Below are 42,779 nucleotides of genomic sequence, written 5' to 3'. Positions count from 1 at the left end.
GAATACTCCCTCTCCCGCCTGCGGGAGAGGGTTGAGGTGAGGGTCTGATGAACCAGTCGTGTTTCCAAAGCCAAGACCAATCCCCGCATTCGGCCTGCGGCTACCATCTCCCTCAGAGAGATAAATTTGAGAGCACCTCAAGGGAAATAAATTTGAGCGTTTCCGGCGAGGCACGCAGAGATAACACGATTTCCCAATGAACCTGGTATTCCCAAGGCAAACCATCATGAGTCAGGGCACAACTCCACTTACGTTATCGTCGGCAATAGAGTCACTCATTCCCGCAGATCGGTACGCCCAAGGTGATTTGGATGTCCGCAATCCTGCGACGGGCGAACTCATTCTGTCGGTAAAGTCTTATCAACCAGCAGACGTCATCAAACTGATTGATGAAGCCGACGTGGCGAGGCACTCCTGGGCAAAGAGGGGCGTGAAAGATCGAGCTAAGGTGATGCACACCTGGTTTCATCTGATACTTCAGCATCAGGCCGAATTGGCGGCTATCTGCACCGCAGAAAGTGGAAAACCACTGGCCGAATCAACCAATGAGGTCGTCTACGGAGCCTCGTTTATCGAATGGTTTGCTGAAGAAAGTAAGCGAGCCTATGGCGAGACCTTCCCTGCCTATGCGGAAGGAAAACGCATGCTGACGTTCCGGCAACCCGTAGGAACCTGTGCCGCTATCACGCCCTGGAACTTTCCGATCGCGATGATCACCCGTAAGGTGGCACCCGCTCTGGCCGTCGGGTGCTCGATCATCTTGAAGCCGGCTGAGGCAACACCACTGTGCGCACTGGCGCTGGAGACTCTGGCTCATCAAGCCGGCATCCCCCCAGCGGTGTTCCGCGTTGTCCCCACTCAATCTCCTCAGGAATTGGGACAGCTCTTTTGTGAAAGCCCCGTCGTTCGCAAGCTCTCGTTTACAGGTTCCACACGTGTGGGAAAACTGTTACTGGCTCAGGCGGCAAGCACCGTCAAAAAAGTCAGCATGGAGCTGGGAGGTAATGCGCCCTTCATTATTTTTGATGATGCGGATCTGGAGACTGCGGTTGATGCCGTAATGGCTTCAAAGTTCCGTAATGCCGGGCAAACGTGTGTCTGTGCAAACCGAATCCTCGTTCAAGACAGCCGCTATGATGAGTTTGTCGAACGCATGGTCTCCAGGACTGAGGCCCTGAAAGTCGGTGATGGCTCAGTCACTGGGACGCAGGTAGGCCCGTTAATTACCAGGCAGGCCGTGAGCAATGTCGATGACTTGGTAAAGCAGGCCATCAAATCGGGAGCAAAGCCACTGACGGGAGGAACTCGTCATCCGGCTGGCGAGAATTTTTTCACCCCCACTGTGCTTGGCAATGTCACCCAGGAAATGGCCATTGCTCAACAGGAAATTTTCGGCCCGGTGGCATCGATGATACGATTCTCTGATGAAGCCGAAGCGATTCGGATCGCCAATGAAACGCCCTATGGCTTAGCGTCGTATTTCTTTGCGCGAGATGTGGGAAGAATCTGGCGCGTGATGGAAGCCTTGGAGTATGGCATGGTCGGGATCAACGAAGGGTTAGTGGCAACTGAAGTCGCACCCTTTGGCGGCGTTAAAGAGTCCGGGATTGGTCGCGAAGGCTCGCGCCATGGACTTAATGAATATCTTGAACTCAAGTATGCACTACTCGGCGGTTTGAATACTTAGAGCCAGTCCAGGAAGACTCCTGCCATAGCCCGGGACTTGTGGACGGCGGGGTGGCACAGGTTGCCCGTCATCGGGCTACCTGTGTGCCAGCGGCACAAGAGGGTGATTTCATCAAATAGTTATCTAGCTAGTAGGGTGGGTTAAGGCTCTGCGCAACCCACCAGAATTTCTGTTAATGATGGCATAAACTGGCAGTGTGCATAGAGCAAAAATTATGTAGGGTGCATGGAGCGATAGCGAAATGCACCAGTCTTGCTGACAGGATGGCAAGACTGGTGCCTGTGGTGGTTGAAAAATCCTGCGGGATGCCGTCAATCGAGCGGATTTTGATGTTCCGGTAAGCGATGATCCCATGGTGAGATTGAAGCATAGGCGGCTTGGCCTGCGACAGAAAGATGCTGCTGAATCCCGATTCGCAGCCTCACGCTTGAATTCGCTGTGTGCTTACGGCATTCATTGGGTATGATGCGAACTCCTCAAAAAAGTCATTTAATCTCTTTCCCCACGCCCACATTTCATGGGTAAGTCCAGTCAATGACGATCAGAAATCGGATCATCACAGCGATACTCCCGCTGATAGCGTGCCTGGCATCTCTGGCCTTAGCAAATAATCCAGTTGCCAAACAGGACTCCGACAAATCTTGGCATTTAGCTGTAGATCCCGGCGAGGTCTGGATTCGCCAATGTATTGCCGCTGTAGAACACGGGCAGGCGTTTCCTTCAACACCGAAACAGGGGCTTCGCTGGTCATCTGCCGAGGAAACATTCTCCTTTCATTTTGATGGCTCCTTATATGGCCCTAGGACGAAGTCAGGAGAAGGGGATCGATATTTTCGTCGGCTAATTGGGGAGAGTCGCAGCCAGTCCAATTCCCTTGTTTTCGCGGGAATCGATGGGCTTCCTCGCGGAATTTTCCTTGGTGATCGATTTTTTGTGTTAAGCGAAGAGGGTTGGTGTGTTGAACCCGATAACCGATGGGCATTCTTGCTTGATCACGACCATGTTTTTGAAGCGATGGACTTCAACGCTTGTCCGCCAGACGTTTCTAATTTGATTTGCCTCGATTTACCTTCCTGGATAGACAGCTTGATCGTAAAGCCAGTCCAGCACACCCAATGGGATCGCACCGCGCAAGTCTTTAGTATCCTCGATAAAGAGGGATCGAAAGTTCGGATGCGCCTGCGCACACCCACCGATGCTTTACGTTGCTCGACATCACTTTCGGAAATCATTTATCTCGGAAACAACGATTCCGCGCTCACATTCAACACCTTCGTCATGACTCGTAACCAGCCTTCCACCAAGCTGATTCAGGCGGAAAAACTACAAGAAGCGCTTCACGCCAAAGAAAGCAAAACCGCACAACAGGCTTCAGAGATCGATAATGCCCTAAGCAATTTAGCGCATAAGGCATGGTCAGAAATTGCTGATATTTACCTCCCGCAAGTACTGAGTATCGAAAGTCTCAATCAACTCCAGGTTCAAGAAGCTCTCGTCAAATCAACCTCCGAGGCGCGCGAGATGATGAAAAACCTGACCGCTGTTGAGCCTGAGAAAATCGAGCAGTTTATTCAGCAACTGACGTTGAACATTGAAAAACTGAGCACAGCCATTGACGAGAGTTTTCAAAATCACGAGGTGATTGTCGGGCCGGATGATCCACACGTGCGCTGGAAAGGAGTCGAACTGATTTTAGGGCCGAGCGGAGCGACTGTTATGCACAACGATATTCTTGGCAAGTTGCTATTCACTCGCTCTGTCAGCTTGGAAATGAAATCTCAACTTGCGACATCTATGAAAAGAATCGGCATTCCACCCGTGCAGTTTGAAACCGTTGACTGGACTGGAATGGATCCCCGGCTAAAGACCGCTCTGTTTGCGGGGAGAAACTGGCCTGTCGAAGCCCAGGAGGTGACGGCCTGTGCGGACGCTCTCTCCGAAGCTCAAGAGGGAAGCCATTTTGAATCGTTGATGATCGAAACGCTTCTCATGCGCGATGCTCTTGATCGCATCCCGACTGCAAAGCTCAAGCGGTGGTGGTCTCAGCAGGCGGTTTTGTCTACTGCCTCCCGACGCCAGGAAGTGCTGCGACTACTGACGCTGCAACCCTCTGGACAAACCTGGCTTCTGGAACGGGTGGAGCGGCACGAGGATCCTCCCCAGATCCGAGAGGAGGCACGCATGGTGCTCCACAATCGCGCTTATGCAACGGTGGTTCTGGAACGATATGATTTCATGACAAAGGAGTTATGCCAGCGCATCCAGGCCGTTCAGCTCCCAGAGCCAGAAACCCCAAAGAAACCACTCGAACCTCTCCCCTTTCCCCCAGAATAGAAGGGATGCCAGAATGCCACGGCTCACTGGAATCATTCTCCTGCTTGGGATCGGCCTTTGCTCTGGTGTCTTGCCTGTGTCCTTCGCGAGTGATCCCGTAAAGGAACAGACTTCCGGCAAAGCCCCACCTCTGGCAACGGATCCCGGAGAGGTCTGGATTCGCCAATGTATCGCCGCAGTGGAACGCGGGCAGGCGTTTCCATCAACACCGAAACAGGGGCTTCGCTGGTCATCTGCCGAGGAAACATTCTCCTTTCATTTTGATGGCTCCTTATATGGCCCTCGGACGAAGTCAGGAGAAGGGGATCGATATTTTCGTCGGCTAATTGGGGAGAGTCGCAGCCAGTCCAATTCCCTTGTTTTCGCGGGAATCGATGGGCTTCCTCGCGGAATTTTCCTTGGTGATCGATTTTTTGTGTTAAGCGAAGAGGGTTGGTGTGTTGAACCCGATAACCGATGGGCATTCGTGCTTGATCACAACCATGTTTTTGAAGCGATGGACTTCAACGCTTGTCCGCCCGAGGCATCGAACTTGATCCGTCTCGATTTTGCCCCCTGGCTGGAAAGCTTGATCGGAAAATCAGTCCAGCGCGCAGAATGGGATCCCCCTTCACGATCCTTGACCGTATTCAAAACCAGCGGATCAAAAGTTCGGATGCGCCTGCGCACCCCCACCGATGCTTTACGTTGCTCAACATCACTTTCGGAAATCATCCACCTTGGAAATAATGATTCCGCGCTGGCGCTGAATACCTTTGTCATGACTCGTAATCAGCCTTCCGCCAAGCTGATTCAGGCGGAAAAACTACAAGAAGCGCTCCACGCCAAAGAAAGCAAAACCGCACAACAGGCTTCAGAGATCGATAATGCTCTAAGCAATTTAGCGCATAAGGCGTGGTTAGAAATTGCTGATATTTACTTCCCGCAAGTACTGAGTATCGAAAGTCTCAACCAGCTCCAGCTTCAAGAAGCTCTCTTCAAATCAACCTCCGAGGCACGCGAGTTGATGAAAAAACTGACCGCTGTTGAACCTGAGAAAATCGAGCAGTTTATTCAGCAACTGACGTTGAATATTGAAAAACTGAGCACAGCCATTGACGAGAGTTATCAAAATCACGAGGTGATTGTCGGGCCGGATGATCCACACGTGCGATGGAAAGGAGTCGAACTGATTTTAGGGCCGAGCGGAGGGACTGTTATGCACAACGATATTCTTGGCAAGTTGCTATTCACTCGCTCTGTCAGCTTGGAAATGAAATCTCAACTTGCGACCTCTATGAAAAGAATCGGCATTCCACCCGTGCAGTTTGAAACCGTCGACTGGACTGGAATGGATCCCCGGCTAAAGACGGCTCTGTTTGCGGGGAGAAACTGGCCTGTCGAAGCCCAGGAGGTGACGGCCTGTGCGGACGCTCTCTCCGAAGCTCAAGAGGGAAGCCATTTTGAATCGTTGATGATCGAAACGCTTCTCATGCGCGATGCTCTTGATCGCATCCCGGCTGCAAAGCTCAAGCGGTGGTGGTCTCAGCAGGCGGTTCAAGCCCCTCCCGCCCGGCGCAGCGAAGTGCTGCGGCTGCTGACGCTGCAACCCTCTGGACAAACCTGGCTTCTGGAACGGGTGGAGCGGCACGAGGATCCTCCCCAGATCCGAGAGGAGGCACGCATGGTGCTCCACAATCGCGCTTATGCAACGGTGGTTCTGGAACGATATGATTTCATGACAAAGGAGTTGTGCCAGCGCATCCAGGCCGTTCAGCTCCCAGAGCCAGAAACCCCAAAGAAACCACTCGAACCCCTCCCCTTTCCCCCAGAATAAGTGGATAAAAGACAGCGGCTCTGAGCAAGCATGCTTTTTAACGCATCTCTCGGAGCGCTGTTGATTTCAGAAAAAGCGTAGTGGCTTGCCTGAAGTTTCGTAGCAAGCAGCAAGGCTTTGCGAACGGCCACCGCATGATAAGGCTTTCATGCCGCCCCCCTCAACGAAATGACCCTGCGACGTATGACGTCGCAGGGTCATTGCATTAAGTATGTTTAAACACCATTCATTGTGCGCCATCAACCGAAGGAAAGAGCCTGAACGCGGGCTATTCCCTCCGGTGATGGTGTCTCACAGTGGCTCGCACGATTACAGAGGCTCGAACGATTACAGATTTTCTGTCGTCGGCAGCAGGTAAGGAGCACGGTAGTCGCGAGTCAGCATGGCATTGGCCTGTTCAGCCATGGGGCCAGTAAATGTCTCATTGGGCAGAATCTTGAGATTTGGCCCCACCCGGATTTTATCACCGGTCAGGTCAACCTCATTAGCCCGCAGATGTTCTGCAAACCGCTTGGTTGTTTCCAGGCCAACAGCATCTCCTGCCAGTTCCTTTTCCAGAGCATCCAGGCTCTTGAGTGAACCTAAGCGATACGAAATGTTGCCAACATGGCAGAGGGCGCTTGATAGGTGTCCTTCAAGAATCTCGCCGTTGAGCTTAGAGATATCGCGGGCTTTATACGCCTCGATGAAATTGTTGTAGTGGTTCTGGTCGCCTCCACCCTTGAACTGCTTGATCTCCTTGCCGTCCTTGGAGTAAACCGTCGCGCTGCTGTAGCTGGGGATGACCATGTCGGCTTCGCTACCATAGACAATGACACCCACCTTGGCCCCCATTAACCCCTCGGTTGGCAGGCCACGCACTTCAAAAATCAATCGCTTGTCACCGAACTGATGGAAGCAGACCTGCGTATTGGCCGTTTCACCAGCATCTTCATAGCCATAACGTCCACCGTAGCTCATCACGCCGTCACCGATGGAGTTCTCATTGAGTGCCCAGCGAGCGATATCCATCTGGTGGATTCCCTGGTTCCCCAAGTCGCCGTTGCCATAATCCCACTGCCAGTGCCAGTCGTAGTGGAACTGCTTGCGAGTCACAGGAGCAAGCTGAGCCGGCCCCATCCAGAGATCAAAGTTGACGGTCGATGGCGGCTCGTAATTGCTCTTCGGGCCAATCGACTTGCGGGGCTTATAGCACAACCCCCGCGCCAGTTTGACTTCACCCAGATGGCCATCATGAATGTACTTAATCGCTTCCCGCATCCCCGGATTCGAGCGGCTTTGCGTTCCACATTGAACAATTTTGTTGTACTTGCGGGCGGCTTCCACCAACCGGCGGCCTTCGACCACATTGTGGCTCACGGGCTTTTCAACGTAGACATCTTTCCCGGCTTGAATCGCCCAGATCGCTGCCAGTGAGTGCCAGTGGTTAGGCGTTGCAATGCTCACCACGTCAACATTTTTGTCAGCGAAGGCCTCTCGCAGGTCGGTATAGACCTTGGGGCGATGCTTGTATTCCTTTTCGATTAAAGCGGCTTTGGCTTCACCAATCCGCTGATCAACATCGACAATCGCATAGACCACTGAGTCAGGATTGTTGCTGAAACCGCGAATATGTTCGCCGCCGCGGCCATTGACCCCGACAACGCAGACATTGATCTTGTCACCACTCGACTTCTCCGCACTAGGCGACTGAGCCAGCACCGATCCGAGTGGCAACGAAGTGATGGCCCCCAGGGCCAAACTATCTTCCAGGAACCTGCGGCGATTCAAAGTCATCGGCGAATCCTTTTCTGGGCGGTCAATCTCTAAGAAGTCTGGCTTTGTTTCGTGCCGACGGGCTGACCGCCGACACTTGCCAGTCCGGGGCTTTCTTCATCCAGTCTGACTTGCCTTCTCAATCACTGGGTGGATGTTGGTCACAGTGTTGATCAATCAACAGATCAGATCAGAATGCGTTTAAGTGTACGTTTCTCATCCCGCTGCCAGCAATCGATTCTGCACCCATGCCAAAATATCGGGGCAAAGTTCCTGAAAAATCTGGTCAAAGCTGCCAACCGCTGCCTTACAGAGAAGAAGGTGGCAGGGAAGAAGGTCGCAGGGAAGTGATTGGCTCTTGGTGGTCGCTGTATGAGTGCCGCACCGAGATCCCGAAATAAGACCTCATTTCTGCCTTTTGACTGAATTTCATCCTCTTGACTGAGATGCGACGCGGCGACATGTCCCCTGAGTTCAGCAAACCGCTGGTAACCAGGAGATCAGGACGCAACGGCCTGCTGCGAGTGACTCCCACGTGAACAAGACTTCAATGCTTAATTGCAATGCAGGTTCGCATTTTTTTTAGGCGAATCACTTGTTCGAGATGGTGAAATTTCAGTCGGTCACAAATTTCCATCTGCGAATTGATTAAGCAGGAATGCCGCAATGACACGCAACTGAAAGCGTGTATTCGTTGGGAATTATCAGTTTAGGTGATCTGCGCGGTTGCAGCGGCAAAAATTGCGGGATCGTAAATCATTTTTTTGAAACCACTCCGCGTTTCAAGGCACAGTCATTGCTTATTTGACGCGCAGTCGGCGGCATGCGCTTTCGCTGTCCGTCCGGAGTCAAGTTCGTGGTTTCTTGTAATCGCCAATTCAGGTGGTCACTTGAAGCTCAAGTAGTCTTATTCCAACGAGGGGATAGTAAATGACGCGTTCCGTGGCGCTCCTGGGACTCACACTTTTGCTGACGGCATTCAGCCTGTTAGCTCCGGGGCAAAGTTTTGCTCAGGAAACTCCGCCCGCAGCGGTTGAAACACCGGCGGCTACCCCGACCGAGGAAGCTCCGAAAGATCCTGCTACGGTCGTCAATGAAACTTTGGCAAAACTGACCGTTGGACTCGACACACTTTGGGTGCTTGTGGCCGGTTTCCTGGTCTTCTTCATGAATGCTGGCTTCGGTTGTGTTGAAGCGGGCATGTGCCGTGCGAAAAACGCGGTGAACATCATCAGCAAGAACTTCATTGTGTTCGCTGTGGCGACAATGGCGTTCTGGTTTATCGGCTGGGGACTGATGTTTGGAAGCGGCACCGAATATGCCGGCACCGAAGGTCTCTGGATGGTGAGCGGTGCTGACAATAGCCCTGCAACTGGTGATGACTACAAGGGAGCTTACGGCTCCATCGCCTGGTCAGGCGTGCCACTCTGGGCCAAGTTCTTCTTCCAACTGGTATTCGCTGGAACTGCTGCCACGATCGTTTCAGGTGCCGTTGCCGAGCGTATTAAGTACCACACATTCATCATCTTCGTGTTCGTGATGACAATTGCGATCTATCCCATCACCGGTCACTGGATCTGGGGTGGTGGCTGGTTGGCTGCAAAAATGAACTTCTGGGACTTTGCCGGTTCGACCACGGTTCACTCGGTGGGTGGTTGGGCCGCTCTGACAGGGGCCATTATCCTCGGGCCACGCCTGGGCAAATACACCTCTGAAGGCAAGCTGACTGCGATTCCAGGTCACAGCCTTCCCATCGCTTTCATCGGCGTCATGATCCTGTGGCTGGGCTGGTTCGGCTTCAATCCTGGTAGCACCATGGGCATGGGCGATCCTTCACTCGTCGCAGAAATCGCCATTACCACCAACATTGCTGCTGCTGCTGGTATCCTGACTTCCACAATCACAGCCTGGTTGCTCCTCGGCAAGCCTGACCTGGGGATGACCCTCAACGGATGTCTGGCCGGTCTGGTTGCCATTACCGCTCCATGTGCCTTCGTGTCAGCCGATGCTGCTGCAATCATTGGCGCCATTGGCGGTGTGCTCGTCGTCTTCTCCGTGATCGCCTTCGACCGCGTGAAGGTTGACGATCCTGTCGGTGCCACTTCGGTTCACCTCGTGAATGGGATCTGGGGAACATTGGCCATTGGCCTGTTCGCCAAACCCGAATATCTGTCCCGTGCTCCAGGCATGACCGGCGGCCTGTTCTATGGTGGTGGTATTGATCAACTCAAGTGTCAGTTGATCGGTATCGTCTCGGTGGCAGCATACGTGGTTGTAACCTCTGCCGTTCTCTGGCTGATCCTCAAGTTCACCATTGGCCTGCGAGTGACTCCTGAAGAGGAAATCGAAGGTCTCGATCATGGCGAACACGGCAACGAGGCTTACCACAGCTTCGTGATCCAGAACCAGTAATTTGTCGTACAATCCGGTGAGGGCTGGGCAATGAAGACTCCTGTTAATGGACGTCACTGCATGCTCAGTCCCTCTTCCGAATGTTAACAATCCACTGCCTTCTGAAGTGCGTTCACTTGAACCGGGATGCCGCAAGACGCGGTTTCCCATTTCTGCCAGAGCCTTTTTCGCACGGAAGCGCGGGGTGATCGAAAACGCGAACTGTCCATCCTTTGGGCGTTTGTGTTACCCGAACATCACTGCTCACATGGCAAACCAACGGCTGCAAATTCCTCCGGGGATTCGCAGCCGTTTTCCTTTTTTGAAACTCGTCCCCACAGGCTGAAGCCGAACAAGATCAGACAACCTGTGAACCGAACTGGTGAAGATTTTCTGCGAGTGGTATCGTTGGCGTTAAGTGGCGTCCCACTCAGGAACGCCTGAAATACCTCATTGCAGCCAGGGAACCTCATGCTCGGCGCCCATCTGACGTTGCCTGATTATCTCGAACGATGTGCTCAAGTCTTCAAGACTCTTGACCTCTCTCAAACCGAACGGCTGGCGGATGATATCTATTCCGCCTATGAGAATGGCAAGTTTGTCTTTATCTGCGGTAACGGTGGCAGTGGCTCGAACAGCTCGCACTTTTGCGAAGACCTCGGTAAGAGCACACTCGATCGCAAAGACTTCACCAACGATGATCGCAAGCGTCTCAAAGTTCTTTCGCTGACGGACAATACCCCTTACATCCTGGCCTGGGGCAATGATGAAGGCTTTGACCGAGTCTTCGTCGAGCAACTCAAGAATCTTGCGTCACCGGGCGACGTCCTGATCGCCATCAGTGGTAGCGGCAACAGCCCCAATATTCTCAATGCCGTCGAGTGGGCTAACCGTAAAAAGATGGTCACCTGGGGAATCACCGGTTACGGTGGCGGTAAGCTGCAGACGCTGGGCCAGAAAAACCTGCACATTCCTCTGGATGACATGGGAATCGTGGAATGCATGCACCTCATTCTCTTCCACTGGATTCTCAATGATATCCACGGGCGGATTAACCAGATTGGCCGTTACCAAAAAAGTTAATCACGGGCTGCCCGATGAATGTCATTCCTGACGCAAAATTACCAGCCAGGTAGGGTGCATGAAGTTCCGACGAAATGCACCAATTCATCGTCTCTCCCCCATCGACACTACATTGAGAGCCTGTCCGGTCAGGCTCCCTCTTCCTTCGTGGGAGAGGCCCGGGATGAGAAAGCTGGGGTGAGGGGGGCCGATGAACAATCAATGTTACCAAAGCCAAGACCAATCTCCTGATCCGGCCCTCGGCCATCTTCTCCCTCTGAGGGAAAAGAATTTGGGCGTTTTCAGACAGTCTCTCAGTCACGGGCTGCCCGATGAATGTCATTCCTGACGCAAAATTACCAGATGTGTTAAAGATCGAGCCGCGTCTCTTCGGGGACGCGCGCGGCTTCTTTTTTGAATCGCACCAACAGGAACGATATGCAGCCATGGGCATCGGAGGCCCCTTCGTTCAAGACAATGTCTCGCGATCAACTCGTGGAACACTCCGGGGGCTTCATTTCCAGATCGAGCAGGTTCAGGCCAAACTGGTGCAGGTCATCCGGGGCGAAATTCTGGATGTTGCCGTCGATCTACGCTGTTCATCACCCACCTTCGGCAAATGGACGGCCCATCGGCTCAATGACGAAAACCATCATCAGCTTTATATTCCCGTGGGTTTTGCTCACGGTTTTTATGTGATCTCTGATGTAGCCGATGTTTTCTATAAATGCACGGATTACTACCAGCCACAATCCGAGAGATGCTTGCTCTGGAGTGATCCCGCGGTCAATATCGAATGGCCGCTCGAAGGCTTGCCCATCCTTTCTCCAAAGGATCAGCAGGGAAAGCCCCTGTCTGAAGTCGAGACCTTCGCGTAGTAACTGACAGACGCCCCCAGATATACGCCCCAGATTGGCCTCCGCAACCAGAGGAACTGAAGATGAGCCACCCCCAAGCAATTTTAATGTTCATCGGCGACGAGTACGAAGATCTCGAAGTCTGGTATCCCAAACTGCGATTGATCGAAGCCGGTTATCAAGTGGTGTGTGCCGGCTTGGAAGCGAATGTGGTTTACAAGGGCAAGCATGGCTATCCCTGTCAATCCGATGCGACCATCAAAGGGCAGAAGTCCGAAGATTATGCGGGCGTGATTTGCCCCGGCGGTTGGATGCCCGACAAGATCCGCCGTGATCCCCATGTGAAGCAACTTCTTCAGGAATTCGCCAGCGCAGGGAAGCTGGTCGCTGCGATTTGTCATGGCGGGTGGATGCCAATTTCTGCGGGAATTTACCGCAACGTGAAAACCACAGGCTCATTAGGCATCAAAGATGATCTGGAAAATGCCGGAGCACTCTTTCTGGATCAGGAAGTTGTGATTGATCGCAATTTTGTCAGCAGCCGCAAGCCAGATGACCTGCCCGCGTTTGCCATGGGCTGCCTCGAAGTGCTGAGCAAAACGGCTCGTGGTGAGATGCTTGGGTAAGTGTCGCTCTTCCGTATCGTTTCACACGGTCAAACCCCACTCCTGGTTCCCTGTCAGAGCATTCTGAAGGGGATGGGCGTGAAACCGATGAAAAGAAACATCAGGACAAGCACTCCCAGAATGCGGCGGCGCAGGTCAGGGGCCACCTCTTCGTCTTTCATGGGAGTACTGCGGATTCCCATAAATGCCATCAATCCCAGCATGGTGCTGAACGTCAGGTCAAGCGAATAAAACATCCAGATCACAGCGATGACGATCGTCAGTTTACTGACAGCTTCCGCTTTACGACCAATCAGCGCCGTCATGATCTGCCCACCATCAAGTTGCCCGATGGGAACAAGATTGAGTGCCGTCCAGTAAATCCCAAACCAGCCGGCCAGCAAGGCCGGGTTGATGAGGACATCATCATTGGGGCCAAGTTGAGGATGAGTGAGCAGAATCATCCAGCGAAGAATCGGTGGATCACTTAAAGACAGGCCCGGTTGAGCATTCATCGGAAAAGGAATCGATGTCGCCGCTCCGTACAAAGCGATTGGCAAAGCGACCAGTAACCCAAACAGCGGCCCAGTGGTGGCAATATCCAGAATGGCCGAACGGGAGAGCTTTTTCTGATTAGGAACAATGGTCGCCCCCAATGTCCCGAAAATGCCAAACGGAAAAGGAATGAACAACGGGTAATAGCCCGGAAGGCCATGTCGGCGTGATTGGAGAAAATGACCAAATTCATGGGCACATAAGATCGCCATGACGCAAGCCGCATAGGTCACACCATCCCTTAAAAGCTGATTGGGGGGTTGTCCAATCCCACCCGTTCCCAGGCCAGAGATAAAAGTGGTGATGCAGGTCATGAAAAAGAGCCAGATGGCCCACTTTCGCATCCTCAGGTTCGCGGCTTCATTTTCAGCTTCTTCTCGCAAAGCCTTCGACTCAGCCGTCTCAACAACCCGCTCAGCTGAGTTTTCTTCATATTCAAGAAAGTCCGTGTCGGTGAGTTCAACTTGTTGATCTCGTAAGGACTGCAACCTTCCAGCTTCAACCCCGCGTGAGGAGACCGGCACCTGCGACCTTAACAGTTCTCCAGGAAGTGGTGCGCGCACAACGGCTTTGCGCTCACGCCCACGTGACAGATCCTGTCGGGAACTGGTCAAGGCCGGCAACTGTTGACCGGAAGCCCTGTTCGTCGTCTGGTGAAGATCAGTCTGAGGAAGTTCAGCCTGGGAAAGTTCAGCAGGGGACAGTCCACGATTGGCCGGGCGACGCCGAAATCCGAACCAGCTTCGCTCTTCCGTATGGGAACTCAGAGGATCGACCCATTGGTCATCCTGCGGCGTTGCTCCAGAATGAGGCTTGTCGTGATAATCCTTCATGCCTCTCATCGTAGTAGCCAACAGGCGATGAGCCAATTGAAAATTGACTCACTTGATCGACCTTCTCAAAACCTTATTTATCACAGAAGCCCTGCATTGATTCCTTGAAGACGACATGAGCAGTTGTCAGGCGGACACTTGTGGTGTTTTCATGAAGGAGCAAAGACCAGAGAGAGTCGATCTGAATTTAAAAGCGTGTGGTCTTGCCATGTTTCCAGCTCTGGCCATCTGAGCGGATAGGACGTTTGGAAAAATCTCACTCTGCGTACAGTCTGGCGAATGGTGCCGCGGATCGGTAGAACCGTGAACTCAGAGGCGAAATTCACAAGCTTTGGCGTGCAAAAGTTTTCATCCAGAGACACTGCCAGCCGCTTGGTATTGATCGACTTCCGCGAAAGGGGCCACATGTTCGGATTGTTCGGGTCTAAGGACTGGAACGTCATTGCCATCATCTTTGAACGCAAAGACCTTTACCGGGTCAATGGACAGCGTGGAAAGGGCGGAGCGGCTGTGAAATGTCGTGATGGGGCCAAGACCATGTCACGCACACTTTTCTGGGCCGTTTATGACCAGAAGCGGGCGTTCATCGAAGGGGAAGTTGGCCCGGGGGCACACCTCGTGACACCGCAAATTCTGCAACGCTTAAAGCGGGAGATCAGCACGAACATGACCGTTCAACAGGTCTTGGGAATGCTGGAAAAAGGGGAAACCGCCATGGCTGCCAAACCTCTGGCATGGACGGGCTATCCCAAAGTTGAACAGACACACGAAGGCCAGGAATAAGCATCGCCCGCTTCTCGTGGAGCTTCAATTCTGATTTGACAGATTAAGCAGTGGGTGATGAGCAGGCCAGCGAGCCTGCGGACGAGTTCAATAACCTGTCAGGACAGAGTGGTCGTACCACTGCCATGTTGACCTTGAATTCAACGACTGGGAATCACCATGTCATCAGAGCCTTTGGTGCTCGGACTTGTCTTTCGGGATTTTCATCCCGAGGTCGCTGCGATCAAGCAGGAACTCGTTGCGTTTCTCGAGGCACAGCCTGACTTGAAGCTGGCTGGGGTTCATGATGTCACCGACTGTGATCAATGGAAGCATGAACCGCAAATTGTGGCAGTCGTGGGTGGCGATGGCTCGATTCTGCGAACCTGCCGGACCATGGGACTGACGCAACGCCCCATGTTAGGGATTCATCTTGGTCGACTGGGGTTCCTGGCCGATTTAACGCCCAAAGAATTCATGGAATCGTTTCAAGAGATCGCTCATCGTCGGTACCAGATGATTGATCACTTGATGTTTCATTGCCGGCTGATTCGAAACCATCGTGAGCAGTTGGTTTCGTTGGGACTGAATGAAGTTTCGATACAGGCGGGGGCTTCACTCCGTCTGCTGGATATCGAACTGGTCATCGACAACGAATCCGTCACGACTTATCGCTGCGACGGATTGATTGTCAGTACGCCGGTCGGTTCCACTGCCCATAGCCTGGCAGCAGGTGGCCCGATTCTGAAACAGAATCTCCAGGCGTTTGTTGTCACACCGATCAGCCCGCATACCTTAAGTAATCGCCCGCTCGTTGATAGTGCCGAGTGTGTCTATGAAATGAGGGTTCCCGAAATTCCCGAAGGAGCCACCCTGGTGATTGATGGCCAGATCCGCGAACCGCTCCTTCCGGGCGACATTGTGCAGATCCGGAAAGCTGATGTTTCCTGCCGCATGGTCAGGCTCAACAATTGCAGCTATTACACGACGTTACACCGCAAATTGGGGTGGGGCGGGCAGGCCAGGTTTAATCATCGCGACCAATAGAAGACCAGGCACGATGAGAACTGATCCCCTGCGATTCTATCGTTTTTGCACTGACAACATGACCTCTTGAGACTGGCATCATGCTTCCATCACGAATGCTCCTTGCCGCCGCCTTGTGGGCGGTGTGCCAAGTTTTTCATGGCGAACTGGCCATGGCGGCCACAGCGAATCCCACAGGGACTCCCACAGCGAATCAGTCTGCAAATCAGGCGGCCGGGTCATCGAAAGCATCAAAAGAAAAGCCTCTGCCGAATATCGTGGTCATTCTGGCGGATGACCTGGGCTGGGCTGATCTGGGCTGCTATGGGAATCCTTATCATCAGACCCCTGCGCTGGATGCTTTGGCGAAAGAGGGGATTCGTTGCACTCATGCCTATGCCGCCTGCCCGGTCTGTTCACCCACACGAGCCGCACTGTTAACGGGGCAATATCCAGCGCGCCTCCATTTAACCGATTGGCTTCCCGGACGAGGGAACAGCCCTGCTCAAGCCCTGGCGATCCCCAAATTCCGGCAATCGCTGGACACAAAAACCATCACGCTGGCAGAAATTCTCTCCGACCAGGGATACGCCACATGCAGCATTGGCAAATGGCATCTGGGCGGGCAAGGCTCAAGTCCATTAGAGCACGGCTTTCAATCACAAATCGCCGGCAGCGGACGAGGATCGCCCAGTCGCTGGTACGCGCCATTTTCTGGCAAAAAAAATGAGACCACCGCACCGACCAAGCCAGCCGGAGGAATTCCCGGCTTGGAAGAGGCTCCTGAAGGTGCCTATCTGACGGATCTTCTGGCAGATCAGGCCGTGAAGTTCATTCAGAAGCAAAGCGCTGAGCGTCCTTTCTTTCTTTATTTACCTCATTACGCGGTGCATACGCCAATGAATGCGCCCCAAGAGACCGTCGCGCGATTTGAAGGGAAAAAGCCCGCAGGCGTGGTGCGAAACGAAACCTATGCCGCCATGCTCTATCATCTGGATCTGGCCGTTGGCTCGGTGTTGAAAGCTTTGGACGAGCGAGGTCTGACCGAGAACACAATCGTTCTCTTTACATCGGATAACGGTGGTCTTGCAACGGTGGAAGGGCCTAAAACTCCCGCAACGATTAATGCCCCGCTACGTGAGGGGAAAGGGTGGCTCTATGAAGGTGGAATTCGGGTTCCTTTAATGGTGAAATACCCCTCGGTGATTCGTGCCGACCAGACATCTGATCTGCCTATGTCGACCGTTGATCTTTTGCCGTCACTGGCATCACTCGCCGGTATCTCGGTCAATCATCAAACGGAGAACCCGCTTGATGGAAAAGATCTCTCGAAAGTCTGGAAAGATTCCTCACTGGCAGTTAATCCCGAACTTGGCCAGCGCAGCTTGTACTGGCACTATCCTCATTATGCCAATCAAGGCGGCTTTCCCGGGGGAGCGATTCGTTCGGGAGAATGGAAGTATGTGGAAAATTACGCCACAGGCCGACGTGAACTCTTTAATGTCGTCAAAGATGCCAGTGAAAGCCGCAATCTGGCGGTCGATGATCCGCAGCGTGTCGAGACATTTGCCAAACAGTTCAAGGACTGGAAACAGAGCGTCAATGCTCAGGAAATGACATCCTTTGCAGGCTATGTCCCTAATCCCCCTGACGAGAAATCGAATGTGATTTCTATTCCTGCAAGAACGGCTCAGGTTCATGGCCGGCAATTGCGGTATGAACCTCTCCCGCATAAGCAGACCGTCGGTTTCTGGGTGCTCCAGGATGACTATGTCACCTTCCCGGTAACCGTGACGACACCCGGCCGATACAAGTTGCGAGTTTTCCAGGGCTGCGGCAAAGGGAGCGGCGGGGCGAAAGTTGCCGCTCAATTGGGTGAGTCCGTCGTGGAGTTTACTGTTGAAGACACAGGCCATTTCCAGAACTTTATCTGGCGAGAGATCGGATTCCTCGACATTCCGGCAGCGGGACGCCATGAACTCTCGCTCAAGGCTTTGACGAAACCGGGCGTGGCTGTCGGTGATTTCCGAGCACTTGAGTTAGTTCCGGAAAACAAATGATGCCTATCTGCGACAACGTGTCGTAAATCGAGCATCAAAAGAGCCTCATGCTTGTTGTTCTTTCACGTCATTGACAGAAAGCTTGCAAGAACAGGCAGACCACGCGGGTAATTCCTTTGACGGGAATTCCCTACGCACTAAGCTGCATGTACCGAGCAAGACGTTAACGATTCAGATCCCGGTTTTCCGGTTTAAGATCGTAAAGAAAGAGCGACTCGCCACCCCCCTGGGTGCGGTCGTTTGCGTGGGCTTCCGGGCCGCGCCGGAAGCCCACGCTCTGATTTTCATGTCAAAAAGCAAGATGGCTGAGACTCTCCTCGGATGCATCTTTACCCTTCTCCCTGAGGGAGAAGGTGGCCGCAGGCCGGATGAGGGGGAGTACGTTGCCAGTGGTCATCTGCTTCCACAAATCAACGGTGCGTTGAGAGATGATTCATAAAACTGCTTGACCCAAAGCTGTTGCAAGCATGACACACAGGCTCTTTGTCTTTTCCGATCCGTGGCCTCCGTGTGATCCGTGGTTAATTATCAAATACTGAGCCACCAAGGGATTGCATCGCACTTGCCATATTTTATGCTGATGCCAACCATAGCCTCAATGATCATGCCAAAAAAAGAACGCTGATCGTGGGCTGCCACCCTCGATCAGCGTTCAGTTCTATCAGCGCCCTCCCGCTTCCTGTGACGTCCTGCCACATTCTGAAGCGAAAGGTAGGCACGCTCACCGGACATCAACAACGTTAATGATTCAGTAGAGCGGGCGCGATTGCCGGGAATCCATTCACCGGCAAGAAATCCGCGAAGCCCGGAAAGCCAGCGGGAAGAACCCTCAATAACTCCAAACTTTTCAACAAGACACAACTTCTTCAACGAAGACCGTGATCCGATGAAAGACCATGATTCCTTAAACCGCTGTCCGGGCAGTCAGTTCCTGTCCGGCCAGGTGATCAAACTGTGGCGAAAAAGTGCTTAAAAAATCCTCCCAGAGTTTTCGATCCCACATCTCAGCGTGATCGTTCACTCCCAGCAAATAGATTTCATGCGCCAGCCCGGCATATTGACTCAAACGATCAGAAATCCTCATTCTTCCCTGACCATCCAGTTCAACGCGCTCTGCCGAAGCATAAAACAGACGCTGATAAGCCCGATCCGCAGGAGCTGACTCACGCCGAATCATGGCCTCAGCGACACGATTGAACCCTTCCGGACTGTAAATGACCAGTGACTTGTTGGTCCCTGGGGCGATATACATATGTTTCAGTTCGTGGTTGCCAAAGTCCTCCCGAAGACGCTTGGGAAGGGCCACCCGCTGCTTCTCATCGAGAGTTCGCAAGTAAGTACCCGTTAAAGGCATGGTGCTTAAGCCATCCGTCATGCGTCATTCTGGGCAAGTGAGACGAGAACGATTTTGCTCTCCATTCCTTCCCACTTTGCCCCACAAAGTCCCCGCAGAATATCAATCTGCCGTGGTCGTGCAAGTTCATCTGAGCGCGGGAACAGCGTCAACCGCAAAGAGTTTGCCGTAGCTCGTTATGCCATCAGCGATTGGGAAACGAAAAAAAGTTTTCTTTCACAGCCCTTTTAGCTCGTGCAATTCATTCTGCCAGCAGGCTGAGATAGAGCTTAACGTAGTTTTCTAAAGCGATTTCATTTGTAAAGCTATTTGAGATATGCTGTTGCGCCGTTTTTCCTCGGGTGTACCACGACTCGGGCATCGCCAGAGCCGACTCTAAAGTGGTCGCCAGAGAGGCAGCATCTTCTCCCGGAACCAGCCAGCCAGTTCCACCTTCGCCAAGCAATTCTGCGGCCCCTTCGACAGATGTCGAGACGCACGGCCGACCGGCTGCCATTGCCTCCATCAAGGCGTTGGGCATCCCCTCCCAGCGTGACGCGAGCACAAACAGATCACAGGTCGCAAGGAGTGACCTAACGTCGTTTCGTCGTCCCAGAAAACGAACCCGATCAGCACCTGAGCGAAGTGCATTTTTCTGAGCTTCTAACTGGGATCGTTGCGGGCCATCACCCGCAATCAACAGATAGGCATGAGGATGAGCTTCACTGACGATCTCAAAGGCATTGAGCAGAAGATCAATCCCCTTCTGGTGCTCCAGTCGCCCGACAGTGAGAAGAATCTGTGCGTCGAGAGGGAGTCCCAGACTTTGCCGATCCAGCGGCGTTCCCTCTTTCCAGAAGTTGATATCGAGACCGTTGGGAATCACCACCAGTCGTTCAGCCGGGAGCTTCCAGACGATTTCAGCATGCCGCCTGACTCCTTCACTGACACAGACCCAGCGACTAACGAGCGGCGCTGTCAGCCATTCGAGTGTGCCATGCCACTTCGCCTGCTTTTCCGCAACACGAAGACCGCACGCCATGTGGCGTACCCCACCGAAAAATCCTGCCACGCGCCCAAGAAGATTGGCATGAAACAGGAACGTCTGCATCAGGTCAGGGCGGATGGTGCGGATGACCCTCCATAACTTCCAGAGCACGCGGGGAGCTGAAAAACTTCCTTGGGCATTGAGGCAGGTGACAGGGATGCCAGCCGATTCCAGGGGAGCACAAAGTTCCGCACGCGGCCCCAGGCACACGACAAACACTTGATAACCACGGGCAAATAGCCCCAGCGCCAGTTGCACAAATTGCTGCTCGGCACCCCCTCTGTCGAGTTCTGTAATGACCATCAGAATCCGGGGCTTAATGGCAGCAGTCATTCACCGGTCTCTGGCGGGCTTTGTTGTGTCTCGTTTGAAATCACTAATCTCTGGTATGGCTTGAACCCTCTCCCGTGACGAGCAGGGAGAGGCCTCTTCCCGGGTGATTTTGGCACGATCACGGCAGCCATCGCTAAGCCCCGGGTCTCAACACCAGACAGAATGGCTCAGGGAATGTAGCATTTCTCCATCGGGAAGCGTGAATGATCGACGAGCTTCCCAGGAATACTGGAGCCGTGATGATTCCCGCACCAAAACTTGAATTGCCGAACCTCGATTTATTATCGGCATACGACTATGAACTCCCCCCCGAACTGATTGCACAGCATCCTCTGGAAACACGGGATGCTTCCCGCATGCTGGTGATCCACCGGGCAACGGGCCGGATCGAGCATACATTCGTACGAGAATTGCCCTCCTTTTTGCGACCCAATGATCTGTTGGTGGTCAACAACAGCCGGGTCGTGCGAGCCAGATTGCAAGGTGTCCGAACCGCCACGGGCGGCCAATGGGAAGGCCTGTTTCTCGGGCTAACAGAAAGCGGTGAATGGAACGTGATTGGCCAGACACGTGGCCGCCTGGAAGCCGGGGAGTCTTTGACGATTCCCGCTCCGTCACGATCAGAATCAACCGAAAATTCCTCGCACGAACTTGCCAACGAAACGCCACCACCGGAATCACAACCGCTCGAATTACATCTGATCTCCCGAGGGGAAGGGGGCGTCTGGCACGTTCGTCCTTCGTTACCTCAAAGCCCCTGGGAGTTATTGGATCATTATGGCTCTGTCCCTTTACCCCCTTATATCCATCGAGCCACAGAAGCGGCGGATGATCGCGTGCGATACCAGACAATCTTTTCCGGCCCGGAAGGTTCCGTCGCTGCCCCCACCGCCGGACTGCATTTCACTCCAGACTTGAGGTCAAGGTGCGAGCAACAGGGGGCTAACTTTGCCGAAGTCACGCTCCATGTCGGGATGGGAACATTCCGGCCAGTGAACTGCGAACGTCTGGAAGAGCATCTCATGCATACCGAGGTGTGTGAACTGCCTGAATCTGTAGCATCAGCCATGAAGACCAGCCGTTCAGCAGGGGGCCGCATCCTGGCCGTGGGAACAACTTCGGCTCGAACACTGGAGTCGGCTGCGAAGTGGGCTGCTGCAGATACTCCCTGGCAAGGCTCGACAGATCTTTTTATCCGCCCGCCATATGCCTTCCTGCAACTCGATGGATTGCTGACGAACTTTCATGTCCCCAAGTCCACTTTGCTCATGCTAGTCTGCGCTTTGGCAGGTCATGATCTGGTGATGCAAGCCTATCAGGAAGCCAGAGATCGCCAGTATCGCTTTCTCAGCTACGGCGACTGCATGTTGATTCTCTAAAGGCCAATCTCGCTTTTCAGATTGCGATTTTCGGCCAAAATCCCCGACTTCAATCAACGAAGCAGGTGGATTCACTCGTGCATTGTCAAATGCTTAAAAGTAGGGTTGAGCAGGTTGTAAAGTCCGACAACGGAGGATGTTACAACGCATGAAACCCTAAGACAAAGCCGTGACACGGCACTCGTCTGTGTTGGCGGAAATTCCTGTGAATTTGAATATCGGGGATTGATTGCCATTATATTATCGATAATATGTCTTCGTCGGGCTTATAGTTTACTGGAAATGATTGGCAAGCATGGAAACTGGTCGGCGGTGCATGAGTGATCGGATTCGCCATACGCTCATGGAGCAGATCTACAGCGGAAAACTTCCGCCCGGAGAGCGGCTTGTTGAACTCCAGATCGCCAAAGAGTTTGACACCAGCCAGACTCCTGTCCGCGAAGCGTTTCGCGAGTTGGAAGCCATGCGGCTCGTCGAATCGAGCCGTTACCGTGGAACACGAGTCCGAGAAGTCAGCCCCCGCGAAATGGCCGAAGCCTACCTGGTTCGTGGTGTCCTTGAACAATTGGCCGCAGAACTGGCTGCTCCGCGCGTGCAAGGCAATGTCAGCGGATTGCAGGAAGCACTCGAGGGGATTGCTGCCGGTGCCCATGCGGGAGACGGAAAGTCATATGCCGCAGAAAACATCAAGTTTCACCGCTGGATTGTTGAAGCGGCTGACAACCGGATGTTGCTGCAATCGTGGGAAGCACTTTCGTTTGAAACGCGAATTGGTTTAAGCGTCGCTCGTTCTTCTCCCGCAGACCTCGTCAGCCGTATTCAAGTCCATGAGGACATTCTGAATGCGCTCAATGCGGGAGATGGCCAGACGGCAGGGCTTTTGTTACGAGACCATTCTCATGGTTTAACCAGTCTTTGGAAAACTTGTAATGACGCTCCTCAAGATCCACCGGGGACGTTGAGGAAGAATGAGTGACTGAGGTGATAATGCCATGCCTTCCCAACTCCAGAGGCGATGACGTCATCATTAACATCTGGCCCGATCAACTTTGATGAAACAGGCCAATTTGGGAGAGATTGACTGATAGATCACGTGAATAGCACGTGTAGGACTCTCGCCCGATGCCAATGCCTTCTGTTTGAAAATCAACTTGCCTGAGTTTCTCCCGCCTCAGTTTTCTCGCCCGCTGAAAGTCGCGACTTATGTGGATTGTCCGTCTGGCCCTCCGCCGGCCCTATACCTTCGTCGTGATGGCAATTTTGATTGCCATCATGGGAACCGTGACGGTGGCGCGAATGCCCACGGATATTTTTCCAGAGATTGATATTCCCGTCGTGGCCGTCATCTGGACATATTCCGGAATGACGCCCGATGAAATGGAACAGCGGGTTGTCGGCAACTTCGAACGCGTTCTCGTCTCCACCGTGAACGGGATTGAGCACACAGAAAGCCAGTCGCTCAATGGCATCGCGGTGGTGAAAATCTTTCTGCAACCTGGCGCAAATATCGACAGCGCCATTGCACAGACCGTGGCCACTTCGCAACAGGTCTTGCGCAGCATGCCAGCAGGAATTTTCCCGCCATTGGTCATGAGATACAACGCGGCCAACGTGCCGATTGTGCAGGTCTCACTGGGAAGCGAGGTTCTTTCTGAACAGCAGTTGTTTGACTATGCCACCACAGGTTTAAGACCTGGCATGGCCGTCGTTCCCGGGGCGCAGATCCCTTATCCTTATGGCGGGCGTGTGCGCCAGATCATGGTCGATATTGACCCGGAAAAACTCCAGGCCTGGAACCTCTCCGCTGCGGATGTTTCAGAAGCTATCAACCTTCAGAACCTGATTATTCCTACAGGCACCGCCAAAATCGGTGATCAGGAATATTCAATCCGGCTCAACAGCAGCCCCACCGTGGTCGAGGAAATTGGTGACCTGCCCATCCGATCGGTGGGAAGCCGCACCATTCGTATCCGCGATGTCGCCAATGTACGAGACGGTTCTTCTCCACAGACAAATATCGTGCGTGTCGATGGACAACGAGGTGTGCTTCAACCGGTGTTGAAATCAGGGGCGTCAACGCTCTCGATTGTGGATGGCGTCAAATCACGACTCCCAGGCGTGATGGCCACTCTCCCGGAAACATTGCGAGCCACGCTGCTGGCCGATCAATCGGTCTTCGTCCGCGGTGCCATTCATGGTGTGGTTGTCGAAGCCGTGATTGCCGCAGGCTTAACCGGCCTGATGATTCTTCTCTTTCTCGGGTCATGGCGCAGTACGCTGATCGTGGTGATCTCAATTCCGTTATCGATCCTGGTGGCGATCATCATTCTGGACGCCCTTGGCCATACGATGAATATCATGACGCTGGGAGGGATGGCCCTGGCGGTAGGGATTCTAGTCGATGACGCCACCGTCGAGATTGAAAACATTCACCGTAATCTCCACATGGGAAAGCGACTGGTGCCAGCCATTCTTGATGGCGCTCAGCAGATCGCGACCCCCGCGTTCGTTGCGACTTTATGTATTTGTATCGTCTTTATCCCCGTCGCATTTATTACAGGCGCTGCCAAGTCGCTATTTATCCCTCTGGCTCTCTCCGTCGTGTTTGCGATGATGACCAGCTATTTACTGAGCCGCACGCTGGTGCCAACGATGGTGAATTATTTTCTGAAGGCCGAGGTGGCACTCTATGGTGGTGAAGGGGCTGCTGCCCAGAAATTTGCCGCTCAATCACAAGGCGTCATCTGGCGAATTCATACCTCCTTTAATCGTGTCTTTCATTCCGCTCGCAATCTCTACGGCCACGCTCTTTCATGGGTGCTGACACAGCGGGTATTTGTTCTGGTTATGTTCTCAGGGTTCGCTCTCTTTACCATGTCATTGTTCCCCATGATCGGGCAGGACTTCTTCCCCTCGGTTGATTCCGGGCAAATCCGTCTCCATATCCGTGCTCCTGCCGGAACTCGGATTGAAGAGACTGAAAGATATTTCTCTCAAGTCGACACCGTCGTTCGTGAAATCATCCCCCAGCATGAGCTGCTCTCCGTGATTGACAACATGGGGATCCCCAATAGCGGGATCAACCTGGCGTTAAGCGATGGTTCGTTAATGTCAGCCGCTGACGGGGAAATGCTGATCTCTCTTCAACATCATCATGGCCCGACCGCCGGATACATAAAGAAGCTTCGAGAAGAATTAAGTCGCAAATTTCCTGATTTGACCTTCTATTTTAAACCACCTGACATCGTCACTCAGGTTTTAAACTTTGGTATTGCCGCTCCTATTGATATTCAAATTGTCGGGCCACGCCGCAATTACAAAGAGAACTACGAGATTGCAAACAAGATCCGTGACCGTATTGCAGGGATTCCGGGGATCGTTGATGCGCATGTGCATCAGGTGCCACTGACACCTGAGTTAAATATCAATTCTGACCGGGTGCTGATGAGCCAGATGGGTTTGTCGCAGCGAACATTGGCCAGTGATGTGTTGATCTCGCTCAGTTCCAGTGGTCAGGCAGCACCGAACTTCTGGCTCGATCCTAAATCGGGTGTGCAATATCCGCTGGCAGTCCAGACGCCCCAGCGAAAAATCGACACGATTGCCTCGCTCAAAAACATTCCCGTCACGGGAGAACACGACGCCGATCACACACAACTGCTCGGAAACATTGCCGATATTGAACGTGGCTTCGGCCCTACAAATGTCACGCACTATAATATTGCTCTCAGTTTCGATGTGCTGGCCAGCGTGCAAGGGACTGACTTGGGAAGAGCGTCTTCTGCGATTGAAGATGTCTTGAAAGAGATCCGGAAGACGCTCCCGCGAGGGACCTCCATTTCTGTTCGTGGTCAGGTCGAGAGCATGAACTCCTCGTTTCAGGGGTTGCAGTATGGTCTGATCTTTGCCGTGATGCTGGTCTACCTCCTGATGGTGGTCAATTTCCAATCCTGGACAGACCCTTTGATCATTCTCATGGCACTACCCGGTGCGTTGTGCGGAATCATCTGGGCCTTGTTCTTAACGCAGACCACAGTCAATGTTCCGTCATTGATGGGTGCCATCATGTGTATCGGGGTCGCGACAGCGAATTCCATTCTCCTGGTGACATTTGCTAACGACTTACGAAAAGATGGCATGAATGCCCAGGATGCCGCCTGGACGGCCGGCGTCACTCGCCTGCGCCCCGTCATCATGACCGCCTGTGCGATGATCCTGGGCATGCTTCCCATGTCCCTGGGGATTGGAGAAGGGGGCGAACAGAATGCTCCGCTCGGACGGGCTGTGATTGGCGGCTTGTTGATGGCAACCATAGCCACGCTGTTCATTGTCCCTGTTGTTTACAGCCTGTTAAGGCGACGGTGTACAATTCCTGCAATGGAGCTGAGTGCTCTGGAAGAAGCGATGATCGGATGAGTAATACACCTTCCCCCATGACAACTCATTCGGAACATTCCGAATTCCCGCAGAACGGTCTCCAGCACGCAGGCGAAAGCCATGGCGAGTCAAGTATTGATCACGACGACATCGGGGTTCGTCCGGTCAGTAAATTGCGCTGGTGGCAACCGATATTGATCGTTGTGGTACTGCTCGCCATTGCCTCGGGAATGTTCTACGGCGGTTGGATGCCGCGCATGCACCAGACATTGGCATTGGAGCACGAGGCCCATGAAGTCCGGAAGATGCTCCCCCGAGTCCAGGTGACTTATCCGAAAGCAGGGGCTAATGAGACAAAACTCCTTTTGCCTGCCGATATCGAGGCGATTGAAGAAACGACCATCTATCCCCGAACCAGCGGCTATCTGAAGAAATGGTTCGTCGATATTGGCGATGATGTGGTGCAGGGGCAGTTGCTGGCTGAGATTGATTCGCCGGAAATCGACCAGCAATTGCGACAGGCCATGGCCAATCTGGAGCAGTTAAAGGCCCGTAAAAAAGTCGCTGAAACCCGCCTTAAGCTGGCTAAGCTCAATCTGGATCGCATTCTGGCCCTCCCTCCCGGCATCCGGACTCAGCAGGATCTGGAAGAACGACAGACTGAGGTGGAAGTTGCTGACTATACGGTAAAGGTCGCCGAGGCCGATATTCAGGCCGGTGCCGCTGAAGTCCAGAGAATTACTGAGCTACAGTCGTTCTCGAAGGTCTATGCTCCCTTTGCCGGGACAATCACTGATCGCACGATTGAGTTAGGTCAGTTAGTAACCTCCGGGAACGATCTGGCTCAGTCACTCTTTCGCCTTTCCCGGCTGGATATTGTCCGTGTCATTGTGCATGTTCCACAGATCTATGCCCCCAGCATTCAGCCAGAGCAGTCCGCAGAACTCGTTGTCCGGGAGATGCCAGGCCACAGCTTCCCCGGGAAGATTACGCGTACTGCGAAGTCGATCGATTTGCAGACACGGACATTGCGAACCGAAATTCAGGTCGCCAATCCTGACGGTCTCTTGCTTTCTGGATCATATGTTCAGGCTCGCATGACTGCGAAACGCGATAATCCACCCCAGATGATCCCTGCATCAGCCCTGATCTTTAATAGTGAAGGAACTAAAGTCGCTGTGGTTGATCCTGAAAACCGGGTTCATCTGCGCGATGTTGAAGTCGATGGCGATTACGGCACCAGCCTGGGAATTGCCTCGGGATTGAGCCAGACCGATCAAATTGTGGTCAATCCCGGCGACCGGCTCAAAGAGGGACAAATTGTCACCATCGACACGCCGGAAACCAATAACCAAACCAAAACCGCCGCCGCTCGCCATTAGCCAATCACACAATTCGTCTTGACCCTCTGACGAGAAGCGATCACAACACTCCCAGCGCCAGGAAGGCGCGGAATCTGCCGTTCACTTTTATTCAGGGATGATGGTATGGCTCGAGAAACCAAGGTCGGACTGGTGCTCGTGGCCGTGCTGGCCTGTGGTTTTGGCATTTTGCTCTATAAACGCCTGCAACACCCCACAATTTCTGTCGCTCAGGCAACAGAGGGGGCTGCGGTTGACTCACTCAATCCCGATGATCTGGCCGCAGAGATTAAGTTGGCCTCAGCGACTGGGGAAAACCTTTCGCAGAGTCCAGCAGCAAATACCACCGCTTCGACAGAACCATCAGCAAAGACTTCGCTTTCTCCTAGCCTGGAAAACGACTTAAAAAGCTTAAGCTTTCCCGACGCGACAGCAAATACTCCACCCGCCGTCAAACCAAAACTCCCTGAGTTGCCAACCGATCTGGATGCTCTGGCATTCCCGGCTCAAGCGGAACCCTCTTCAGTTGCCAAGAGCATCCCATCAACCAATAACACCCCTGTGGTGGGATTGAGTCAGCCTGCTGCTCCTGACGATAGTGATCCCTTTGCTCTAGAAAACGTCGAACTCTCGACGACCATCAAGCCCGGCAAGATTCCACCGACGAATACCGCTGCCGCAACCAGTCCCATGATCACAGAAGACCCTTTCGCTAGCGAGATGGCACAGCCATCGGCAGCAGGTCAGGCAGCGAATCCTGGTTCTGACGTTGTTAAAAACCTCACACAGCCTGCGCCATCAACAGCCACCATGTCATCGAATGGGGAAAAAGATCCCTTTGCAGCCGAACTGGATCTTCCTGTCGAGAAAGCCGCCACGCCTCCTCCTTCCCAGAGAGAGCTGTCGCTGGATGACGCCTTCCCTGCTGAAACTCCTGCGACAAAAACATCATCGCCCATACCCGCAGCAGCAAGAGCAGAGCAGGAGGATCCGTTTGGACTTCCCTCAACGGACACTATCAACACCAATACTAATAATGCGGTGACGCCGGAGATCAAGAACCCGTCAGATGTCAGGCAGCCTATCGCTCAGTCTGAGACAACAGCTTCAGCCAGGATGACGTCACCTCATGATGACCCGTTTGCGATGCCGGTTGAAGTCTCAACGCGAGATGTTGAGAAAACGTTGGATCGGCGCGCCGAAGTGGTCGAATCCCTGGAGCTTCCCGTACAGGTGGAACCACCGTCCAAAGACTTAAGTGACGTGGGTTTCCCGGCAGACAGTCAACCTGCGGCAACACCTCAGATGCAAAAGACCTTGGAACTCGATTCGCTGGAACTAGACACGGTTCCTGCTGCGAAAAACCCGCCAGCGCGACAAAATATCGATGACTTTGACAGCATAAAACTCGACCTGCCTGTCGAGACCACCCCCCGCACTTTGCCCCAGCTTCCTACAGAGATTCCTGATGATCTCTCTGCGATGAATCGTCCTGAGGGCAACATGCCCGCTGGTAATCTTCCCACTGGGAATCTGCCAACTGAGATCAGGAAGCCCGTTGAGGTTCCACAGGAACTCTTCGATGCTCCCGCCGCCGCCGTGCCTGCTCAGAAGTCATTACCTCCTGCAGAAACCGACCCCTTTGGCTTTGATGCGCCTGCCAGTTCCAAAACAGAGATGGTATCGCCGGCTTCTTCCCTGCCCGCAGCATCTCCAAAGGAAACGTTCCCGGAAAATGATGGTCGATTAGATTCTCCACCCGCGACGGCTGTGCTTCCCAAAGCGAAGGACTCAGCCTTTATCCCATCAGAAGCTCCTGCAAGTAATTTCAGTGCAGAGTCTGCTGGTGCCACCAGTTACACGGTGGAAACCAATGACAATTTCTGGAGCATCTCACGTAAAGTTTATGGCAGCGGCCGTTATTTCAACGCTCTGGCGGCCCACAATGCGAACAATGTTCCCAAGCCCGAATCCATGAAACCAGGAACCCGCATTGAAATTCCACCTGTCGAATATCTCGACCAGAAGTACGGATTGGCAGCAGCTCGCGTGCCTGCAACAAACGGGAGTGAAACAGGTGGCAACTCTTCGGCTGTAAAATCCGCGCCGGAAGCTGTCGAAGAGGGGTTCTTCATCGATCAGACAGGCTCGCCAATGTATAAAATCTCGGATAAGGACACATTGAGCGGCATTGCGAGGAATCATCTGGGGCGATCTTCCCGCTGGATTCAAATTCTCGAATTGAACCGGGATAAGCTTCAGGACGGTAATACCATCGCCGTCGGCACGATTTTGAGACTTCCTCCCGATGCCAGCCAAGTCCAGGTCATGAACGCTGCTCCACCCATCCGAAACTGAGCGAGTCGGAGCCAGAAAAGGTCTTGCTGCCGACGACAGGGCCTCGACAAATCTCTGGTCGGCAGGTGCGAGGATGTTCTTTCGGTTTGGCGTAGCAGTTTTGCTGGTTGTAGCAATTTCATTGATGGGAACAGTTCTTGAGGCAGAGATTCTGGCGACAAAACGCCAGATCAGCCGTCAGCGCTACCGGATCAATGTTGCTAGTCAGACACTCTCGCAACTTCGCCTGGACGTGCAGTTGGCCAGCTCGCCAGTACAACTGCTCCCTCGGTTGGAACGGGGTGAGCTTATCGCTGTTCAGCCACGGTTTGAAGATCATCCGCAATCAGGGCGACGCTCTTCATCGATGGCTGTCAAACCTCCTCCAGAGAGGCCAGTCATTCGACGGTAAGCTTGTTGGTCGTTGGTAGTCTGCTCTCACTCCTGAATTTATCCGCAGCTTCATGACATCACGTGATTCGGAGAGCGTCTCCTCAATGAAGATTCACGAGATTCTGGAGACTCTGCGGCAACGCTGTCAGGAATTCCTCCGGGATCCCTCGGAGCTGCCAGGTAGGGTGCATGAAGTTCCGACGGAATGCACCAATTCAGCGTCTCTCACCCATCGACACCATATTGAGAGCATGTCCGGTCAGGCTTCCTCTCCCCTCGTGGGAGAAGGCCAGAGTGAAAGGGCCGATGAACCCTCGGTGTTACCAAAGCCAAGAGTACCCCCCTCATCCGACCTGCGGCCACCTTCTCCCTCAGAGGGAGAAGGATTTGAGCATTTTCAGCCAGTCTCTCAACAGTCCGTGACCCCGGCTCCTTCGGTAGGTCCAGAGATCTTTTCTGAAGCGGTACCGGCGGCTGCACTTCGTGTCGCACAGAAATTGTCGCAATACGCACGGGCCGGTTGGGTCAAGGTGGCGTCATTCACCGGCTACTGGGCACCTTACTTGAAAAGAGGTTTCCACAAAACATGGCGATGGGCGGCTTCACGTCGTGAATCTCTTCAGTTGAATCGTCGGAAGATGGATCGTCGCATGCTCATCGCGACGGTCACGATGGGATTTCTGGGGATCGTGCTGGCTGGTCGGCTCGTTCAACTTCAAGTCATCGAGCACGAGACCTTCGCCCGGACAGCCTCAGGTCAGCGATATTTCCAGCAACCCATCCCCGCACGGCCTGGAGACATTCTCGACCGCGCAGGCCGAGTGCTGGCGACCACGATTGTCACGCAAAGCCTGTTCGTAGTCCCTGCTCAGATTGATGATCCTCATCAAGTGGCAGATAAGTTAGCGACAGCACTTCAGGCGGATGCCGCTTTGCTGGAGAGCCGTTTGAGATCTGCTCCCTCGTCTCATTTCTTGTGGATCAAACGCCGGCTAAATGCCCATGAAGCCGCGGCGATTCGTGCATTGAAGCTTCCACGCGATCAGTGGGGCTTTCGTGATGAATTCCGTCGTGTCTATCCACAAGGTGTCGTGGCGGCTCATGTGCTGGGACTGCGGAACATTGACGGCCTGGGCCAGGGAGGAATCGAAGAATCTCAGGAAGCAATTCTCTCGGGAACTCCGGGAAAGGAAACATTATTACGGGATGCGCGAGGACGCGTTCTGGAGGTTGACCCTGCGACATCCTTTCCCATGCAACCAGGGAAAGACGTGCAACTGACGATCGATACCGTCGTCCAGATTTATGCCGAGCGCGTCCTGGATGAAGTGATGGTTCAGTGGAAGCCTAGCAGCGTCTGCGCCATCGTGATGGAACCAGAGACGGGTGAGATTCTGGCAATGGCATCTCGTCCCACCTTTGATCCGAACTTGCCTATCAATGTGAGTACCGACGCCTGGAAGAACCGGGCGATCAGCGATATCTATGAGCCAGGATCCACATTCAAACCCATCATCGTGGCTCATGGGCTTGAACATCATTTCATTGAAAGCGACCAGTCATTCGACTGCGAACATGGCCAGTATCGGATGGGCCGCCGCCTGCTCCACGATACTCATGCTTACGGACACCTGAGCCTCACCGATATTCTGGTGAAATCCAGTAACATCGGCATGGCAAAAATCGGCGAAGCGTTAGGGAACGAGCAGTTGTATGCCGCTGCCACAAATTTCGGATTTGGTCGCAAAACAGGTATAGAACTGGCCGGTGAACTTCCCGGCATCCTCAGGCCACTTAAGGAATGGAACAGTTATTCGACAGGTTCAATTCCCATGGGACATGAACTGGCAGCAACTCCACTACAAATGATCTCCGCCCATGCGGCGATTGCCAACGGTGGCACATGGCGCAAGCCCACGATCCTGCAACCCGGGGATGACGATCGCACCAAAGTTTATCAACAGGTGGTATCGCCTCAGGTCGCGAATTGGCTGGTTGAATCGCCGTTAAGAGACGTCGTGACCCGCGGCACTGGCAAGAAAGCCCAACTGGAGGATTACGAAGTCTTTGGTAAAACAGGAACGGCTCAAATCCTTCTACCAACAGGGGGGTATTCGCATAGTAAGTATGTGAGTTCTTTCCTGTGTGGAGCACCTGTAAAAAATCCTCGGGCGATTGTTCTGGTGGTTGTGAATGAAGCTGATATTGGCGGAGAAGCGTTCGGTGGAAAAGTCGCTGCTCCCGCAGCAGCAGAACTCCTGAAACAGACACTCCGCTATCAGGAATCGCACCCACGCTGGGCCACCCGCCTTTCAGGAGTATCGACGCTCCGGTAACTCTGTCGTCGTTATCATTTCTCGTCCTACACCAAAATCCCTCATAAGAGTTTTTGTCAGTCTCTAATGCAATTGTAGAGTGATGCTTTGGAGCCAATCTGGAATCTGCACTGTCAATAGAGGGTATCTATTTTAATGGCAATCAACATTAAGCTTGAAGATCTTCATCATCGACCCCAACGCCGAGAAGTTCGTCCTCGTCTTCAGTGAGTTCAAGCTCAAGTTGGCGTTGTAGCCATTGCTCACGTGCAAATGGATCGCTGGCAATCTTCTTTTCAATAGCCAATGTTTCTCGGTAGCTCCTGGCTTCGGCTCTCATCGTCCATTGTGCCTGCAATCCAAGTTCCTCAGCCTCTTTTCTAATGGTAGCCAGATTGCATCTGAAGAACTCTTTGCGATGGTTAACTTTATTTACTTGGTGCAACAAGAAATGTCGATGCAACTGGTGTTCGAGGGCAGGAGCATCATCAGATCTAATCAATGCGTGAACATCAAATTCAAATGGAACACTTGAGTCCCCCAATTCTTTGACTCGATCCAATGGTTCCAGACGTCTGGTGAGGCCAATCTTGAACACGTCTTCGCCAAATGAACCTAAATTAGAGATGATATAGACATAACCGCATCTGGTTTGCTGTGCCATCGATATGGCACGCTGTCCTTTTTCTTCAGCAATCTTGAGTTTTTCCTGGAGGGATTGCAGTTCAGCTTCGTATTTGGCTCGTTCTTCTGCGGATGCCCGTGAAAGTTGCTCTTGTAAACGAGACATCGCTTTTTGAACTGCTTCCTCCTCTCGCCTTGCGTCGCGCAAAGCTCGCTCATATTCGCGTTTGGCCTTTTGTTCCTCTCGTATTCTCTCTTTGATTCTTCGTTGCTCTTCCAAATCCCGCTTCTTCAACTCGTTAACAAGTACAGCCCATTTAAGTTCATCGAGTCTCGCGTTGAGATACTCATCAGTGATTCTTGCGTTGCGAAACGCTTCGCCATTGCCATTTACGAGGATGAATGCATCCTTGATCTGCTGGCTAAGCTTACCGAAGTTGTCGTGTTTAACGAGCGCTAAAGTCGAATCGACTTTCCCATTAAACGCATCGACGATGAATCGAATGGCAGTTTCCCGGCGATTGGCTTCAACATAATCACAGGATGCAGCATTACCATTTTTGACCATAAACTTCACAGCATTTCTTGCATCTTTTAGCTTTTGGCCAGCCTCCGTAAATGCGAACTCATCCGCTATTTCGTCAAGCAAACTGTGTGAAGGAACTATGTACTCGTCTCCATAGCCCTGAAGCTCGTTCTTGATGGCACGAAGCATCTTCTCATACTTGTTGATATCTTGCTTCACGTCATAAGCTTCCCCTGCAATTTCTCTGGCACGCCGATCCGCGTCTGCGAGGATGCCTGATGACTTAAAGCGAGACTCCTCAAGAAGTGTCAACGCTTTTTGCTTGAGTTCTTCTGATTCTCGTCGAGCCAACGAAAGAATCAGTTCCGAATCCTTGCGAGTGGCGTTTCTCAGGCTCTCAGCCTCTAACTCCGCCGCGTCGCGGGCCTGATCGCCAATTTGTCGCAAAGATTCTGACGCAAGTTCTGCTTCGCGATAGATTTCACTGGATTTTGCCGCTGCATCTTTGATTGTTTGATCAGCTTTCGCGGTGAGTTCGGATGTTTCTTTCACAGCCAACGCTCGTACTCGTTCGGCCTCGTCTTCGGCATCGACTATAACCTGCCAACGCTGCATCTTGACTTTCTGATCGGCAATGATTGTTGACAAACGCCTAGTTTCGCCCTGCAATCGCTTTAGTTCAGTGTCCGCTTTTGTACGTAGAGCGGAATAGGAGTTCTTGCATTTCGTGACCTGCTCAGAAAGCTCTCCTATTTGAGTTCCAGCTTCTCGTTGTTGAGTCTCAAGTTCTGAAGTTAATGAGCTTGATTTGATTCGTTCGGTCAACAAGAGATGAATGCAAATGCCTGTAGAGGCAGCTAGTAGCAACGCAATTACAAAAAACAAAAACGTAAACACAGGATGAAACCTTCTACAGTGTGCACAATCAATGGTGACTGAACGAAATCATCGCAATGCCGCTGACCCGCAAGGTGCAAGTCTTCTCATCAATTTGGATAACGGCTTGGGATCGGCATCTCGTGAATTCAGTTCACTAAGAGATTACTGCAATTCCCGAGTCAAACTCTGATGAAAAAGGGGAGAGCGACGTAATTCTTGGCAGGTGGCAAGGTTGAATCATTGTAACCTCCATTAGTTGTTGAGGTTATGACACAGCGGCCAGCTCTTTTTTGTTGATTTTTGATCACTCTCTTTCAATAAGCGAAACGTAAAAATTTGTTTTTTGAAAAAAAAGCAGAGAATACGAGTGTGAAAAAGACTCTCTGCATGGTTTTATTTTGTATGCACTGTTCTCATCTCGTGGGGTGCTCACTTCGGGAAGAGAATCGGAAGAATCTCTCTGAACCAGGTTTTGGAAACAAATCCAGCTTTGAGAGAGAGTTGATCCATTCTCGCCAAAATGGGGCGACAGCGCGTTTCCGAGATCGAAACCCGTTAAACGTAAGAGGGAGTGCTTGATGAAGCTTCGCAGCTTGTCGTTCATGGTGGCCTGGTTCGTGCCCACCATCTTTGGCCTTTCGTTGATCAGTGAGGATCAACCTTCACAATCACCTGCTGACGCGAGGATCTATCGCGATCGCATTTCTCCCACCTGGCTTCCTGATGAGTCGGGCTTGTGGTATCGCGTGCAGGTTGCTCCCAAGACAGAAGAATACATCCGGATTGAGGCAGCCACGGGCCACCGCAGTGTTCATAGCGATATGAAGTCGATGAATCTGCCGGGTTCAGCGGAAATACGAACCTCGACTCTCTCTACCAAGTTGCGCAAGACTCCCCCCGAATCGGTCAACTCCTGCAATCTCGTCTTTGTGAATCAGATGAGTGAACCGGTGCGGTTGGCCTGGGTGAATCGCGAAGGACAGCATGTGGATTATGGGGTGATTGAACCTCGCGCCAGCCACAACCAGCACACCTATCAGACTCATCTCTGGGTGATCTCCAAACAAAATGGAGACAAAGTCGCTGCGATCTATGCTGATCCTTCAACGCCCCGCATCATTATTGATGGCATGGCGACCAAGACGCCGTTGAATACCTTTTCGGTGAAACCCAAGGCCGCCGCGTCGGGGTATTCACCGAATGGGAAATGGTGTGCTCGAGGTTCGGGAAACCAGGTCATTGTGACGGATGGCGACATGCAGAACGAAGTGCGAATTTCGCCAGCACTGTCAGCCGATTCCCGAATTTTCGGGACAGCATCATGGTCACCAAAGTCGGATGCCTTTGTCTTCTCGTCAGCCGTTCCCGTGAAGGTGCGCCAGATCTCTATTGTCGAGTCTTCTCCTAAAGATCAGTTACAGCCTAAAATTCGTCAATTCAGCTACGCGAAACCAGGTGATGAACTTGATCAACCCGTTCCGATCCTATTTCGATTAGAAAATGGCACCTTTAAGCCGATCATTCTTGATTCCGCTCTCTTTGCGAATCAATTCACAAGTTCGGCGTATATGAATTTTCTCTGGTCGGAAGACGGTAAAGAATTTTACTTTGATTTCAATCAGCGAGGACATCAGTGCTATCGAATTCTTGCAGTCAATGCGATGACTGGTCAAGTTCGTCCCGTCGTGGAAGAATTAAACCAGACGTTTGTCGATTACCGCAGCATGACCTGGCGGCAATGGCTACCTAAAACCAAAGAAATTCTTTGGAAGAGTGAACGAGATGGATGGAGTCATCTGTGGAAGTTTGATGTCACCGGGAAGAAATCACCTCAACAACTGACTTCTGGCCAATGGGTCGTCCGAGACGTTCAACGAGTTGACGAAGCCAGCAAAACCATCTGGTTCACCGCGAGCGGGCTTCGACCAGAAGAAGATCCTTATCATCTTCATCTCTGCAAAGTCTCTTTTGATGGCACCGGATTTAAGCAGTTGACCCAAGGAGATGGCTACCATGACATCCAGTTCTCACCCAAGTCAACATACTTTGTCGATACCTGGTCACGGATCGATCACCCGCCGGTTATCGAACTGCGAAAAAGCGCTGATGGCCGATTAATCTGTGAGTTAGAGCGTGCTGATGCGACATCCTATTTAGCAGCAGGGAAATTCTTTCCCGAGCGATTTGTCGCTACGGGTCGGGACGACAAGACAAAAATCTACGGAGTAATCTACAAACCGACGACCTTTGATCCTGCTAAAAAATATCCTGTGCTAGAGAATATCTATGCGGGGCCTCACAGTGCCTTTACACCAAAGCGGTTCGGCTCGGCCAGACAGATGCAGTCGTTCGCCGATCTGGGATTTATCGTGGTGCAGGCCGATGGCATGGGAACGAATTATCGTGGGAAGGCGTTCCATGATGTTTGCTGGAAAAACCTGAAAGACTCAGGGTTCCCTGATCGCATTTCGTGGATCAAGGCGGCTGCCACAACCCGACCCTGGATGGATTTAACCCGCGTCGGAATCTACGGCGGCAGTGCTGGCGGACAGTCTGCAATGCGGGCACTCCTGGATCATTCCGATTTTTATCATGTGGCTGTCGCAGACTGTGGATGTCACGACAACCGTATGGACAAAATGTGGTGGAATGAGCAATGGCTTGGTTGGCCCGTTGATGAGAGCTATACAGCCAGCTCTAATGTTGTTGACGCCCACAAGCTCAAGGGCAAATTACTATTGATTGTTGGTGAAGTGGATTCCAACGTCGATCCTGCCAGCACGATGCAAGTGGTCGCCGCTTTGCAAAAAGCCGGTAAATCGTTTGACTTCCATCCGATCGCTGGCGCCAATCATGGGGCGGCAGAAACACCCGCAGGCAGCCGTGCTCGTAAAGAATTTCTCCTCCGACATCTGAAACCCGAGATTTAAGTCTGAGCCTTCAGATTTCTGTCAGATTAAAGAGAACAATGCCTCAGGTTGCTGAATTGTGGCAACTTGGGGCATCCTTTTTATAGGTTGGTAGCAATTGATATTTAGATAATAGATCTCGGGAGAACCATATTGATAATCAGTGTGAACTGAGGCGTTTCATAAAAGTATCTCGCCAACTGGTGGCCAGTGCGGGAATTGTGAGGACTTCCTTCAACAGAAGCTCATTCTGTTTATCGCGGTACATCAATTGATTGAGACGACTGATAGGCCAATCCGGATGTGGCCTGGCAAGACGCTCAATGGTGTCCCCCGCAGCAATCATTCCTGGCGAGATGACCCGGACATACCAACCCGTACGGCCTGATTGAATCACTTTTCCAGGGAGGTCGGTCATCTCCCATCGACGGCCCAGTTTCCAACAGGGCTGCCTAGGCTGAGAGACTTGCACACGGGCCGTTCCTATCTGCCAGAGATCACCCAGGCAGACCGTTTCCTCAGTAAGCTGTTCTCCCACTGCGAAAGAGCTTTCACCAGCGACTGTCAGATTTTCGCCGAAAGCACCGGGAGGAAAATCATTGAGGTTAAGCTCCTCTTTCCATGCCGAATAATGGGCAGCGGCGTAGAGGCAGAGGGCCTTGTCGGTTCCCCCATGATTCACCAGATCAGCCTGGCCATCTCCCATCAAGCCGTGTGCATCAAGGAGACGACGATCTGATACAGGAGTTTTCCAGAAACCAGTCCAATAGGCTGGTTGCCGATCACTGAGCGCAGGACGCTCTTGGGGAAGGCCGATTTGCAGCGAAAAAATGTGGCCAATGGGCATGGTCGTTATCGTAGGTTGGGAGTTGGGTAGAGACTGCTTGTTCGGGTGAGCGGTTTAAGCTGCGGAACAGTCCCTGAAATCGTCAGCACAACAGACTTTGCTGATTTTTCCGATTGGCCCACGCCGCGTGGTGAGATTCTCCAACAAGCACTGCTGATGCGTTCCTTTTTCAATCGAGCGACCCGGAAAAGCCGATGATGAATGGGATACTCCTCAAGACTTTAGCATGTTTCTCCGCGAAGGGAATGGATTCCCGTGAGCAGGCAATGGCGACGCGTGATGGCCGTGATGCTACTGCTGGCAGTGATCTGTCAGTCAGTATTGCCCTGCCGTTGCGCGATATGCGGTGTCGATTGGGGATGTTCTGTCGCCGCGTGTGACGACTTGTCTGGACACGAAGGCGAGAGCGACGATCACCACCATTGTGATCAAAAATCGTCATCCGCTCATTCACATCTCACGAATGGCCATGATCTCTGTGAATCGCACAACTCATGTCCAAACACCCCCAAAACGACATGCCACCGTCTCATCAGCCTCCGTCCTGAATCGTCGCGAACCATTCAGAGCACACTCGACTTGAAGTTTATTGAGAAGTACGCCTCTCCTTCGGCGGGCGTTCAGGACTGTTTGCAGAGATCTCTGACAAAAAGAGATTATGGAAACAGCGGGAAAAGGCTCTCTCATCTCCGGCTCCAGGTCTAGTTCAGGAAGTATCGCGATTTTGCTTCACGATGTTTCCTGCTTGACGACATCACCGGAGAATTTTCATGTTCAAACCTCACTTGCTTCTCGTTGCCAGCGGGCTTCTGTCTGCCTGCTTATGTGGTTGCCAAGCCTCTCGCAGCACCCTGGTGTCACAAACGATCCCAGGAACTGCGATCTCGCAAGAGACCACCGACCAGAGGCCGATTCATTCAAATTCAACACGCGAAGATTCACAAAAAAGCTCATCAAAACAGAACGATCTTCTCGCTCCCGAATCAATCCAATTGGTGGCAGGAAAATCTGACGACGAACTCGGGATCACCCAGGCCGTTCCAGCAGAGGCTCTCTTCCCGGTTCCAGGGGAACTGAACTTAGGATGGACGCTTTCTCAACTTGAATCGACGGCGCTGGCAAACAACCCTTCGATTCGACAAGCCTCATCAGCAGTTCACAAGGCGATGGGTTACCGTGATCAAGTCGGGAAAAAAGCGAATCCGACAGTCGGGTACAACGGCACTCAAATTGCCGACCGGGGCACGGATCAACATACCGTGTTCATCGAGCAACAGATTATCCGTGGCGATAAGCTGGCCCGCAACCAGCAAGTCCTTGACCAGGAAGTTCAGTCTCAATTGTGGGAAGTGGAAACACAGCGCTACCGTGTCCTGACCGATGTTCGCCAACGATTTTACGAAGCACTGGCTGCTCAGCGGCGGGTGGATCTCACAAGAGATTTTCATGCCATCGCTCAAAAAGGTGTGGATATCGCACAGTCACGTCTGGATGCCAAAGAAGGATCATTGCCTGAGCTTTTGCAGGCAGAAATTCAACTCAATCAGGTGGAAATTCAGCAGCGTCAAGCGATGGCTGCCTATCGCGGTGCCTGGAGGCAGATGACGGCTGTGGCAGGCATCCCTGAAGTTTTGCCAGGGAAATTGGAAGGAACTCTTCCCAGCCAGGTCGCTGTTGAAGACTTAAACCTGGTGAAAAGCCAGACATTGGCCGCCAGCCCTGAATTGCAAGCCGCTCGAGCACGTGTCAGTCGGGCACAGGCAAACATTGGGCGCCAGGAAATTCAGGCAATCCCCAATTTGACAGTGATGTTGGCAGGTGGTGTCGACCGGGGAACCGATTCCGGTATGGTCAATGCTCAGGTGGGATTGCCACTCCCGCTTTACAATCGTAACGAAGGAAATATTTCTGCCGCACGAGCAGAGTTAGGGCGGGCATGCGAAGAAGTGCGTCGCATTGAACTCTCGATTGAATCACGAATCGCTCAGACAGGGCAGGATTACGAGGCTGCGGCTGCGGCTGTCGAACAGTATCGGGATGTGACTCTTCCCAAAGCCCAAAAAGCACTCGAACTCACCGAACAGGCCTACTCCATCGGTGAGTTTGATTTTCTGCAGGTTCTGGTCGTACGCAAGACATTCTTCGATACAAACCTGGACTACGTCCTTTCACAAAAGAATCTGGCGATTGCAGAAACTTATTTGCAGGGAATGGTTCTCTCTGGTGGCCTTGAAAACACCCCGGACAGTGATTACGGCTCAAGCCTGCGCGACCAGTCCTTGAGTGGCGAGTAAATTTTTCATCCTGACCCACGATGAAAATATGCAAAAGCCCAAGAAGAAAATCCTTCTGAAAATCTTTCGACCTTCGCTCTTCAGTTCATTCTCCGCGTGAGTACCGTGAAAAAGCGATTGACCAAAGACCCCGGATATTCGATAACATAATCAGTGAGCAGGTCTTCCGACCGAATTTTCGCCGGGCACAATCTGTGACCGGTATGAAAATCTGTGACCTGTACGAAGAAGTGCGCACCCCCAATGAGCGGCCATGTTGTCAGCCTGATTGCACTCGTTCCGATGCTGTTTCACAGCATTTTCGGGTGTTGCTGGCATCATACCCATGGATACGCCCCGTCTGTTCAGATGGTCGCCATTGAAGATGGCCAGTGTGACTCAGGAAGTCATGCTCACAAAAGCGACTCAAGCTGCCCTTGCCATCATTCGCCAGGCCACTCTTCTGATCAAAAATCGAGCCACGACTCCTGCCCTTCCGGTTCTCCTTCAAATGATGACCCTTGCGGCAACACCCCTTGTCATAGCGGGCATTGCGTTTTCAGTGGTCAAGTCGCCGCTGTCCCATTGCAATACGTGAGTTTTGAATTTTGGATCGATCTTCGCTTTGAAACGATTGATATCGCACAGTTGGTCGCATCGCCTCAATGTTTCTCACTGAAAGCAGCGCGTGAGTGGCATTTTGTGCCAACAGCTCTTCAACGCCGCGCGCTGGCTCAGGTCTGGTTGGTCTAAAACCCTGATCGTGCGGCTCTGATTGCCGTCTTTCCAAACAGGGGAATCAGCAGGACGTCTGGCATTGTTTGCCTCCCTGTGGGTTCATTTCTACTTCACAAGCATCAGGGGCTGCGGCCAGAATTCTGCGCAGACTCTGCGTCCCGATAAGGGGCCAATATGAAATTCAAATTGCCACTTTCTCATGGATCCATCAGGTTTCTTGGGTTGCTGGTAGCCTTCTTGCTCATCGGAGTGGGAGGCGTCACCTTTAATCGCTGGTGGCCAGTGTTACAAAACTGGGTGCAAGTCACGATTGCCGCTCAACGAAAATCAGGGGCTTCAGACCAGCAGCCACACGATGAAGGCCAAAGTGATCATGACCATGGTGGCCATTCCCATGGGCATGACGAAGGGAACTCATTAGAGCTTTCGCAACAGGCCATGCGAAACGTGGGCCTGACGGAAGAGTTCCTGAAGCCCATTCAGCTTGAGACGTTTACACGAACCTTCACTGTACCGGCGATTGTTGTCGAACGCCCCGGACGAACGCGGATTCAAGTCTCAACTCCCATGGCCGGGGTCGTGACACATGTTCATGCCGTTCGGGGTGAAGCCGTTATCCCTGGGACACTGCTTTTCGACATTCGGATTACTGCCGATGAATTGGTGGCCAATCAAACCGAATTGCTGAAGACAATTGGGGGCCTTGATGTTGAGAATCGCGAAATTGTCAGGTTGGAAGAAGTGACCAAATCGGGAGCCGTTTCCCAGAAGACGCTCTTAGAGCGGCAATACGCCAAGGACAAATTGGAAGTCCTGTTATCAGCTCAGAAAGAAGCCCTTCGCCTTCAGGGACTTTCTGACCGCCAGATTCAGGACATCATGATCAATCGGCGTTTGCTGCGAGATCTTCAGATCCGTGTGCCGTCTCCCGATCGACATCACGACAATGAATTTGAACTGACTAACAATCCCGTTTCACGTGCGGCACATCGGGAGATCGAAGAGGCCCATTCCGATCCTTCACATGTTCAACCAGGCAATCAACATGATTCGCTCCCTCTGATTCTTCAGGACGTTCTGGTCAGCAAAGGTGAACGCATTCAGGCGGGAGCAACACTGGCTGTTCTGTCGGATATGTCAGAACTCTATCTCGAAGGCCGTGCTTTCGAGCAAGATGCCAGCTTGCTGGCAACTGCCGCAACAAACAAATGGAAAGCGACCGCCATTTTTGAGCAGAGTGGGCAAAAGCCCGAGGAAGTTCACGGGTTAGAATTGTTGTATTCCGCCAGTGACGTGAACCTTGAATCGCGCACACTCCCCTTCTTTGTGCGCTTGCCAAACCAGTTGACCCGCGATGTTCCCTC

At 52.6% G+C, this 42,779-nt stretch carries 27 protein-coding genes (1 of these 27 only partly in view); 21 read left to right on the top strand and 6 right to left on the bottom strand.

Going from position 1 to position 42,779, the window contains the following annotated elements; translation table 11 throughout:
- The first annotated feature begins 226 nt into the window (after positions 1-226).
- The 3 genes from SH287x_RS09980 to SH287x_RS09970 all read left to right on the top strand — a co-directional run bounded on the left by SH287x_RS09980 (position 227) and on the right by SH287x_RS09970 (position 5,837).
- Entirely contained in the window at positions 227-1,687 is a 1,461-nt protein-coding gene (locus SH287x_RS09980) for an NAD-dependent succinate-semialdehyde dehydrogenase (protein WP_479518570.1), read from the top strand.
- Between the two features lie 534 nt (positions 1,688-2,221).
- A complete protein-coding gene (locus SH287x_RS09975; protein WP_479518569.1) occupies positions 2,222-4,021 on the top strand; it encodes a hypothetical protein in 1,800 nt (599 codons plus the stop codon).
- A 13-nt stretch (positions 4,022-4,034) separates the two neighbouring features.
- Positions 4,035-5,837 (top strand): hypothetical protein, encoded by a 1,803-nt coding sequence (locus SH287x_RS09970; RefSeq protein ID WP_479518568.1) that lies wholly within the window; start codon positions 4,035-4,037, stop codon positions 5,835-5,837.
- 327 nt (positions 5,838-6,164) lie between these two features.
- Here the strand turns inward: SH287x_RS09970 and SH287x_RS09965 are convergent, their stop codons facing one another.
- Entirely contained in the window at positions 6,165-7,613 is a 1,449-nt protein-coding gene (locus tag SH287x_RS09965) for a Gfo/Idh/MocA family protein (RefSeq protein ID WP_479518567.1), read from the bottom strand.
- 909 nt (positions 7,614-8,522) lie between these two features.
- Here SH287x_RS09965 and SH287x_RS09960 point away from each other — a divergent pair.
- The 4 genes from SH287x_RS09960 to SH287x_RS09945 all read left to right on the top strand — a co-directional run bounded on the left by SH287x_RS09960 (position 8,523) and on the right by SH287x_RS09945 (position 12,528).
- Positions 8,523-10,004, top strand: a complete 1,482-nt coding sequence (locus SH287x_RS09960) for an ammonium transporter (RefSeq protein ID WP_479518566.1) — start codon at positions 8,523-8,525, stop codon at positions 10,002-10,004.
- 450 nt (positions 10,005-10,454) lie between these two features.
- Positions 10,455-11,066, top strand: coding sequence for an SIS domain-containing protein (locus SH287x_RS09955; RefSeq protein WP_479518565.1), 612 nt, complete (start codon positions 10,455-10,457; stop codon positions 11,064-11,066).
- A gap of 311 nt (positions 11,067-11,377) precedes the next feature.
- A complete protein-coding gene (gene rfbC, locus SH287x_RS09950) occupies positions 11,378-11,923 on the top strand; it encodes a dTDP-4-dehydrorhamnose 3,5-epimerase (RefSeq protein ID WP_479518563.1) in 546 nt (181 codons plus the stop codon).
- 62 nt (positions 11,924-11,985) lie between these two features.
- Positions 11,986-12,528: a type 1 glutamine amidotransferase domain-containing protein gene (locus SH287x_RS09945; protein ID WP_479518562.1), complete on the top strand. Its 543-nt coding sequence runs from the start codon at positions 11,986-11,988 to the stop codon at positions 12,526-12,528.
- A gap of 53 nt (positions 12,529-12,581) precedes the next feature.
- On the opposite strand, the gene SH287x_RS09940 is transcribed toward SH287x_RS09945, so the two are convergent.
- Entirely contained in the window at positions 12,582-13,895 is a 1,314-nt protein-coding gene (locus SH287x_RS09940; RefSeq protein WP_479518561.1) for a site-2 protease family protein, read from the bottom strand.
- Between the two features lie 405 nt (positions 13,896-14,300).
- Here SH287x_RS09940 and SH287x_RS09935 point away from each other — a divergent pair, with 405 nt between their 5' ends.
- The 3 genes from SH287x_RS09935 (at position 14,301) to SH287x_RS09925 (ending at position 17,743) form a co-directional block, all read left to right on the top strand.
- A complete protein-coding gene (locus tag SH287x_RS09935; protein ID WP_479518560.1) occupies positions 14,301-14,678 on the top strand; it encodes a hypothetical protein in 378 nt (125 codons plus the stop codon).
- Positions 14,679-14,837: 159 nt separating this feature from the next.
- The gene (locus tag SH287x_RS09930) at positions 14,838-15,704 is read left to right on the top strand and encodes an NAD(+)/NADH kinase (protein ID WP_479518559.1); all 867 of its coding nucleotides are present in this window, start codon (positions 14,838-14,840) and stop codon (positions 15,702-15,704) included.
- Between the two features lie 80 nt (positions 15,705-15,784).
- Positions 15,785-17,743 (top strand): sulfatase-like hydrolase/transferase, encoded by a 1,959-nt coding sequence (locus SH287x_RS09925; RefSeq protein WP_479518558.1) that lies wholly within the window; start codon positions 15,785-15,787, stop codon positions 17,741-17,743.
- A gap of 904 nt (positions 17,744-18,647) precedes the next feature.
- Here the strand turns inward: SH287x_RS09925 and SH287x_RS09920 are convergent.
- Both SH287x_RS09920 and SH287x_RS09915 read right to left on the bottom strand, forming a co-directional pair.
- A complete protein-coding gene (locus tag SH287x_RS09920) occupies positions 18,648-19,118 on the bottom strand; it encodes a division/cell wall cluster transcriptional repressor MraZ (RefSeq protein WP_479518557.1) in 471 nt (156 codons plus the stop codon).
- A 220-nt stretch (positions 19,119-19,338) separates the two neighbouring features.
- Positions 19,339-20,457, bottom strand: a complete 1,119-nt coding sequence (locus SH287x_RS09915) for a glycosyltransferase (RefSeq protein WP_479518556.1) — start codon at positions 20,455-20,457, stop codon at positions 19,339-19,341.
- Between the two features lie 203 nt (positions 20,458-20,660).
- Here SH287x_RS09915 and queA point away from each other — a divergent pair, with 203 nt between their 5' ends.
- The 7 genes from queA to SH287x_RS09880 all read left to right on the top strand — a co-directional run bounded on the left by queA (position 20,661) and on the right by SH287x_RS09880 (position 32,640).
- Positions 20,661-21,836: a tRNA preQ1(34) S-adenosylmethionine ribosyltransferase-isomerase QueA gene (queA, locus tag SH287x_RS09910; protein WP_479518555.1), complete on the top strand. Its 1,176-nt coding sequence runs from the start codon at positions 20,661-20,663 to the stop codon at positions 21,834-21,836.
- Between the two features lie 295 nt (positions 21,837-22,131).
- Positions 22,132-22,812 carry a GntR family transcriptional regulator gene (locus SH287x_RS09905; protein ID WP_479518553.1) on the top strand — a complete coding sequence of 227 codons (681 nt, stop codon included), beginning with the start codon at positions 22,132-22,134 and terminating at the stop codon, positions 22,810-22,812.
- 227 nt (positions 22,813-23,039) lie between these two features.
- Positions 23,040-26,252, top strand: a complete 3,213-nt coding sequence (locus SH287x_RS09900) for an efflux RND transporter permease subunit (protein WP_479518552.1) — start codon at positions 23,040-23,042, stop codon at positions 26,250-26,252.
- Positions 26,249-27,595 carry an efflux RND transporter periplasmic adaptor subunit gene (locus SH287x_RS09895; protein WP_479518551.1) on the top strand — a complete coding sequence of 449 codons (1,347 nt, stop codon included), beginning with the start codon at positions 26,249-26,251 and terminating at the stop codon, positions 27,593-27,595. Before SH287x_RS09900 ends, SH287x_RS09895 begins: the two co-directional genes overlap by 4 nt.
- 105 nt (positions 27,596-27,700) lie before the next feature.
- On the top strand, positions 27,701-29,932 hold the full coding sequence (locus SH287x_RS09890) for a LysM peptidoglycan-binding domain-containing protein (RefSeq protein ID WP_479518550.1): 2,232 nt from the start codon (positions 27,701-27,703) through the stop codon (positions 29,930-29,932).
- 73 nt (positions 29,933-30,005) lie between these two features.
- The gene (locus tag SH287x_RS09885; protein ID WP_479518549.1) at positions 30,006-30,323 is read left to right on the top strand and encodes a hypothetical protein; all 318 of its coding nucleotides are present in this window, start codon (positions 30,006-30,008) and stop codon (positions 30,321-30,323) included.
- Positions 30,324-30,555: 232 nt separating this feature from the next.
- Positions 30,556-32,640 (top strand): peptidoglycan D,D-transpeptidase FtsI family protein, encoded by a 2,085-nt coding sequence (locus tag SH287x_RS09880; protein ID WP_479518548.1) that lies wholly within the window; start codon positions 30,556-30,558, stop codon positions 32,638-32,640.
- 148 nt (positions 32,641-32,788) lie between these two features.
- Here the strand turns inward: SH287x_RS09880 and SH287x_RS09875 are convergent, their stop codons facing one another.
- Positions 32,789-34,666 carry a GIY-YIG nuclease family protein gene (locus tag SH287x_RS09875; protein ID WP_479518547.1) on the bottom strand — a complete coding sequence of 626 codons (1,878 nt, stop codon included), beginning with the start codon at positions 34,664-34,666 and terminating at the stop codon, positions 32,789-32,791.
- A gap of 560 nt (positions 34,667-35,226) precedes the next feature.
- Between SH287x_RS09875 and SH287x_RS09870 the strand changes: the two genes are divergently transcribed.
- Positions 35,227-37,578 carry a prolyl oligopeptidase family serine peptidase gene (locus SH287x_RS09870; protein WP_479518546.1) on the top strand — a complete coding sequence of 784 codons (2,352 nt, stop codon included), beginning with the start codon at positions 35,227-35,229 and terminating at the stop codon, positions 37,576-37,578.
- 139 nt (positions 37,579-37,717) lie between these two features.
- Here the strand turns inward: SH287x_RS09870 and SH287x_RS09865 are convergent, their stop codons facing one another.
- Positions 37,718-38,404 carry an MOSC domain-containing protein gene (locus SH287x_RS09865; protein WP_479518545.1) on the bottom strand — a complete coding sequence of 229 codons (687 nt, stop codon included), beginning with the start codon at positions 38,402-38,404 and terminating at the stop codon, positions 37,718-37,720.
- Between the two features lie 770 nt (positions 38,405-39,174).
- Here SH287x_RS09865 and SH287x_RS09860 point away from each other — a divergent pair.
- The 3 genes from SH287x_RS09860 to SH287x_RS09850 form a co-directional block, all read left to right on the top strand.
- A complete protein-coding gene (locus SH287x_RS09860; RefSeq protein WP_479518544.1) occupies positions 39,175-40,698 on the top strand; it encodes a TolC family protein in 1,524 nt (507 codons plus the stop codon).
- A 243-nt stretch (positions 40,699-40,941) separates the two neighbouring features.
- Complete coding sequence (locus tag SH287x_RS09855) at positions 40,942-41,430, top strand: hypothetical protein (RefSeq protein WP_479518543.1); 489 nt, start codon at positions 40,942-40,944, stop codon at positions 41,428-41,430.
- Positions 41,431-41,589: 159 nt separating this feature from the next.
- A protein-coding gene (locus tag SH287x_RS09850) for an efflux RND transporter periplasmic adaptor subunit (RefSeq protein WP_479518542.1) crosses the window boundary here: on the top strand, positions 41,590-42,779 show its 5' portion. It continues 337 nt past the right edge of the window; only the first 1,190 of its 1,527 coding nucleotides appear in the window; it begins with the start codon at positions 41,590-41,592; the stop codon falls past the right edge of the window.

It is taken from the genome of Planctopirus sp. SH287, assembly GCF_056500625.1.
Note: the sequence above shows the minus strand (reverse complement) of the source record. Positions and strands in the feature narration are given on the sequence as shown.

Coding starts and splice junctions, on each gene's coding strand:
- SH287x_RS09980 (WP_479518570.1), top strand. CDS start 227: ATGAGTCAGGGCACAACTCCACTTACGTTATCGTCGGCAATAGAGTCA.
- SH287x_RS09975 (WP_479518569.1), top strand. CDS start 2,222: ATGACGATCAGAAATCGGATCATCACAGCGATACTCCCGCTGATAGCG.
- SH287x_RS09970 (WP_479518568.1), top strand. CDS start 4,035: ATGCCACGGCTCACTGGAATCATTCTCCTGCTTGGGATCGGCCTTTGC.
- SH287x_RS09965 (WP_479518567.1), bottom strand. CDS start 7,613: ATGACTTTGAATCGCCGCAGGTTCCTGGAAGATAGTTTGGCCCTGGGG.
- SH287x_RS09960 (WP_479518566.1), top strand. CDS start 8,523: ATGACGCGTTCCGTGGCGCTCCTGGGACTCACACTTTTGCTGACGGCA.
- SH287x_RS09955 (WP_479518565.1), top strand. CDS start 10,455: ATGCTCGGCGCCCATCTGACGTTGCCTGATTATCTCGAACGATGTGCT.
- rfbC (WP_479518563.1), top strand. CDS start 11,378: ATGAATGTCATTCCTGACGCAAAATTACCAGATGTGTTAAAGATCGAG.
- SH287x_RS09945 (WP_479518562.1), top strand. CDS start 11,986: ATGAGCCACCCCCAAGCAATTTTAATGTTCATCGGCGACGAGTACGAA.
- SH287x_RS09940 (WP_479518561.1), bottom strand. CDS start 13,895: ATGAAGGATTATCACGACAAGCCTCATTCTGGAGCAACGCCGCAGGAT.
- SH287x_RS09935 (WP_479518560.1), top strand. CDS start 14,301: ATGTTCGGATTGTTCGGGTCTAAGGACTGGAACGTCATTGCCATCATC.
- SH287x_RS09930 (WP_479518559.1), top strand. CDS start 14,838: ATGTCATCAGAGCCTTTGGTGCTCGGACTTGTCTTTCGGGATTTTCAT.
- SH287x_RS09925 (WP_479518558.1), top strand. CDS start 15,785: ATGCTTCCATCACGAATGCTCCTTGCCGCCGCCTTGTGGGCGGTGTGC.
- SH287x_RS09920 (WP_479518557.1), bottom strand. CDS start 19,118: ATGACGGATGGCTTAAGCACCATGCCTTTAACGGGTACTTACTTGCGA.
- SH287x_RS09915 (WP_479518556.1), bottom strand. CDS start 20,457: ATGACTGCTGCCATTAAGCCCCGGATTCTGATGGTCATTACAGAACTC.
- queA (WP_479518555.1), top strand. CDS start 20,661: ATGATCGACGAGCTTCCCAGGAATACTGGAGCCGTGATGATTCCCGCA.
- SH287x_RS09905 (WP_479518553.1), top strand. CDS start 22,132: ATGGAAACTGGTCGGCGGTGCATGAGTGATCGGATTCGCCATACGCTC.
- SH287x_RS09900 (WP_479518552.1), top strand. CDS start 23,040: ATGTGGATTGTCCGTCTGGCCCTCCGCCGGCCCTATACCTTCGTCGTG.
- SH287x_RS09895 (WP_479518551.1), top strand. CDS start 26,249: ATGAGTAATACACCTTCCCCCATGACAACTCATTCGGAACATTCCGAA.
- SH287x_RS09890 (WP_479518550.1), top strand. CDS start 27,701: ATGGCTCGAGAAACCAAGGTCGGACTGGTGCTCGTGGCCGTGCTGGCC.
- SH287x_RS09885 (WP_479518549.1), top strand. CDS start 30,006: ATGTTCTTTCGGTTTGGCGTAGCAGTTTTGCTGGTTGTAGCAATTTCA.
- SH287x_RS09880 (WP_479518548.1), top strand. CDS start 30,556: ATGTCCGGTCAGGCTTCCTCTCCCCTCGTGGGAGAAGGCCAGAGTGAA.
- SH287x_RS09870 (WP_479518546.1), top strand. CDS start 35,227: ATGAAGCTTCGCAGCTTGTCGTTCATGGTGGCCTGGTTCGTGCCCACC.
- SH287x_RS09865 (WP_479518545.1), bottom strand. CDS start 38,404: ATGCCCATTGGCCACATTTTTTCGCTGCAAATCGGCCTTCCCCAAGAG.
- SH287x_RS09860 (WP_479518544.1), top strand. CDS start 39,175: ATGTTCAAACCTCACTTGCTTCTCGTTGCCAGCGGGCTTCTGTCTGCC.
- SH287x_RS09855 (WP_479518543.1), top strand. CDS start 40,942: ATGAGCGGCCATGTTGTCAGCCTGATTGCACTCGTTCCGATGCTGTTT.